Genomic DNA, 57671 nt, shown 5'->3' on the forward strand with positions numbered 1-57671 from the left:
GGGGAGAAGTACGTCCTGGATGGAGAACGCAGTCCTCGGTCCGTGTCCTCAAGGGGTGGGCGTCAGCCGGGGATGGCGCTGCCGTCGTCGCCCTCTCCCATGCGGATCCGCCAACGCCCTGACCCGCCGTCGGACTGCGAACCGGTGGGCATGCGCACCATGCCCTCCTGGGCGATGGTCGACACCAGCCGACCGGATGAGTCGAAGACCTGTGCGCGCGCCATGCCGCGGCCGCCCTGTGAGGAGGGGGAGTCCTGCACGTAGAGCAGCCAGTCACCCATATCCACATCCCGGTGGAACCACTGGGCGTGGTCGAGGGTCGCCAGGCTCATGCCCTCACTGCGCCAGGACAGTCCCTGGCTTCGCAGCACCGGCTCCAGCATCACCTGGTCGCACACGTAGGCCAGCAGTGCCCGGTGCACGGTCTGGGAGGTCTGCTCTGGGATGCGGCTGCGTGAGCGCATCCACAGGTGCTGGCGACCGGCACGCTCCTTGGCGGGGCGCAGGTAGAGGTTGCCCTCCACGTGCCTGAGGTCGAAGGCCGCCGTGCGCCCCAGGAAACGCGCCACCGGATGATCGATGGTGCGGAAGATCTCCAGCGCACTCGTCAAGTCCTCGGGGCGCGGAACCGAGGGGGCTTCCACGTGGAGGTCGGCACCCTCCTGCTCCTCCTGGAAGGAGGTGAGCATCGTCAGGATCGGCGTGCCCTCCTGGGAGGCGGCGGTGCGCCGTTGGGAGAAGGACCGTCCGTCGTGCAGGCGCTCGACGGCGAAGGTGATTGGTGTGTCGGGCTGACCGCCCCGCATGAAGAAGGCGTGAACCGAGTGCGGCAGACGCTCACCGTCGCCGTCGTCCACGATCGTGGCGGCCGCGGCAAGCATGCCCTGGGCCACCACCTGTCCTCCGTAGACCCGGCCCGAGAGCTGGGGCAGGGAGCCCCCGGAGAAGACATCCTCCCCGTCACCCGCCGACAGGCTGAGGATTCGGGTCACCGACCCGAGGGGCTCCTCCGTGGCGGCGGGGACGGGGTATGGGGTTGTCACAGACCGAGCTCCTCCAGGATCGGCAGCTTGGCGCGCACCGCCGAGCGCGCGTCCTCAGCCGTCGCCGCGTCCAGAGCGATCCTCGCCAGCTCCTGGCACTCGGTGAGCGTGACGGACTTCAGGACGGCGTCAACATCAGGCAGGGCGCGCGCCGTCATCGACAGGGAGGCGACCCCCAGACCCACGAGCACGGCGGCCAGCGCCGGGTCCGCAGCGGCCTCACCACACACGCCCACCGGACGTCCCTTGGGTGAGGCACCCTCGCAGGCGGTGCCGATCAGACGCAGAACGGCCGGCTGCCAGGCCGTGGACAAATCCGCCAGCGAGGACAGCAGACGGTCGGCCGCCATGACGTACTGGGTGAGGTCGTTGGTGCCCACCGAGGCGAAGTCGGCGTGCTCGAAGAGCTTGTCGGCCATGAGCGCGGCCGAGGGCACCTCGATCATCATCCCGGCCGTCTTCAGGCCGTAGGAGCGGGCCTTCTGCGTGAAGGCCTCGGCCTCCTCGGCCGTGGAGATCATCGGGGCCATGACCCACACCTTCGCCTCGGTGGCGGCCTCGGCCTTGGCCAGGGCCTCGAGCTGGTGGTCCAGGACCTCGGGGTCGCGGCGCGTCGTGCGGTAGGCGCGTACACCGAGCGCCGGGTTGGCTTCGGTGGCGTCGGTCAGGAAGGGCAGCGGCTTGTCCGCCCCGGCGTCGAGGGTGCGCACCACGACCTTCTTGCCGGGGAAGGCCTCGAGGACGCCCTGGTATGCCTCCACCTGAGCCTCCACCGTGGGCTCTTCGGGCTGGTCCAGGAAGCAGAACTCGGTGCGGAACAGGCCGATGCCCATGGCCCCGGCCTCGGCGGCGCTACGGGCGCCGGCCGCGTCACCGACATTGGCCAGCAGCTGGACCTCGTGGCCGTCCTTCGTGGCTCCGTCACCGTTGAAGACACGCACGCGCGAGGCGAGCTCCCGCGCCCGGCGCAGGGCGTCCTCGGAGGGGTTGAGGGTGATGCTTCCCTTGGTGCCGTCGACCAGGACGATGTCGCCCTCGGCCAGCGCGTCGGTGACCTTCTCGCCAGTGCCGACGATCGCCGGCATGCCCAGTGCGCGCGCCAGGATCGCGGTGTGGGAGGTGGGACCGCCCTCGGAGGTGATGAAGGCGATGACCTTCTCGGGGTCCAGCAGCGCGGTGTCGGCCGGGGCCAGGTCGGCCGCCACGAGCACGAAGGGCTCGGGCAGGCGGGGGATCCCGGGCATCGGGGACTCGGTCAGGACGGCGACGATGCGGTCGCGCACGTCCTGGATGTCACGGGTGCGCTCGGCCATGTAGCCGCCCAGGGACTCCAGCATGGAGGCCAGAGTTCCTGCGGACTCCCACACGGCGCGCTCCGGAACCAGGCGCTTCTCGCGCACCATGGCCTGCGCCGTCGAGGTCAGGGTGGGGTCGGCAGCCATCTGCGCGGTGGTCTCAAGGAGCGTGCGTGCCTCGGCCTTGGCCTCGGCCGCGGACAGCTCCAGGCCCTTCTTAACCTGCTGAGCCGCCAGCGCGATGCGCTCGCACTCCTTCTCGACATCGCGACTGGGTTCGAGGGTCGCGATCTCGGGCTCAGGAATGGGAGGGGCCATCCTGGCGACGGGGCCGGCCACAAGGCCAGGGCTCACACCGATGCCGGACAGGGTTGTGGAGGTGGTGTCGGACGCTGTCATGTGGTGCTCCTCATCGGAGACGAATGGGGATCATCGCTCATTGTGCCCCGAGTACGGCCGGAAAGAGACGTTTCCGCCAGGGGAATAACGATCTCCTCTGTGGGCGCGTCAAGGCATCTATCGCGTTCCCGTAAGGTTACGTGAGTGAGCCCCGTCATGCGAGGAAGGAGATCCCCCGGCGCGGTCGTCCGCTGTGCAGCAGGCTCTGCGGCCCGCATGCGCACGCCTCTTCCTGCCGACTGGAACTCTTCGCCGCGGACAACGCGGAGGTGGGATAAAGTGATCGCGAGCACGAAGGACCTCAGCTGCCCGACCACGCGCATGACAGACGGGGATTGCGCGAGGGCGGGAACCGGGAAGGAGAAGCCATGAGCACTGCATCAGACATCGTCGCCGGTCTCGGCGGCCAGGAGAACATCACCGACCTCGAGCCCTGCATCACGCGTCTGCGCGTCGAGGTAGCCGACCAGACGAAGGTGGATGAGGAGGCGCTGCGAGCGGCCGGCGCCTTCGGCGTGGTGCGTTCGGGCCGCGTCGTCCAGGTCGTCGTGGGGCCCACGGCGGACAGCCTCGCCTCGGAGATCGCAGCGCTCTGAACTGATCGCCCCGTTCCCGGAGGGTCTGCGCACCCGCCCGGCTCCAGCACCTGCAACGCGGAGCCGGGCGGCCTGCCTTTCCCCGCACAGCGGTGGGCGCATGTCGGGACGTGTGACCCGATCTCGCCGTCCGCTCCGCTGATCGCCGACCGGTTGCGCGTTCCTGGGCACATGGTCCCGGGCGACTCAACGGCAGTGGCGCCATTGCGCGGCTTCACGGTGAAACAGTTGCAGCAAAACGTCAGGAGACACGGTGCGGCGGGTGCACAACCCTCCACCGCTAGGGCACACTTGGACACTGCTAGTCCTGCTAGCGCCCGCATCCCGATCCGACCCATCCATCCCCAGGGGTGATGGCGGAGCGCAACCCTGCTCCACGCCCGCTCCATGGCGCTCCATCGCACATCTGCTCACGCAAGGCGGACCCACGCACATGAACGAGTTCAACGACGGCCTGTTACCTGCTTCCGAGAGCCTCAAGCAACTGGCTGAGGCCTACGGTGTCTCCACCGAGTACTGGGACTATCACGGCAACCTTGCCTCACCCTCAAGCGCTACTCTCAGGGCCGTGCTGGCCGCATTAGGGGTGAGCATCAACTCCGAGGAGGAGATCGGGCGCGCTCTGCGAGAGGTCGAGGACGCCCCCTGGCGGCAGGCGCTTGCCCCCACGGTCGTCACGCGCGGCGGGGTGGAGTCGACCGTCCCCGTCTACGTACCCGACGGCGCCAAGATGCGGGTGCGCGTCGAGCTCGAGAACGGGGACGTCCGTGAGCTGACTCAGACTGAGGACTGGACCGTGCCCCGTGAGGTGGACGGCGTCAAGCGCGGCCGTGCCTCCTTCATCCTCGGAGCCGATCTGCCCCTGGGATGGCACCGGATCATCGCCGAGGTCAGCCCCGGCTCCACGGACCAGGCCGCCCCGCAGGGGGCTCATGCCGCGCCGCCCGCCGACGGCGAGGCGGAGACCATCACCGTGACCTCGGCGCTGGCGGTCACCCCCAACCATCTCGATCTGCCCGAGTCTCTCGGAGACCGGGGCTGGGGGTTATGGCCCAGCTGTACTCGACCCGCTCGCGCGGGTCGTGGGGGACCGGTGACACCGACGATCTCACTGAGCTCGCCGCCTTCTTGGGGGACCAGGGAGCCGACTTCCTGCTCATCAACCCGCTGCACGCGGCTGAGCCGGTGGCGCCGATGACCCACTCGCCCTACCTGCCGGTGACACGCCGCTTCGTCAACCCCCTCTACATCCGGCCGGAGAACATCCCTGAGGTGGCCCGTCTGTCCGGCCCCAAGCGCTCGCTGGTGCAGTGGGCCTTCGAAGAGGTCAAGGACAGTGACCTCAGCGCCGAGCCGATCGACCGCGACGCGGTGTGGAAGGCCAAGCGCGAGGCCCTCGAGGTCATCTTCGCCGCCGGTCGCTCCTACTCCCGCCAGCGAGACTTCGAGCGCTTCCGGGCCGAGCAGGGCGAGGGGCTGGAGCGCTTTGCCCTGTGGAGCGCGCTGGTGGAGAAGCACGGGTCCTTGGAGAACTGGCCCGCCACGCTGCGGGAGGCGGACTCCGCTTACGTCGCCAACGAGGCGCACCAGCTGGCCGAGCGCATCGACTTCTTCGCCTGGCTGCAGTGGATCGTCGACGAGCAGCTGGCTCGCGCGCAGGCCGAGGCCCTGGCCTCGGGGATGGCCCTGGGCATCATGGACGACCTCGCCGTCGGAGTCCATTCCCAGGGGGCGGACGTGTGGTCCAACCCGGAGGCCTTCGCCTCCGGAGTCACCGTGGGGGCTCCGCCGGACATGTACAACCAGCAGGGCCAGAACTGGTCCCAGCCGCCGTGGAACCCCGAGTACCTGGCGCGCAGCGCCTACGCCCCTCTGCGTGACATGGTGCGCACGGTCCTGCGTCACGCCGGCGCACTGCGCGTGGACCACATCATCGGCCTGTTCCGCCTGTGGTGGATCCCCGAGGGCATGGGGGCGGACCACGGCGCTTACGTGCGCTACGACCACGAGGCCATGCTCGGCGTCGTCCTGCTGGAGGCTCACCGGGCCGGCGCTGTGGTCATCGGTGAGGACCTGGGGACCGTGGAGCCCTGGGCGCGCGACTATCTGGCCAGCCGTGGTGTGCTGGGAACCAGTGTCCTGTGGTTCGAGAAGCAGCACGACGGCTGGCCACTCCAGCCCCAGGACTACCGCAGGCTCGCCCTGTCCACGGTCAACACCCACGATCTTCCTCCGACTGCCGGCTACCTGGCTGACGAGCACGTCGATCTGCGTGAGCGCCTGGGCCTGCTCACCGAGCCGGTCGAGCAGGTGCGTGCCGAGGCGCGCATCGAACGCGACCGGATGACCTCCCGGTTGCGCGAGCACGGTCTGTTGGGGGATGCCCCCACCGAGCGTCAGGTCGTTGAGGCCCTGCACCGCTACGTGGTGCGCACCCCCTCGGTGCTGGTCGGCGTCGCCCTGGTCGACGGCGTGGGGGAGCGGCGCGCTCAGAACCAGCCGGGCACCGACCAGGAGTACCCCAACTGGCGGATTCCTCTGGCCGACGGCGCGGGAGAGGTCGTGTTGGTGGACGACCTGCCCGAGAACGCGCGCCTGGGCAGCCTGCTGAGCGTCGTGCGCGACGAGATGGCTTCTCGGGACTGATGCCACCACAGGCTCCGCGCCCACTGGGCTGCAGACGGGCCTGAGGCGGGCGACGTGCTGAGACGCAGTGGCCCCGGCCGTCACGATGACGGCCGGGGCCACACATTATGCGGTTGAGGTCCGATGAGACCGGGCCCGCGTTCGGGTCTACACCCAGGTCATGAGCGTGTCGCCGGCTGCCATTATGCGGCCTGGTGATACGGGCTCCAGATCAGTCTCATCACCCTCCAGGGCGATGACGGGGACGATCGGGTTGAGTCCGCCGGCTTCGATCTGAGCCGGTGACCAGCTGATGACGGGGCTGCCCGCGTCGATGGTGTCTCCCTCACTGGCCAGGAGGGTGAAGCCCTTGCCCCCCAGACTCACGGTGTCGAGCCCCAGATGGACCAGAACGCTGTGGCCGTCGTCGTTGGTGATGACGTAGGCGTGGGGATGGATCTTCGTGATGGTTCCGCTGATCGGTGCCAGGACGCTGACCTCGCCCCCGTCAGCGGTGTCCGGGGTGATGGCCACACCAGGGCCGACGATCTTGCCGGAGAAGACGGGGTCGGGAACATCGCTGAGGGCGACGACAACGCCGGATACCGGCGACTGGACGGTCAGGCTCACCGCAGGTCCTCGATGTCCTCCGCGATGGTGTCCGCGTTGGGGCCGACCACGACCTGCACGATGTCGCCGAGCTTGACGACACCGTGTGCTCCCGCGGTCTTCAGGGCCGGCTCGTCCACGAGGGAACCGTCCTCCAGCTCGCAGCGCAGCCGCGTGATGCAGGGTTCGATCTCCACGATGTTGTCGAATCCTCCGAGGGCGTCGACGATGCTCTGTGCCTGAGACATGGGTTCCTCCTGGGTCTGCCCGGGTGCTTGCCGGGCTCAGTGGGTGATGGTGCCGAGATGAGGCGTCAGGACATGGGCAGGTGCAGTCAGGTGCGGCACCTTCGCCGGTACCGGACTAATGGTCCATACCAGTACCCCATGGTACAGGCCGCCCGGAGGTTGTCTAGTACCGACCTGGGTCAGCCCCTCAAGACGACGAGCGGTCCGGGCGGAAGGCGGGTTTGGGGGCGGCCACCGGGACCCACAGGGTGTAACGGTCGGCGCGGAACAAGGTGCGCGAGTAGTCGATGGCGCAGTGCTCATGGAAAGTGCGCCGAGTGATGTCCAGGGTCGGGGCGCCCTCCTGGACGGAGAGCAGCGCTGCCTCCTGGGCCGTGGCCGCATGGGCCTCGATCATGTCTTCGCCCCACTGCGGCGCCAGGTCGGCCTGGGTCAGCTCGGCGTAGACCGAGAAGTTCGGGCTGGTGCGCAGCAGGTTGGGCAGAAGCGCAGCGGGAATCCAGTTCTCCTCGATCGCCATGGGGATGGCGTTGGCGGTCAGCAGGCGACGCAGGTGGTGGACCTCGACCCCGGCCTCGAGCTCGAGCGCCTCCGCCACGGTCTCATCGGAGGCGATGGTCTCGGCCTGCAGCATGACGACACCTGGCTCCATCCCGCGGCGCCGCATCTCCTGGGTGAAGGAGGTCAGCCGAACCTGCAGGTCAAGCTTGGGAGGCGCCACGAAGGTTCCCTTGCCCTGGTGGCGCTCCAGGACGCCGTCGACGACGAGGGTGTCGATGGCCTGACGCACGGTCATGCGGGAGACCTCAAACTGCTCGCACAGCTCGCGCTCAGAGGGCACCGGACTGCCGTTGGCGAGCCCGTTCCTGACCAGGTCCAGCAGGTGATTGCGCACGATGACGTACTTTGCCGGCTTCTTACCTGCGTTCTTGGGCATGGGACTCCCCTGGTTGACAGCGGGTGGAGGCGGCCAGGAGAAGGGGCGTGCCTGCGACCGCTGCTTCCGTTCCGTCGTATCGATTTTCATATCATTATGGCCGACGAGTGCGTCGCTCGCTTGACATTGAAGGTTCTATCGGTTTCTCTGGTGGCACTGGTCCAGACGTGTTCGGTGTCGATCCGTCCCGACTACCACCGTCACGGTGGCTATCTCTGACGCGGCAGTGCTGCCGCGCGATCCTGAACTGGAGAACACTCATGTCAGACAAGAAGAAGACGGGCGGCGCCTTCGCCCTTGCTCAGCGTCTGGGGAGATCCCTGATGCTGCCCATTGCCACGCTCCCGGCAGCGGGTCTGCTGCTGCGTCTGGGGCAGGCGGACATGCTGGGGGCCGAGGGACTGGCCGCGAAGGCGTCCTGGTTGCAGCCCGTCGCAGACATCTTCAGCGCGGCCGGTGGGGCGGTCTTCGACAACCTGCCCCTCATCTTCGCCGTCGGCGTCGCCGTGGGTTTCGCCAAGAAGGCTGACGGCTCCACCGGGGTGGCCGCACTGTTCGGCTTCCTCGTCTACCGGGCAGTCACCTGGACCATGTCGCCCATCATCATGGGCGAGCCCGCCCCCCTGAGCAAGGAGGCCCTGGACTGCCTCCACTCCTTCGATCCCGCCACGGGGAAGATCGCACAGGTTGGCCCCTGGAATCAGGGAGTCAAGTTCTGTGACATCCCCACCCAGACGCCCATCAACTACGGGGTTCTCGGCGGTATCGTCATCGGCGTCGTCGCCGCCCTGCTGTGGCAGCGCTACTACCGCGTCAAGCTGCCCGACTGGCTGGCCTTCTTCGGTGGACGCCGCTTCGTCCCCATCGTCACCTCCGGTGCCGCGCTGGTCATCGCCTTGATCATGTCGGCGCTCTACCCGGCCTTCAACTGGCTCATCAACGAGCAGCTCGGCGGCTGGCTCATCAACGCCGGAAACTCCAAGGGCATCGCCGGCGCCCTGGCGGTCTTCGTCTTCGGTACCGTCAACCGCCTGCTCATCCCCTTCGGCCTGCACCACCTGCTCAACTCCGTGCCCTGGTTCCAGCTCGGCTCCTGCCAGACGGCCTCCGGGGACACGGCGCACGGTGACATCACCTGCTTCTTCCAGGGCGTGGACGGCTCGAACTCCTGGACCGGGGGCTTCACGACCGGCTTCTTCCCGATCATGATGTTCGCGCTGCCCGCCGCCGCCCTGGCCATCTGGCACACGGCCAAGCCTGCCAAGCGCAAGGCGACCGGCGCCCTCATGATCTCTGTGGCACTGACCGCTTTCATCACCGGTATCACTGAGCCCCTCGAGTACGCCTTCGCCTACGTGGCCTTCCCGATCTACGCCGTCCACGCGGTGCTGACCGGCTCCTCCCTGGCCATCGCCAACCTCCTGGGCGCCAAGGACGGCTTCGCCTTCTCCGCCGGGGCGATCGACTACCTGCTCAACTTCGGCAAGTCCGCCGAACTCTCCGGTGGTGTGGTCCGCGGACCGCTCATGATCATCGTCATGGGGCTGGTCTACGCCGTCATCTACTACTTCCTCTTCAGGTTCCTCATCGTCAAGTTCGACTTCAAGACCCCTGGGCGCGAGGACGACGACGTCGATGCCTTCGCTGCCGCGCAGGCCGCTGCCGCCAAGTCCACGGGCAAGAAGGCTGCGGAGTCAACCCGGCGCTGAGCGATACGGGTGCCGGGATGTCGGGGCCGGCACCACACGATCTGGGGCCGAGCGCATCATGCGCTCGGCCCCAGACCATTGCCTCCTCTCGAGCCCGCTCCGGGCCGGAGGGTGACGCGGTTACTGCTGGCTCTGGCTCTCGGCGGCCTGCGCCCTGGCCACGCGCAGCGTGTCATCGAGGTTCTCGCGCACGATCCGTCGCAGTGCGGCCGGTGCCTGGTCGTGGGACTCCAACCAGCCCGTCAGGGCGGCGGCTGGGTCGTCAGCGCCCTTGAGGCCCACCGTGACGCACGACCACAGGCCCGTCAGCAGGTTCTCGGCCATGTGGAAGGTGCGGGAGGACCACACGGAGTCGATGGCCTCCACATATGCCCCCACGAAGGGAGCCAGCAGCTCGGGGTGGCGCTCGACATTGGTCAGGCCCCGCAGGACGCGCACCTGGGTCTCGTTGGGCATAGCGGCATCGCCGATGAGGGCCCGCCAGGTGTCCTGCTTCGCCTCCGGGGTCGGGATCGATGCCCGGGCCTCCGCAGCGCGCTCACGCCCCGTGGTTGTGCGGTCCCGGGCCTCCTCGGCACGAATCTGCTCCTCCCCGCTGCGGCCGGCGGCCACCAGGCCGATCAGCAGGTCCCAGCGCAGGTCCTGGTCGACGTCGAGACCGCCGAGAGTCTGGCTTCCCTCCTCAAGCCCGGCGACGACGTCGAGCTGTTCATCGGTGACGGCGTGAGCGGCCAGGGCTCTGACCAGCTGGAGCTGCTTGTCGCTGCCGGGCTGGGCCGCCCGCGCCAGCTCCAGTAGCCGGTCGGCGGTGCCCGGGGCGAGGTCGCGGCGTACGGCCGGGGGCAGGAAACCGGACAGGCAGGTGGTGATGCGTCCCAGCAGCCCCTGGATGACCGAGGAGTGCTCCTCCACACCCAGCGCCCGCAGGGCCGCGTCAAGGAATCGGGAGGCGGCAAGCTCGCCGTCGCGCACCATGTCCCAGGCCGATGCTAGGACGATCGAGCGCGGCAGGGACTCGGTGAAGGCCTCGATGTGCTCGAGGCCGAAGGACAGTGAGTCCTCATCGAGGCGGACCTTGGCGTAGGTGAGGTCGTCATCATTGAGGACGAGGACATCCGCCCGCTTGGTGCCGACCAGCTCAGGAACCTCGGTCAGCTCACCGTCGACATCGAGCTCGATGCGGTCGGTGCGCTCCAGGCGTGCCTCGGCTCCCCGGCCGGTCAGGCTGTAGCAGCCGATCGCCACCCGGTGCGGGCGCAGCGAGGCCGGTGAGTCGGCGGGGATCTCCTGGCGGACGGTCGCCTGGGTGATGAGGCCGTCGGCGTCGGTGGCCAGCTGCGTGCGCAGGGTCGTCACACCGGCCTCCTGGAGCCACAGGCGGGTCCAGGTACTCAAGTCGCGTCCCGAGACCGCCTCCAGCTCACGGAGCAGGTCGCTCAGCTCGGCGTTGGCGTAGGCGTGCGCCGCCAGGTAGCGCTGGATGCCGGCGAAGAAGTTCTCCCTGCCCACGTAGCCCACGAGCGCAGCCAGGACTGAGGCCCCCTTGGCGTAGGTGATGCCGTCGAAGTTGACCTCGACGTCGTGCAGGTCATGGATCTCCGCGGCCACGGGGTGGGTGGAGCTGAGCTGATCCTGGTTGTAGGCCCACCCCTTCTCCAGGGTCTGGAAGGTCGTCCAGGCCTGGTTCCAACGAGTGATCTCGGCGGTGGCCAGAGTGGAGGTGTACTCGGCGAAGGACTCGTTGAGCCACAGGTCGTTCCACCAGGTCATGGTGACCATGTCCCCGAACCACATGTGGGCCAGCTCGTGCAGGATCGTCACGGCGCGCCGCTCCACTCGGGCCTCGACGGGCCTGGAGCGGAAGATGTAGTCGTCGCGGTGGGTGACGCAACCGGCGTTCTCCATCGCCCCGGCATTGAACTCAGGAACGAAGATCTGGTCGTACTTGGTGAAGGCATAGGGGGTGGCGAACAGATCCTCGTAGTAGGCGAAGCCCCGCTTGGTCAGGTCCAGGATCTCCTCTGAGTCCATGTACTCGACCAGACTCTTTCGGCAGTAGACCCCCAGTGGCACGGTACGTCCGTCGCCGGCCACATACTCGTCGGTCACACCGACGTAAGGCCCGGCGACGATGGCCGTGACGTAGGAGCTCATCGGCTCGGTGGGGGCGAAGGCGAAGGTGTGGGCATCCCCTGAACCATCGGCGGCCTCGGCGGGAGTCGGCTCAGGGGTGGGGGAGTTGGACAGCACCGTCCAGCTCGACGGTGCGGTGACGGTGAAGGTGAAGGAAGCCTTGAGGTCGGGCTGCTCGAAGACGGCGAAGACCCGCCGGGAGTCGGGGACCTCGAACTGGCTGTAGAGATAGGTTTCGCTGTCGGCCGGGTCGGTGAAGCGGTGCAGCCCCTCTCCGGTGTGCATGTAGGCGCAGTCGGCGACGACGACGAGCTCATTGTCCGCGGCCAGATCCTTCAGCGCGATGCGTGAGTCCGTGTAGACCTCGGTGGGGTCAAGAGGGGCCCCGTTGAGGGTAATGGAGTGGACCGTTGGTGCGACGAGGTCTATGAAGGTGGAGGAACCCGGGGTGGCCGTGAAGCGTGCCGTGGTGGTGGAGCCGAAGACCGTCTCGCCGCGCGTGAGATCGAGGACGACGTCATAGCTCTGGGTCCGTACGGTTGCGCTGCGCTCGGCGGCCTCAAAACGAGTCAGGTTCTGACCGGGCATAAGAACTCCTGTCTGAGAGGGATGCGCTGCCCATGGGGGCGCGCCGGGCGATTGTCTCACCTTCTGATCGACACCGGCAGTGCCTGGAGCGCCGTACAACGGCTCCGGGGGACGACACGTCATGTGTCGTCCCCCGGAGCCGAGGTTGTTCCCACAGCTTGGGGAACGTCAGCGGATCAGGTCAGATGCGGCTCAGGCCTTGTTGCGGCGACGCAGCACCAGGGCGGCGCCTCCAGCCACGACCAGGAACGCGGCGATCCCGCCGAAGAGCAGGCCGTTGGCACCGGTGTGGGCCAGGGAACCGTCGCTGTCCTTGGTCGTCTCACCGCCGGCCCGGTTCTCCGAGGAGGAGTCCTTGGCGTTCGAGCTCAGGTTGTTGCCCTTGTCAGCCCCGGCCTTGTTGTCGCCGGCGTTGGCCTGCTTGTCTCCACCAGCCTGCTTGTCGCTGCCGGCGTTGGCGTTGCTGTTGCTTCCGCCGTTGTTGCCGCCACCGCTGTTCTCGGTGGTCTTCTGCTCGCTGGCCTTCTGCTCGGTGGTCTTGTCGCCGCCGGCCTGCTTGTCGCTCCCACCGTTGTTCTCAGAAGCCGAGCGCTCTGTAGTGCTCTGCTCAGTGGTCTTCTGTTCAGTGCTCTGACGCTCGGAGGTCGAGCGCTCGGTGGTGTTCTGCTCCGAGTTCTGACGCTCGGAGGTCGAGCGCTCGGTGGTCTTCTGCTCGGTGGTCTTGTCACCGCCGGCCTGCTTGTCGCCGCCGCCGTTGTTCTCGGTGGTCTTCTGCTCGGTGGTCTTGTCACCGCCGGCCTGCTTGTCGCCGCCGCCGTTGTTCTCGGTGGTCTTCTGCTCGGTGGTCTTGTCGCCACCGGCCTGCTTGTCGCCGCCGTTGTTGCCGCCGCCATTGTTCTCGGCGGTCTCGGTCTCGGTGGTGGAGCGCTCGGTGCTCTCGACGGTGAAGGTGTGCTGGGAGACCGTGGTGACGGTCTGGCTGGTGGCCGTCTCGCTGTGGTGGGAGCCGGTCAGAACCAGGACGTACTCCCCGTCGGGGGCGTCAGAGGGGGCGGGCAGGTTGCCCGTGAGGTTGCCGTTGGCGTCAACCGTCAGCTCACCAAGGGTGTAGCAGATGCTGGAGTCGCTCTTGCTCTTGAGGAGGACCGTTACCTTCTCGCTGGCGTAGAAGCCCTGAGCGTTGAAGGTGAAGGTCTGGGACTGGCTCTCCGTGCGGGTGGAGACCTCGTAGGAGCCGGAGATACGCGTGTCGTCGAAGTAGATCTGCGTCTGCTGCTGCTTGGTGACCTGGGCCGTCTCAGTCTTGTCGCCGTAGGTCATGCAGCCGGCTCCGATGGTCCACCCGTCAGTAGTGGTGGCCGTGGTTGAGCCGATGGACTTGATGAGCGCCGCCAAGTCAAGGTCTGAGGTCCAGCTACCGTCTGCGGCCGCCTCGGTCTTGACGACGTCGGAAACGGAGCCGTCAGGTGCATACAGCGCGATGCCGACGGTGGCCTGCTTCCCAGTGCAGCCGGTTCCCGAGACGGTGAAGGACGTGTTGGTGCTGGTCGAGACGAAGGTCTTCTCCTGGGTGATCTTGAAGCTGCTGCCCTCACTCGTCTTACTGGGGGCAGGAGTAGCCTCGCTCGTCTTGCTGGGGGCCGGAGTGGCTTCGGCGGTCTTGCTGGGAGCCGGGCTGGGCTGAGCAGGGCCGCCGGAAGGCGTGGTCGCCTCGGCGGTGCTGCTGGGGGTGCTCGGGCTGTTGCTGTTGGAGCTGTTGGCGAGAACGGGAGAGGCAATGAGCGAGGCTCCGGTCATTGCGGCCACCGCGCTGGCTGCGGCCAAGGGGCGTCCAAGACGCATGTGTCCTCCTAGGTCTGACGGGGGAACGATGGTTGTCGGCGATCCGATTCTTCGCCGACTCGTTATCTACCGTAACGATGAATAGGTTGAAGACGTGGGTCTCTGAAGTGATACCAGACACATAGATGAGTGTCCTCACTCACGTGAAAAAGTGGGGTGCTGTGCGAGGAGGGCGACAAAAGGCTGATACGGCGGGAAAACCTCGGGGTCTCTCCGGCGAGTGACTAGGCGCCCGCTGGCCGACAGGTTTTGGGACTGTACCCATAGCGGGCCAACAGGTCACGCGACTCCTGGTTGGGGGAGACGATGATCGACTCGTCCCGTGGTCCCGTCGGAAGATCAATGATCGTCGTGGCCCCGGCCCGCCTGGCCTTCGAGGCGCTGCGTCCCAGTGCGGCCAGGTCGCTGAGCCCAGTACCTGAGTCCAGGGTGATGTTCCCGGCCACGGTGTGTGCCAGCTGATGGAGTGAGACGGGGTTGCTGGCCTTCTGCCCGATGGCGGACAGCACGGCCTGCATCACGGTGGCCGTGGACTGGCTACGGCGTTGGGCGCCATCGGCCTGGCTCATGGTCACCCATCTGCCGTCGCGCAGGATCTCCGGGTGCCGTGAGCGGACAAGGGCTAGGGCGTCGATCCCGCTGAGTCGGTGGCGGCCGGCGGAGGAGAGGTTCAGTCCGGTGTAGGCGTCTCGAACCGGCTCGGGCACGTCCACCTCAATGCCACCCAGGGAGTCGATGATGGTGGCGAACTGAGCCATGTCGATGGTCACCAGATGCGTGGTGGGGATTCCGAGCCCGGTGCACAGGGCGTTGACCGTGTTCTGTGGTCCTGGAACGTAGGTGGTGGCCAGCCGGTCCAGCTCCATGCCCTTGCTGTTGATGGTCAGGTCCCGGGGCAGGTTGATGATGGTGACTCCCTCCTGGGAGGGGCGTACCAGGGCGATGACATCGGCGCGGGAACCCTCCACCTCCTGAGTGGTTCCGTAACGGTTCTGGTCTCCCGGCACGGTGGCGCGAGAGTCGGTTCCCAGGATCAGCCAGGTCTCGCCCGCCGTCGGGGAGGACGTGGTGGGCATGGCGATGTCGACGCGTGCAGGGCGATGAGCCAGGACCGCCACATCCGCGCCCAGGGCCAGGGCGGTCGTCATGACCGCGGTGCTCAGGCCGACGACGATCCTGCGGCGCCTCGAGCAGCGCGTGATGCCTGTGCCGCCTCGGCCCTGGCGGCGTCGCTGCGGCAGGGGGGAGCAGGTATCGGTGGCGTCCGAGGCCTCCGAGGGGGCTGCGCTGTGCTCGTCGTGGGAGGTGGAGTCCATGGTCTCAGTGTCCGCTTCGGGACGCTGCTGTGCCGTCAGGTGCGAACGCGCGCGCCGTGTGGCGGCGATGGGAACGAGACCGCCGGGGAGACAGCACGTGCAGTGCTGTCTCCCCGGCGGGAAGATGTTTCCAGTCAGACTGGAAGGAGGCGATCAGGCCTTACGACGACGCACGACGAGGGCGCCGCCACCGATGGCCACGAGGGCCGCGGCAATGCCGCCGAAGAGCAGGCCGTTGGCACCGGTCTGGGCCAGGGGCTTGCCGGAGGTGGAGGCCGCCGGGGTGGCGTCGGTGCTGGCCGGGACGTTCACGTTGCTGTTGGAGGCGGGAGCGGTCGGGTTGGCGGTGGCGCCACCGTTGTCGGTGATGCCGTTGCTGCCGTCCTCCACGAGGTCGAGGGAGCCGCCCTTGGCGACGACGGTCTTGGTGCTGCTGCCGCCCTCGCCGTAACGGTCGCCCTCGATGGTCAGCGTGTACTCGCCGTCAGGCACGTTCGAGGGGGCCGGAAGCTCGCCCGTGACGTTGCCGTTGGCGTCAGCCTCCAGCGTGCCGACGGGGTAGGTCTTGGAGGAGTCGGTCTTGCTGACCAGGGTGAGGGTGACCTTCTCCTTGGGGGAGAAGCCCTTGACGTCCACCGTGATCTTCTGAGCGCCGTTCTCGTCGGTGGTGATCTTGTAGGTGCCGTCCACGTCGGTGTCGTCGAAGGCGATGCCCTGCTGGTCCTGGCCCTTCTCCTCGCCGTAGGAGACGCAACCGGCCACGATGGACCAGCCGTCGTCCGAGCCGTCCGTCTTGGCCTCAGCGCCAGTGGACTTGACCAGCTCGGGGATGTTCAGGGTGGTGGACCAGTTGCCCTCGGCGTCGGGGGTGGCCTTCACGATAGTGGACATCTCGCCCTTCGAAGTGTGGAGGGCGACGCCGACAGCCGCGTCCTTGCCGGTGCAGCCGGAGCCCGATACCGGGAAGGCGGTGTCCGAGGGGTTGACGATGACCTGCTGGTCATCGGCGATCTTGAAGGCGAGGGAGTCGCCGGCCAGGGCGGGGGAGGCGGCGAGGGAGGCGCCGATGGCGGCGGCCATCACGCTCGCGGCGGCCAGGGGGCGTCCAAGACGCATGAGTGCTCCTAGATATAGGGGGATAGGTGGCAACCGGTGAGTCGGGGTGTCACCGCGTTGCCCTCACCTTAGCGTGCCTCAGGACGAGGTTCCATGGTTTCTCGCGAATGAGGTATCGACCTCAGTCGCGAGTAGTTGTGGATTCTTCCAAGTGTGGCAACGAGTTTCGGCCCCTGGTGCTTGAATCCAAGTGACCGGGCCATTTACCAAATAGAGACCCGTTCGTTTGGTGGCAACCACAAAGCGTCGTCGGAATCCACCGCGAAGGCCTTGTAGAAGGCATCCACATTGCGCACGATCCCGTTACACCGGAACTCCGCCGGCGAGTGCGGGTCGACGGTCAGAAGGAGCTCGGCATAGTCCGGACGGCTCTTGGAACGCCAGATCCGCGCCCAGGAGTAGAAGAAGCGCTGCAGGCCGGTGAGCCCGTCGATGACAGGAGCCTCATCCACTGAGGGGATACCGACGTCGGCCAGGGCCAGGGAGTAGGCCTTGAGAGCGATGCCCAGGCCGCCCAGGTCACCAATGTTCTCCCCGATGGTCAAAGCGCCGTTGACGTGCGGGATCTCCGCCTGCTCCGTACCCGCGTCCTGGTGCTTGGCGACGACGACCTCGGGCGTGTAGGCGTCGTACTGGCTGATGAGTGCCCTCGTGCGCTCGGTGAAGGCCTCCCGGTCCTCCTGGGTCCACCAGTCACTGACCTTTCCGGTGCCGTCGAAGGTGGAGCCCTGGTCATCGAAGCCGTGGCCGATCTCGTGACCGATGACAGCACCGATGCCCGCATAGTTCACGGCGTCGTCGGCCTGCGGATCGAAGAAGGGAGGCTGAAGGATCGCGGCGGGGAAGACGATCTCGTTCATGGTCGGGTTGTAGTAGGCGTTGACCGTCTGAGGGGTCATGTGCCACTCGTCGCGGTCCACCGGCTTGGTCAGCTTGTTCAGCGAGTAGGCCATGTCGGCCCGCTCCACGCTGCGCACCGAGGCCAGGACGTCGCCGGGGAGCACCTCGACGTCGGAGTAGTCGCGCCAGCGCACCGGGTAGCCGATCTTGGGGGTGAACAGCGCCAGCTTCTCCAGGGCCCGCTCCCGCGTGGCCGGACTCATCCACTCCAGCGAGGAGATGGACTGGTGGTAGGCCTCGATGAGCCGGCCCACCAGGGCCTCCATCGCCGACTTGTGCGACGGCGGGAAGTGCCGCTCCACGTAGATCTCACCCAGTGCCTCACCCAGGCAGGACTCCACCAGGCCGACGCCGCGCTTCCAACGGGGCCGCAGCTCGTCGGTCCCCTGGAGCGTGCGGCCGTAGAAGTCGAAGTTCTCCTCCACGAAGGCCCCCGACAGCAGGGTGGCGCGTCCATGAACGGCATGCCAGGCGGCCCAGACCTTGAGATCCACCAGGGAGGTCTCCTGCCAGACGCCGGCCGCGTGGGGGAGGTAGTCGGGCTGAGTGACGATGGCCTCCTCGAGGAACGCGGTCTGCTCGATGCCGGCGCTCCGGGCGGCAGCGCGAATCCCCTCGCGCCACTCGTCCCAGGGCAGGTCGGGGGCCGAGTCCACGATCTGCCGCCAGGACATCGGATTGTTCATCTTCTCCACGTCACGGCAGGTGACGCGGTCCCAGTGCCCCTTGGCCAGGGCGGTCTCCACGGCCATGACTCGCTCGGCGAGCTCCTCACCCGAGGCACCGAAGGAGTCCGTCAGCCCCGCAAGAGACAGCATCCTGGCCACGTGCGCCACGTAGGCCTGGCGCAGCGGGGCCTGAGCCTCCTCGCGGTAGTAGGACTCGTCCGGCAGTCCCAGGCCCGACTGCCCCACCCAGCTCGTGTAGCGCTCCGGGTCATTGATATCCACCTCGACATCCGCGCCGACCACGCCCATGAAGCCGATCGGAGTCATCTCTCCCAGCGCACGGGCCAGCTCCTCCTTGGAGGAGGCGTCCAGCACCGGCGCCAGCTCCTCAGCCAGCGGCTCGGCCCCGAGCTCCTCCAGGTGGGCCTCGTCCATGAATGCCTCGTAGAGGGCGCCGACCCGGCCCCGGTTCGTGGCCAGGACCTCCGAGGCCCCCTCGGGTGCCACGGAGGAGAACTGCTCGGCGAGCTCCTCAACGATCTGCCGGCAGGCGGCCTCCGCCTCGTCGCGCAAGGTGGTGAAGGCGCCGCTGCTGGGGCGGTCCGCCGGGATCTCAGCGGTGGCGAGCCACTGGCCGTTGACGAAGCGGAACAGGTCGTCCTGGGGACGTACGGAGGTGTCGGTGTGCGCCGTCTCCAGCACGCCGGCGAGGACCGCCTCAGCGGTGGGGCTGGGGGAAGCCGTCGGCTGAGAGTGGTGGGCCGGTGAGTCCGATGCGGGGCCGGTGGGAGTCGATGAGGTCGCGCAGGCGTCAGTCATAGCGGACACGCTAACCCGCTCCGCTGCTCTCAGGTGTCCCGACGGCGCCCGTTCTCATGGTGCGAAGCGCTGTTCGCGTGAGGCACAATTCTGCCCATGCGCATCCATATCGCCTCCGACCACGCCGGTTACGAGCTCAAGAGCGCCGTGATCGAGCACCTGAGGGAGCAGGGGCACGACGTCATCGACCACGGAGCCCACGCCTACGATCCGAATGATGACTACCCTGCCTTCTGTCTGGCCTGCGGGGAGGCCGTCGTGGCCGACGCCGGGAGCCTGGGCATTGTTCTCGGGGGTAGTGGCAACGGGGAGCAGATCGCCGCCAACAAGGTCGACGGGGTGCGAGCCGCCCTGGCCTGGTCGATCGAGACCGCCCGACTTGCCCGCCAGCACAACAACGCCAACGTCGTCGCACTGGGTGGTCGCATGCATGACCTGGGGGCGGGCCTGGCCATCATCGATGCTTTCCTCGCCGAGCCCTTCAGCGGGGACGAGCGCCACGTGCGTCGCATCGCGCAGCTCGCCGACTACGAGAGCCGCGTTCATGACGCCGCCGCTCCAGCGGCTGATCCCGCCGGCGCCCCCACCGGGGCCTGAGCATGCCGGAGGGGCACACCATCCACCGGCTCGCCGCCGCCCTTGACGAGCTCTACGGTGGTCAGAGCCTGCGCGTGCGCTCACCGCAGGGGCGCTTCGCCGACGGGGCGAGCCGCCTGGATGGTCAGGTCCTCCTGGGCAGCCAGGCTCACGGCAAGCACCTCTTCCTGCCTTTCGGCCCCCGCGCCGACATGTCTCTCGACGACGCCTCCGTCACCTGGCTGCGGATCCACCTGGGCCTCTACGGGGCATGGACCTTCGACGGCGACCGTGAGTTCACGGCGCCCCACGCCATCGGGGCGCCGCGTCGCCGCGTCGGGGAGCGCGGTGAGCACGCCCTCAAGGGTGGGGGAGGATCAGCCCTGACCGGGCTGAACGGCGGAAGCCTCGAAGCCGAGGGGCAGGATGCAGCCACGCATGGGCCCGCCCCCGAGGAGTGGGAGCCGCCTGAGCCGCGCGGTGCGGTGCGGCTGCGGCTACTCGGCGAGCACGGGGTGGCCGACCTGACCGGACCGGCGGCCTGCGAGCTGCTGGACGCCGAGGGCGTGGCCGCCGTGCGCCGCCGCCTCGGCCCGGACCCGCTGCGCGCCGACGGCGACGTGGAGGCCTTCGTGGCCAAGGCGCGCTCACGGCGTAAGAGCATCGGAGAGCTGCTCATGGACCAGGCCGTCATCTCCGGAGCCGGCAACATCTACCGTGCCGAGACGCTCTTCCGCGTCGGGGTCTCGCCCTTCCGCGCGGGCAACCGCACCAGCGAGGAGCGGTTGCGGGCCATCTGGGAGGACCTGCGCCCCCTCATGGAGTACGGGGTGGCCACCGGCTTCATCACCACCGTCGACCTCGACGACGTCCCCGCCCCCCTTCCACCTGACGACCCTGAGGCCGGCCGGTGGTACGTCTACCACCGCACCGGCCGCCCCTGCCTGCGCTGCGGGACCCCGGTGGCGGAGCGGGAGGTGGCGTCCCGCCGGCTCTTCTGGTGCCCGACCTGCCAGGCCCACTGAAACCGGCTGACGACCTCCGGACCCCACTAAGGTGGCGGCATGTCGAACGCCTCGCCCGCCCTGCACTCCTCGAGCTGGTCCTCCTCGACCACCGGCCTGCTGACCCGCGACCACCACCTGACCGTTCCCCTGGACCGCAGCGGGCAGGGGGACTCAGCCCCCGACGGGACGGAGTCCATCACCGTCTACGCCCGTGAGATCTCAGCCGTGGGCATCGACCCGGTGTCCAGACCTCCCCTGGTCTTCCTCCAGGGCGGACCGGGCTGCGAGGCACCCCGCCCCAGTGCTGACTCCGGGCTCGGCTGGATCGGTGAGATCCTCGAGCACCACCGACTCATCCTCGTCGACCAGCGCGGCACCGGAGCCTCCAGCCCAGTGGACCGGACCGATGCCGCCGGCACCCCCGCGGACACCGCCCGGCTGCTCACTCACCTGCGCGCCGATGAGATCGTCGAGGACTGCGAGGACCTGCGCCGCGCTCTGGGCCTGGAGCGCTGGAGCCTGCTGGGCCAGTCCTTCGGAGGGTTCTGCGTCACCCGGTACCTCTCCGAGCACGCCCAGAGCCTGGAGAAGGTCTACATCACCGGTGGCCTGCCCGCCGTCGGGCACAGCATCGACGAGGTCTACGCCCTCAGCTACGAGGCGATGCGCCTCAAGAGCGAGGAGTACTACACCCGCTTCCCCCAGGACCGCGACCGCATGGCGTCCCTGGCGGAGAAAGCCGGTCGGGGCGAGCTGAGGACGGCGGGAGGGGATCTCGTAGGACCCGAGCGCCTGCGCTCGCTCGGCGCCCTGCTGGGCGGGGCCGGGGGAGCGGACACGATCCACTACCTCCTGGAGCGCGACCCCGACGCCTGGGCCTTCCGCTACGACCTGGGGCAGTGCCTGCCCTTCGGCGGCAGGTTCCCGCTCTACGCCGTCATCCACGAGTCCTGCTGGGCCGACGCCGGCACCACCGACTGGGCCGCGCAGCGGGTGCGCCCCGCGGTCTTCGACGACGATCCCACCCTGCTGACAGGCGAGCACGTACGCCGTGAGGCCTTCGTCGAGGACGCCGGTCTGCGCCCCTGGCTGGAGGTGGCCGACCTCCTGGCCGCGCACGAGTGGCCGGCGCTCTACGACCCGGCTCGTCTCAAGGCCACGACGACCCCCGGGGCGGCCGCTGTCTACGCCCGCGACGTGTTCGTGCCGATGACCACCTCCCTGGAGACGGCCGCGCTCATCCCCGGCCTGCGCACCTGGATCACCAGCGAGTACGAGCATGACGGCTCACGCGCCTCCGGCGGTCGGGTCTTCAAGCGCCTGCGAGACCTGGCCGCTGGGGCGATCGCCCGCTGACAGCTGTGCCCCGGTGCGCCACCGGGCGCGCCAGGGCACAGCCGGGTGCTTGAGGAGCACACGAGGGACGGGCGTGAGGCGGCCCCCGGGTGCCCGCTGGGATGCTGTGAGGCGGCTCAGATGTAGATGGTCGGGTCCATCATGAGCTCGGGGTCGGTGCGGGGGTCGCGGGCCCGGCTGGGCACGCCCACGGCAACATGACCCTGCGGGAGGTTCTTCACCAGGACCGCGTTGGCCCCCACCTTGGCCCCGTCCTCGACGGTGACCGGCCCCAGGACCTTGGCGCCGGCGCCGATCTGCACGTTGTTACCGATGGTGGGGTGGCGCTTGCCCGGACTCATCGACACCCCGCCCAGAGTCACTCCGTGGAACAGCAGCACGTCGTTGCCGACCTCCGCGGTCTCACCGATGACCACGCCCATGCCGTGGTCGATGAAGAAGCGCTCACCGATCGTCGCGGCCGGGTGGATCTCGATACCGGTGAAGTTGCGGGCCGCCTGAGACAGGGCACGCGCCGCGAAGCGATAGCCCTTGTGCCACAGCTTGTGAGCCGCCCGGTGCGCCCACAGGGCGTGGACACCCGGGTAGAGGAGGGCCACCTCCACGCTGGAGCGGGCGGCTGGGTCGCGCTTGCGGGCCGTCGCCAGGTCCTCACGGGCCAGGTCCAGAAGGGACCGCTGGGAGTTGTGCATAGTGTGCTCCTGTGATGGGTGACGGTGCGGCTCAGGTCGGCTGGTGAGCCTTCACCTCGCCCGCTGCGCCGATGACAACACCGACGGCGGCTCACCTGTTCCCAGGTTCGCCGCCGTCGGGGGAGTCAGTCGAGGAAGTCCTTGAACAAGGGCGTGGACAGGTAACGCTCACCGGTGTCAGGCAGGACGGTGACGATGGTCTTGCCCTCGAACTCGGGGCGCCTGGCCAGCTCGGTGGCGGCGGCCAGAGCTGCGCCCGAGGAAATCCCCACCAGGAGGCCCTCCTCCGCAGCGGCACGGCGAGCGTAGGTGATGGCGACGTCGGACTCGATGTGGAGCAGCTCGTCCCAGATGCCCTGGTCGAGGATCTCGGGAACCACGTTGGGGCCCAGGCCCTGGATCTTGTGGGGAGCGGCCTGGCCCTCGCTCAGCAGCGGGGACTCGGAGGGCTCAACACCGTAGATCTTCACCCCGGGCTTCTCCTGGCGCAGTACCTGGCCCACGCCGGTCAGCGTGCCTCCGGTGCCGATACCGGCCACGAAGACGTCGATGTCGCCCCCGGTCTGCTCCAGGATCTCCCGGGCCGTGGTCTCTCGGTGGATCTTGGGGTTGGCGGGGTTGGTGAACTGGGAGGCGAGGATTGAGTTGGGGGTGGCGGCCTGGATCTCCTCAGCCCGCTTGACCGCTCCGGCCACGCCGCCCTCGGTGGTCAGCACCAGCTCCGCACCGAAGGCGCGCATGATGGCCCGGCGCTCCTTGGACATGGTCTCGGGCATGGTGATGATGACCTTGTACCCCAGGGCCGCTCCCACCATGGCCAGGCCGACGCCGGTGTTCCCGGAGGTCGCTTCCACGATGGTGCCGCCGGGCTTGAGGTCACCGGAGGCCTCCGCGGCGCGCACGATGGACAGAGCGATGCGGTCCTTGACCGAGGCGGCCGGCTCGAAGGCCTCCACCTTGGCCAGGACGGTGGCGGGGGCGCCGTCGGTGACGCGGTTGATGCGGACCAGGGGAGTGTTGCCGACCAGGGCGGTTGCGTCGGGTGCGTACGTCATAGTGATGTCCTTTGGATGTGGGTTGGGTGAGCCCCGTAGTGACGGTGACCGGCGGAGCCGCATGATGAGGCGACGTCGGGCCCGCAAGAGCTCGTGAGAGAACAAGAAGTGGGGACGGTCCGCGTCCGTCAGGGATGGCCACGTCGTACGGAGTGGCTCAAACAGCAGGGGTGACCGCCTGCTCCGGGAGCGCCGGGCATGCGCGCAGCGGTACGCGCACAGATGTCGTGGCCTGGCGCCCTACCGACACCGGCAGCAGCAGCACGCGGGCGCGATGGGCATGGAGGACATGAAGGAGGAGGGCATGGTGCACATGACGGACTTCACCATCACGAGTCCTCCTTAGTTCCTCACGGCGTCTGGAATGCGCCTGCTCGGGCGTGAACTGCTCATCTGGGGCACGGTGCCCCGGCTGTTGGTTGAACCCTACCCTGTGTCCGTCGGCGATCGCCACATCCGTCCGGCATCTGTTCGCATCGTGGTCGCAAGGGTGCTCATGCCTGTGCGTGTCGGGTGAGCGGCGCGCCGGAGGGTCGCCATGCCGGGATCGGGCTTCAGACCGGTGGCACGGGGACCTCGACCAGTCGGCTGCCGGCCGGTTCTGCTGCCCCCTCGCCGCGGGTCAGGGCCGCCAGCGGGGCGTGCAGGAGCTCGGGATCGGCGCAGGATGTGGCCAGCACGAGGACCGCGTGGGTCGGTCCCCAGATCGTCTCCTCGACGTGAATGGTCGGGGCCGTGGAGGCCGTCCCGCCCTCCGCCGTCGGTCCCGACGCCGCGGCGGGATTGCGGGAGCGCAGCTCCGCCTCGATCCTGCCGGCCTGGGCCACCGGAACCCGCAGGTCCCACAGATGAAGCCGGGTCAGGGTGACCCGTGCAGCCGCCTGCAGTGCCTGAGCGGTCGCCTCGGAGTAGGCGCGCACCAGTCCGCCGGTTCCCAGGAGCGTTCCGCCGAAGTAACGGGTGACGACGACGGTCGTGTTGGCCAGTCCCGTTCCCCTCAGGATGTCGAGCATGGGCTGGCCGGCCGTGCCGGAGGGCTCGCCGTCGTCGTTGGAGCGCTCGGTGGGTGGGGCAAGAGCGGCCAGGGCGTGTCCGTCGGAGAGATCGGTGAGCGTCAGCGCCGAGCAGTTGTGGCGCGCATCGGGGTAGGTGGAGCGCACGTCCGCAATGAAGCTCCGGGCCTCGTCCATGGAGTCCGTGCGGCAGGCGCGTGCCAGGAAGTGGGACTTCTTGATCTCCAGGTCGACCTCCGGCTGCTCGCCGCGGGCCAGGGTGATCAGCCCGGGGGATGGCTGCTCCTGAGACTGCTGGTGCGATGGTGTGCGAGGGGCGTGCGGGGCCATGGCAGGATCCTCGCACGGGGCGGGCGCGGGACCGATGTCACACGCCTTGAGGTGCTCCTGGACTGGAAGCGGTCCCGGCGATGTCGTTATGGTGTCCCTCGGTCCAGTTTCGAGGGGTCATCCGATCCCCAAGGTTCACGAGAGAGGAGCGGGCCCATGGCAGTGCCGAAGCGGAAGATGTCCCGCAGCAACACCCGCAACCGCCGCTCACAGTGGAAGGCCAAGCTCACCGAGCTCACCACCGTCCGCGTCCAGGGCCGCGAGATCTCCGTCCCTCGCCGTCTGGCGCGGGCCTACAAGGAGGGCCTCATCGAGCAGTGAGGCTGCTGGTGGAGGGGTGAAACCCTTCATCCATGCGGGTGTAGCTCAATGGTAGAGCCTCTGCCTTCCAAGCAGATTGCGCGGGTTCGATTCCCGTCACCCGCTCTGTGAGCCGAAAGGGGCCGCTCCTCGGCGGTCCCTTTCGTCACGTCACGGGCTGTGGCGCAGTTTGGTAGCGCACCTGCTTTGGGAGCAGGGGGCCGCGGGTTCAAATCCCGCCAGCCCGACTTCTCGTCTCGTGGGCGGACGGCCTGTGCGCAGACCGCATTCTGGTGCGCGTCGAGACGGATGCATGGCCCGTGAATATGCCGATGCGGCCCGCGGTCGCGACGACCGTGCCCGGTGTCACCTCCTGTGTCCAGACTCATGCGTCAGGTGCGGACGCAGCGTCGATCCCACTGTCCGTTTGCCCTAAGATGGCACGGATTGACGCCACAGACGCGCGTCCGCCGAGCGCCTCCGAGCGCGTCGGTGTTACCGCAGAACTCAGACCTTGGGAGCAACCCCCGTGAAGACCACTGTCGAGAATCTTGACCCCAGTCGCATCAAGCTGACCGTTGAGGTCCCCTATGAGGAGCTCAAGCCCAGCCTGGATGCCGCCTACAAGGAAATCGGCTCCCAGATCCAGGTCCCTGGCTTCCGTCGCGGTCACGTCCCCAACCGGGTCATCGACCAGCGCGTCGGCCGCGGGACCGTCATCCAGGAGGCCGTCAACAACAAGCTCTCCGACTTCTACCGGGACGCCATCACCGAGGCTGAGCGGGTCCCCATGCTTCAGCCCGAGGTCGACGTCGTTGAGCTGCCCAACGCCACCGGCGAGAACGGTGGCCAGCTGGCCTTCACCGCCGAGGTTACTGTTCGCCCCGTCATCGAGCTGCCGGACCTGAGCAAGGCCAAGCTGACCGTGGACGCCGTCGAGGTCACTGATGAGGACGTCGACACCGAGCTGGACAACCTGCGTGCTCGCTTCGGCTCCCTGAAGTCCGTGGGCCGCAAGGCCAAGACCGGCGACTTCGTCACCATCGACCTCAAGGCCGTCATCGACGGCGAGGAGGTCGACTCCATCTCGGGCGTCTCCTACGAGATCGGCAAGGGCAACATGCTCAAGGGCCTGGACACCGCCCTGCGTGGTCTGAAGACCGACGAGTCCGCCACCTTCACCACCGAGCTGGCCGGCGGGGAGCACGCCGGTGAGCAGGCCGAGGTCACGGTGACCGCCACTGCCGTCAAGCAGCGTGAGCTGCCCAAGGTCGATGACGAGTTCGCCCAGCTCGCCTCCGAGTTCGACACCGTCGAGGAGCTGCGCGAGGACCTCGTCAAGCAGGTCACTGAGCGCAAGACCGGCGAGCAGGCGGTCGCCGCCCGTGACGCCCTCCTCGAGCACCTGCGCAGCGAGGTCGCCTTCGATGTCCCCGAGGCCGTTGTCGAGGCCGAGGTCGCCCAGCACCTGCGGGCCGAGGGCAAGGACGGCGACGAGGAGCACGCCAAGGAGATCCGCGAGGACATCGTCAACGGTGTGCGCGACCAGATCATCCTCGATGTCCTGGCTGAGGACCTCAAGGTCGGTGTGGCGCAGGACGAGCTGCTGGAGTTCCTCTTCCAGACCGCTCAGCAGTACGGCATGGAGCCCGCCCAGTTCCTCCAGGGGGCTCAGCAGGCCGGGCAGATTCCCGCCTTCGTCTCCGAGGTCGCCCGCAACAAGTCCCTGGCCATGGCGCTGCGCCAGGCGGCGGTGGTTGACTCCAAGGGCGAGACCGTGGACCTGTCCGCCTTCATCGGCTCCGACGAGGACGACGCCGCCGCGGCAGCTCAGGCCGCAGCCGTTGCCGCTGAGGGCGAGGACGCCGAGTGAGCCCACGGCGTTCAAGGCGCGTATGAGCTGAGGCGCGTTCCCCGCTCATGCGGGACGCCTCCCAAGCTGAACAGACGGGCCCACCTTCTTCTGGAAGGTGGGCCCGTTGCCGTGCGGGGGAGTGTTGTCGGGATGATCTCTCCCGCGTTGACCGGGATGCGTCCCGGATGAGGATCAGCCCGCTGTGACGAGGTCCTTGCGCTTGGGGCGAATGACTCCGAAATTGCGTTCAGGAATTGCCATCTTGAAATAGTAGGCGACCCCGATGGGAACCACGATGAGACTGACGAAGAGGCAGTAGAAGGGCTGGAAGATCAGCCACTTGTTGCCGTGGTCCCAGTGAAGCCACACGATGGCGGCGTAGTAGATGAACAGTGCCAGCAGGAGTGTCCATCCGGGATTGACAACGGCTATCCATCTGAGCACAAACATGCTGATGACCACGATACCGCTGTACAGCCACAGGAAGGGGTGCTGGAAGACGAATCTGAAGTTGATGATGAAGAGCCTGAAGGAACCGCCGCTCCAGGCGATCCGCTGGCGCCACCAGGAGTACAGGGTGTCGGGCGCGTTGGTGTTGACGTGGGCAAGAATGTGGACGGCCTTGTATCCCAGTGCGTCTCCGATAATCCCGGACTCGATGTCATTGCCCTGGAAGAACAGTGAGTGGCGGGCCATGATCTGGCGCATGACGTCGGTCTTGCCGATGTGAAGGGCACCGCTGAGCAGCCACGGCATGATTCTGCGTGCGCGCATCGAGACCACGTACTCGTGGCGCTGCATCTGGACGATGAAGGGCCCCTTCTTCTGAGGCACGATGGTGACCGAGGCGAAGTCGGCCTTATTGGCCACCAGGGCGCCGATGATGTGGGTCAGCGGCTCCTGCGCCGTAGTATCGGCGTCAAGGCAGACGATGTAGGAGTTGAGGGGGGCGGCCAGCAGTGCGTCGCGGACAACCGTGTCCCGGGTGATTCCCGAGGTGCTCCGCTTGCGCCCTACCTTCCGTGGGACGTAGTTGCTGCGGAAGATTCTGAACCCGTAGCGAATGGCGATGTCCTCCAGGTCGCGGTAGAACTCCTCGGACTCACCAGATGTGGTGCACAGGACTACTCGATCTCCATAAGGGCGCAGATAATCCGCGTTCTGCAAGTACTTGACGTTGCCGTAGATCGGTACCAGAACGCTGAAGTCGTCCGAGGTGATGTTCGGATTCAGCTCCACGGCTTTGTACCACTTTGAGGTAATGCCGGCCCAGATGTCAATTCCGATCCAGAACAGGATTCCCACCAGCAGGGTAATGACGATCATGCAGTGGTCCTCTCTGATGCATGGAATTGTGCGAACGTGCTGAACACGAGTAGCCCCTTACTGGGTGGTGCGGCAAGCGGAAAAGACGTGTTGTTCGAGCAGGGACGGGATTATTGAATCGTGAAAGAATGTGGCTGACTGACGTTGGAGTGAAGCCTGAGTCGAAGGGCTTTGGTGTCGTCAGGCAGGCGGACACTCCAATGCTATCGGTCGGATAAATTCGATGGTGCCACGCCGCCCTCACCGATGCCACGGTGTGGGAAGCGGGTCACGTCAAGATCTCGGGCGCCTACAACCTATCCGATGGAAGGTTTAGGTTTCCTACAAGGAAGAGTGAGTTGGCTTACCGTCGTCTCGCGCCTGTGGGAGCGAGTGATCCGCGACACCGGGCGCGATACGTCGGGTGGTGCCTGATCGTCCGGCGTCTGTACTGCGGCCGGATGAGGTGCTCGACTTAGTGGAACTCACAAGGAAACGGGATGGGGGCGAAGACTCGGCGCTTCGCCCCCATCCCGCGCGGTGGTGGCCGTCAGTCGGACGGCTCCCGATCGGTAGGCGGTTGCCCACTCCCGGGCTACTTCTCGTTCGCTGCTGCGGCCTTGTCGACGTCGACCATCACCAGCTGCATACGGCACGGCGTCACGGCCGTCAGTGCGTGACGGTCACCGGGTGCCAGATAGATGACGTCCCCGGCGCCCATCCGCTCGGTGCGCTCGCCGATGGAGAAGTCCATCTCGCCCTCCAGGAGCGTGACGATCACCGCCCTGGGGGAGGAGTGCTCGGTGAGGACCTGACCGGCGTCGAAGGTGAAGACGACGGTGCGCAGGATGTCGTTGTTGACGACGACCCGTGAGGTGGTCGCCTCCTCGGAGATGGGCAGGGCGGCGTTGAGGCCGAGTCGGAACAGGGACTCGGTGGAGGGGGTGCTGGATGAGGGGGACATGTGCGCTCCTACGGTGTTGGGTGACGGCGGGGCGAAGGTTGCGGAGTGATGAGTGACGGGCCGACTGTGCCGAGAGGCGGCGCGTCGGGCGCCGAATGATGCCGTCAGTGCAGACAGTACTGGCGGTCAGGCCCGAGGAGACGATCCGCCGGCTCGCGGACCGTCGGGGAAGGTGTCGTGATTGCGAGGGGGCTTGGCGTGAGGCGCCCCGGGGCGTTGCACCTGCGCCGTGGGCGAAAAGGGTGCGACGGCGGGCATGGTGGCCGGGGGCGTCGCGTTAGCGTTGGCGACACCGACCATGAGAGGACTGACGTGAGCGAGCTCTACACACCCGCTGCGGTCGCCCCTCCTCAGGCAGCCGACGCCGCAGGCGCGGGTCTGGGGTTGACCGACTCCATCTACAACCGCCTCCTCAAGGAGCGCATCATCTGGCTCGGCTCTGAGGTGCGTGACGACAACGCCAACGCCATCTGCGCTCAGATGCTGCTGCTGGCCGCCGAGGATCCCGAGCGGGACATCTACCTCTACATCAACAGCCCCGGCGGCTCGGTGACTGCCGGTATGGCCATCTATGACACCATGCAGTACGTCCAGCCCGACGTCGCCACCGTGGCCACGGGGCTGGCTGCGTCCATGGGGCAGCACCTGTTGTCGGCCGGCGCCAAGGGCAAGCGCTACCTCACTCCTCACGCCCGCGTGCTCATGCACCAGCCCTCCGGAGGTGCAGGGGGTTCAGCCACCGACATCCGCATCAATGCCGACCTCATCATCAAGATGAAGCAAGAGCTCGCGGAGATCACCGCGGCCAACACCGGGCACACGGTGGAGGAGATCATCGCCGACTCCGATCGCGACCACTGGTTCTCGGCCCAGGAGGCCCTGGAGTACGGCTTCGTCGACCACATCGTGCGCTCCAGTCGGGAGATCGGCAAGCAGAACGGAGACAACTGACATGTCCTCGACCCGTCCCTACTTCGAGGCCATCGCCCGTCAGGCAGGTGCCATGCCGCAGGCCCGCTACGTGCTGCCCCAGTTCGAGGAGCGCACCGCCTACGGCTTCAAGCGTCAGGACCCCTACGCCAAGCTCTTCGAGGACCGCATCGTCTTCATGGGCGTCCAGGTCGACGATGCCTCCGCCGATGACATCATGGCTCAGCTCCTGGTCCTGGAGTCCCAGGACCCCGATGGTCTCATCACCATGTACATCAACAGTCCCGGCGGCTCCTTCACGGCGCTGACGGCCATCTACGACACCATGCAGTACATCAAGCCGCAGGTGCAGACCGTCTGCCTGGGGCAGGCGGCCTCCGCCGCTGCCGTGCTCCTGGCCGCCGGAAGTGAGGGCAAGCGGCTGGCCCTGCCCAACGCGCGCGTTCTCATCCACCAGCCCGCTATGGAGGGAGTGCAGGGGCAGGCCAGCGACATCGAGATCGTCGCCAACGAGATCGACCGCATGCGCTCCTGGCTGGAGGACACCCTGGCCGCGCACACCGGCCGGGACCGCGAGAAGATCCATGCCGACCTCGAGCGCGACAAGATTCTCACGGCTGCAGATGCCAAGGAGTACGGGATCGTGGACCAGGTGCTCACTTCTCGTAAGGCCCCCGCCTCTCCGCACTCCTCCTGAGGGGCTGCCGGGACGCAGGCCGGCCGTTGAGGCTGTGCTGACGCTGCGTGCAGTGCTCCCTCACACAACTGGGGGAGCGCTGCACGTGCAGCCGGTGGAAATAAAACTCGCAAACGCTGGCAGCGTGATGCTCAACGTGGCATATTGCGGACTGGACACGCCGCCACGTCCTCGGCGAACCTGCCGCATGAGCCCGTAGGCTGACGCAGGACCGCCCGGGCGCGGGGGCCGATGACTAACCTGGAGGAAAACTGTGGCACGTAACGCCGAGAGTGTGGATCTGCTCAAGTGCTCCTTCTGCGGCAAGAGCCAGAAGCAGGTCAAGAAGCTCATCGCCGGGCCCGGTGTTTACATCTGCGACGAGTGCATCGAGCTGTGCAACGAGATCGTTGACGAGGAGCTGAGTGATTCAGGCGCCGGTGTGCCTCTCGAGCTTCCTAAGCCCCAAGAGATCTTCGACTTCCTCAATCAGTACGTCATCGGTCAGGAGGCCGCCAAGCGCGCCATGAGCGTGGCGGTCTACAACCACTACAAGCGTGTCCAGGTCAAGGAGCGCTCCGTGGCCGAGGGGGATGGCCTGGAGCTGGGCAAGTCCAACATCCTCCTGCTGGGGCCCACCGGAACCGGTAAGACTCACCTGGCCCGAACCCTCGCCCGCCTCCTGGACGTCCCCTTCGCCATTGTTGATGCCACGGCTCTGACCGAGGCGGGGTATGTCGGCGAGGATGTGGAGAACATCCTCCTCAAGCTCATCCAGGCCGCTGACGGTGACGTCAAGCGTGCTGAGAAGGGCATCATCTACATCGATGAGATCGACAAGATCGGTCGCAAGGCGGAGAACCCCTCGATCACCCGCGACGTCTCAGGTGAGGGCGTCCAGCAGGCACTGCTCAAGATTATCGAGGGGACAACGGCCTCCGTGCCGCCCGGCGGCGGGCGCAAGCACCCGCACCAGGAGTTCCTGGAGATCGATACCACCAATATTCTCTTCATTGCCGCAGGAGCCTTTGCCGGTATTGAGGAGATCGTGCGTCAGCGTCAACGTAAGGAGTCCGGAGCCCAGATGGTGGGCTTCGGAGCGCAGCTGACCGGCAGCACGGCCTCACAGGACGTCTTCACCTCACCGGTGCGCCCCGAGGACCTTCACAAGTTTGGCCTCATCCCCGAGTTCATCGGCCGTCTTCCCGTCATCGCCACGGTTCAGGATCTGGGCGTACGTGAGCTCGTGCGCGTCATGACCGAGCCCAAGAACGCTCTGGTCTCCCAGTACCAGTACCTCTTCAGCCTTGACGGCGTCGAGCTCGAGCTGACCGATGCGGCCATCGAGGCGGTGGCCTCCCTCGCCCTGGAGCGCAAGACCGGTGCTCGGGGGCTGACCTCCATCGTCGAGGAGGTCCTGGGGCAGGCCATGTTCGAGGTCCCCTCCCTGCCTGAGGTCGGGCGCGTCGTCGTCGATGCCGATGCCGTCAGGGGTACCGGCAAGCCCAGCTACCAGTCCGGATCGGGGACGCTGCGTTCGACGAACAAGGTGGGGGAGCGGAGCCGGACCGCATGAGCGAGGGGCAGGCCGGCATTCCCCCGCAGCTGGCCGTCTACCGGGACACCATCGACAACCTCGACGCCGCCCTCGTCCATCTCCTTGCCGAACGATTCCGCTGCACTCAGCAGGTGGGCCTGCTCAAGGCCCGACTGGACCTGCCGCCGGCCGATCCCGGGCGCGAGCGGCAGCAGGTGGCGCGTCTGCGCGCCCTGGCCGAGGAGTCCGGTCTGGATCCGATCTTCGCCGAGAAGTTCTTCACCTTCATCGTCGCCGAGGTCATCCAGCACCACGAGGAGATCCGCGACGGCCACGAGGCCGAGCGCACCAAGCCCTCAGAGCCGTAGGAGCCACTGGACGCCTCCTGCCAGGCGAGCCGTCGAAGACTCGCTGCGATACAGGGCCATCGAGGTCGGGGCGAGTGAGAGCGCGGTCGTGGAGCAGCAGGCTGAGCCCAACGTGCTCTCGTGGCGGCCGTCAGTCCTGCGACGGTGAGACGGTGGTGCTGGGGATGAGCGGTGTGCGCGTGTAGAGCGCCTCGATCTCGGCCGAGAATCGCTTCTCCGCCTCGGCGCGGCGTACCTTGAGTGAGGGGGTCAGCAAGCCGTTGGCCACGGTGAAGTCCGTGGGCAGCACCTCGAAGGTGCGGATCGACTCCGCCCGTGAGACCGCCTCGTTGGTCCGGGCCACCGCCTTCTCCAGGGCGGCGCGCACGCGCGGGTCCCGGGCGGCGTCGACGACAGTCATCTCCTCCAGCCCGTGGGAGGACAGCCACAGAGGCAGCATCTCCGCATCCAGGGTGAGGAGCGCACCGATGCAGGGACGGTTCTCCCCGACGACGAGCACCTGACTGACCAGCGGGTGACCCCGCAGGCGATCCTCCAGAGGGGCCGGGGCGACGTTCTTGCCCCCGGCGGTGACGATGAGCTCCTTCTTGCGACCGGTGATCCGCAGGAAGCCCTCAGCGCCTTCGAAGGAACCGATGTCCCCGGTGCGCAGCCAGCGCTCGGTGGTGAAGGCCTCAGCTGTGGCCTCGGGGTTGTTGTGGTAACCCGTGAAGGTGCCGATGCCCCGAACCAGGATCTCCCCGTCGTCGGCAAGGCGGAGCGCGCAGCCGGGCAGCGGGGTGCCCACGGTGCCGATCCGGGTGGCCTGGGGCAGGTTGACGCTGCACGGCCCCATGGTTTCGGTCAAGCCGTAGCCCTCCAGGACGGTGACCCCGGCGCCGCGGTAGAAGTGCCCCAGGCGCTCGCCCAGAGGCCCACCCCCGGAGACCACGTGGGTGACCTGCCCGCCCAGCACGGAGCGCAGGGTGGAGAAGACGAGCTTGTCGAAGGCGGCGCGCTGCGCCTTGAGGCGGCGCGACGGGCCCTCAGGGGTATCCAGGGCTCGCGAGTAGGCGATCGCCGTCTTGGCCGCCAGGCGGAAGACCTTCTGCTTGGCGCCGGTCGCCTTGGCATCGGCGGCGTTATAGATCTTCTCGAACACCCGGGGGACGGCCAGGACCGCGGTGGGGCGGAAGGAGCCCAGGTCGTTGAGGAGATTACGCACGTCGGGCACGTGCCCCAGCACCCCCGAGCGCGAGCAGACGACCGCGATCTCCACGAACCGGCCGAGCACATGGGCCAGGGGCAGGAACAGCAGGAAACGGACCTCGGCCCCGCCCAGGACCTCCGGCACATGCGGGCAGACGTTGACGCATAGGTGAACGAGGTTGCCGTGGCTGAGCTCGACACCCTTGGGACGCCCGGTCGTCCCGGAGGTGTAGACGATGGTGGCCAGGGACTGAGAGGTCAGGGCCGCGCTGCGCCGGTCGAGCTCGCCGGCGTCCACGCCTCGACCGGCCCTGATGAGCCCCAGGACGTCCTCGCGCTCGATGCACAGCACCTGCAGGCTCTCCAGCTCGGGCACGGTGGAGGTCAGTGCGCCGACCATGGCGGCCATGGCCTCGTTCTCCACGACGATGAGCTTCACGCCGGCGTCGGTGAGGATCCACTGGGCCTGCTCGGCCGAGGAGGTCTCATAGACGGGGACCACGACGAGGCCGGCCTCCCAGGCGGCGAAGTCCAGCAGCGTCCACTCATACGACGTGTGCGACATGATGCCGACGGCGTCTCCGGGCTGAAGCCCGCGGGCCACCAGGCCCGCGGCCACCTCACGCACCTGGATGCGGAAGGCACTGGCGCTCATCTCCCGCCAACGCCGCCCCAAGGGGGACTTGCGGGCGATGAGTCCGCCGTCGGGACTGCGGCGCACGCGCTCGGCCAGAGCCCAGGGAGTCGTCATGCCGTCGTGAACCGGGACCAGGAGCTCGGTGGCGTGCTCCTCGGAGGAGACGGAGGGGCTGGAGTCGGCCGGTCGGACGGAGGCTTCGGTCATGGTGGCAAGTATGCCCGCACGAGGCCGCCGGTGAGGTTTGCTCCCGTTTACTCCTGCGGCCCTTTGCGCGTGGAACTGTAGATCTCCGCGATGACGTCGGCGTGGGCCTCCATGACCGGGCCGCGCTTGACCTTCAGCGACGGGGTGAGCAGGCCGTTGGCCTCGGTGAAGTCGGTGGCCAGTACCCGGAAGGTACGGATCGACTCGGCCCGCGAGACCGCGCGGTTCGTGCGCGCCACGGCCCGGTCCAGGGCGGCGAGCACCTGCGGGTGGGAGGAGGCCTCGACCACGTCCATGGTCGGCAGCCCGTGGTTGCGCAGCCACTGGGGGAGCATCTCCTTGTCCAGCGTGATGAGCGCGGAGATGAAGGGCTCCCCGTCCCCGATGACGAGCACCTGGCTGATGAGCGGGTGGCCGCGCAGGCGGTCCTCGAGCTGGGTGGGGGCGACGTTCTTGCCGCCGGCGGTGACGATGAGCTCCTTCTTGCGTCCGGTGATGCGCAGGTAGCCGTCATCATCGAGGGCGCCGATGTCTCCGGTGCGGAACCAGCCGTCGGCGGTGAAGGCGTCGGCGGTGGCCGAGGGGTTGTTGTGGTAGGTGGAGAAGACTCCCATGCCGCGGACCTGGATCTCGTCATCCTCACCGATGCGGATCTCGTTGCCGCAGACAGGTGGGCCGACGGTGCCGATCTTGTTGAGCCAGTCGGTGTTGACGCTGACCGGGCCAATGGTCTCGGTCAGGCCGTAACCCTCCAGGATGACCAGGCCCAGCCCGCGGTAGAAGTGTCCCAGACGCTGTCCCAGCGGCCCTCCGCCGGAGATGATGAAGCGGGCGTTGGGGCCCATGAGTCCCCGGATCTTGCGGAACACGAGCCGGTCGGCCACGGCGTGCGCCCGACGCAGGCCGCGGGAGGGGCCCTGAGGGGTGTCCAGCGCACGGGAGTGGGCGATGGCGACCTTGGCCGCCCAGCGGAACAGCTTGAGCTTGGCGCCGCTGCCGGCCTTGGCGTCGGCGGCGTTGTAGATCTTCTCCAGGACGCGTGGAACGGCCAGGATGTAGGAGGGGGCGAAGGACTGCAGGTCGGGCAGGAGAGTCTTGGCGTCGGGGGTGTGGCCCAGCACACCCTCGCCGGCCAGCGACAGCAGCTGGAGGCATCGGGCGTAGACGTGGGCCAGCGGCAGGAACAGCAGCAGGCGCACGTTGGTGCCCCACAGGACGCCGGGCAGGTAGCGCACCCCGTGGTAGGGGATGCCGACGGCGTTGCGATGGGTGAGCTCGACGCCCTTGGGGCGGCCCGTCGTGCCGGAGGTGTAAATGATGGAGTAGACGTCGTCGACCGTGAGGGCGTTGGAGCGCTGGTCGACCTGGGAGGGGCTGACGCCTGAGCCCGCCTGGACGATGGTGGTGATCGCGTCGGAGTCCAGGGCGAGGATCCTCACCGTGTGCTCGATACCGGCGACGGCGCCGCGTACGAGCTCGGCCAGCGTGCCGCTCTCGGTGATGACCACACGCACGTCGGAGTCGGTGACGATCCACTCGACCTGCTCGGCCGAGCTCGTCTCGTAGATGGGCACGGAGATGAGACCCGCGCGGGCGATGGCCATGTCCAGGAGGAACCAGTCGTAGGAGGTGTGCGCCATGATGCCGACGGTGGTGCCCGCCTCGAGTCCCATGCCGATGAGACCCGCGGCCACGTGGGCCACCTCCTCGCCGAAGGCTCGGGCCGAGACCTCCTGCCAGTCCCCGGACAGGGGTGATTTACGGGCCACGAGCGGCCGGTCGCCGCTGCGGGCGATGCGGTCGGCGAGCAGCCACGGAACCGACCAGTGCGCCTCGGGCTGGAAGGGGATGTCAGTGCCGGAGACCCCGCCGGCCATGTGGCCGGGATAGCGTGGCGGCCTGGTGCTGGTGGCCTGGGGTGAGGAGTGGTGAGAGCTCACGGCCTCATTGTGTCAGGCGGCGATGAGGGCGGCGCACCGTTGAGGTGAGAGAAGCAGAGTGATGCTGTGGAGGTTTTCACAGGCGGCACGCGGTGGTCTCGTGGGGATCACGGGGCGTGGGTGACGGTAGGGGAGCCGGTGGTTCAGAGGTTCTTCGCAAGGATTCCGAGACGGCGAGTGAGAATCACTTGACCGGGTAGTTGCAGATGTGTAACGTGCCTCTCATGCCCTAGTCGACGCGCGTCGACAATGTGGGTCCTTCCGGAACGGAGCCGGTGGGCTTCGCAGCAGTTTCAAGGAGGAAACACACATGACACCCCTACCCCGTCGTCAGTTCATCCAGGGCTCGGCCCTGGCTGCGGTGCTGGCCTCCGTCGGGGCCTGTTCCACCTCCCGCGGAGACGACGACGGTCCCGTCACCTTCGAAGGCACTGGACCAATCACCTGGGTCCAGGGCAAGGACAACTCGGGTGGCAAGGTGCAGGCCAGGATCGATGAGTGGAACAAGGCTCATCCCGGTGAGGAGGTCAAGCTCATTGAGCTCTCCGCCGAGGCCGACCAGCAGCGCACCTCGTTCATCAATGCCGTCAGGATCAACTCCAACGCTTACGACGTCGTCTCCCTGGACAATGTCTGGGTCTCCGAGTTCGCCGCCAACCGGTGGGTGGTCGAGCTGCCCGAGGACGAGCTCAAGAACGACGACATCCTCGAACCCGTGTGGAAGACCGGGGTCTACAAGGACAAGGTCTTCGCGGTTCCCCATGCCACCGATGCGCCGGTGATGTTCTACCGCAAGGACTTCCTGGCTCAGGCCGGCGTCGAGGTCCCGACGACCTGGGACGAGGTCAAGGCTGCCATCGACAAGGTCCGGGCCCTTCCCGAGCACAAGAACATTGGTGGGTTCGGCGGTCAGTTCGCCAAGTATGAGGGCCTGACCTGCTGCGCCTCGGAGTTCATCCACACCGCCGGCGGTGGCTTCTACGACCCGGACAACCAGGTCATCCTTGACTCCACCGAGTCGGTCGCCGGCCTGCAGTGGCTCATCGACGGCTTCTCCCAGGGCTACATCCCCAAGGAGTCCCTGGAGTGGAAGGAGGAGGACGGTCGTAACGCCTTCGAGAAGGGCGACCTCCTCTTCTACCGTCAGTGGCCCTACCAGTACGCCAACAACAAGAAGTCCCTGGGGCCGGACAAGTTCGACGTCGCCGCCCTGCCGAGTATCGATGGCAAGCCATTCGTGCCGACCCTGGGTGGGCACAACTGCGCCATCACCAAGGGTTCCAAGAACAAGGCAACCGCCTTGAAGTTCCTCAAGTGGTGGATCGGCGAGGACTCCCAGCGCTATTCCCTCAAGGCCCAGGCGAACGCTCCGATCCTTGGATCCCTCTACGACGACCCCGAGCTCCTCAAGGAATTCCCCTACCTGCCGATTCTCAAGAAGAGCCTCGAGAACGCCAAGAGCCGTCCCCAGGCCGTCTACTACGGCGATGTCACCGCCAAGATTCAGGACAGCATCTACCCTGCGATCCAGCAGCCGGGGGGCAGGGCGGCCAAGGACGTTATCGCCGGCCTGAGCAGCAGCCTGAAGAAGCTGGAGGGCTAAGAGTCCCGATACGGTGACCGCCTTGCGGCGGCCCCTCGTGAACCCGGTCATGTCAGTAAGGACAGTCAAAAGGACGGTCAAAGGACAGTCATGAGTACAACGACGCACTCCGAACAAGTCGTCAATCACCAGTCCAAGAGCTCCAAGGCCCAGGCCCGTCTGGCCTGGATACTCATCTCGCCCACGGTGCTGGTACTGACGATCGTCATCCTCATCCCCATCGCGCAGTCCCTCTACCAGTCGCTCTTCGGGCGGCCCCGGCTGGAGGACAACGGCTTCTTCTCCACCATCGAGCCCTTCGTGGGCCTGAAGAACTACACCGACATCTTCTCCAGCGCCGGTGAGCGGTTCTGGGTCGCCTTCTACAACACGACCCTCTTTGGCGTGGTCACCGTGGTCCTGGAGACCGTTCTGGGTGTGGCCATGGCGCTCATCATGCACAAGGCGATGAAGGGGCGCGGCATCGTGCGCGCCTCCATCCTCGTGCCCTGGGCGATTCCCACCGCCGTCTCCGCCATCCTGTGGGGCTGGATCTTCAACCAGAACGGCGTTGCCAACGCCATCCTGGGACGGCACGTCATGTGGGCCTCGGGGGACCTGAGTGCCAAGGCGGCCATCATCATCGCCGACGTGTGGAAGACGGCACCCTACATCGGGCTGCTCACCCTGGCCGGGCTCCAGCTCATCCCCGATGAGGTCTACGAGGCCGCCAAGATCGACGGCGCCAGCGCCTGGAAGCGGTTCACCTCCATCACCCTGCCACTGGTCAAGCCCGCGCTCGTCGTGGCCGTGGTCTTCCGCGCCCTGGACGCCCTGCGTATGTTCGACCTGCCCTACATCCTCATCGGCCCCAGAAAGGGCAGCGTGGAGACCCTCTCCATGCTGGTCCAGGACGAGAGCTCCAACTCGCGCTACGGCAGTGCCGCGGCCTATGCCCTCATCCTGTTCCTGTATGTCTTCGTCTTCGCGGTCGCGTTCTTGAAGATCACCAACACCGACATCAGCGGCAACGACGAGGCTCGGCGCAAGCGCAATGAGCGCAAGCTGCCGGTCAGCGCCTTCTTCAAGCGCTCCGGCTCCTCCACCCCGGCCTCCCAGACGGCTACTGAAAGGAGCCAGCAGGCATGAGCACCTCCACCGCCGCACCGCTCAACAAGACTAAGAGGGACTGGGGAAAGGTCTTCTCCACCGTCGGTATCGTCCTCATCGTCATCTACTGCTTGGCGCCCTTCTACTGGATGCTGGTCTCCTCGCTGCGCAACGACAAGGAGATCTTCGAGAACAGCTGGTGGCCCCGGCACCCCTCGCTGGAGAACTACAAGGCGGTCTTCTCTGAGAAGAACGACTTCGCCAACGGCCTCATCAACTCCCTGGTCGTCTCGATCATCGTGACGATCGTGGCGCTGGCGGTGGCGACCTTCACCGCCTACGCCCTGGCGCGCCTCGACTTCCGGGGTAAGGGGGTGCTGATGCTCCTCATCATCGCCACCTCGATGTTCCCGCTCGTGGCCATCATCGTGCCCCTGCTGAAGAACTTCGCCGCTTGGGGCTGGACGGACACCTACCAGGCGATGATCGTCCCGGACCTGTCCTTCTCACTGCCGCTGGCGGTGTGGAACCTGACGAGCTTCTTCCGGCAGATGCCCCAGGAGCTCGAGCAGTCCGCCATGGTCGACGGGTGCACCCCCGGCCAGGCCTTCCGCAAGGTCATCCTCCCGCTGGCCGCTCCAGGAATCTTCACCACCGCCATCATCATCTTCATCGGCGCCTGGAATGAGTTCCTCGTGGCCGTCACGATGATCGTCAACCCCTCCATGCAGCCCGCCACGGTGCTCCTGTCGAAGTTCACTGGGGAGTCCCAGTTCGATACGCCCTTCGGTTCCCAGATGGCGGCCGGAGTCATCATGACGCTACCGCTGGTCATCATGGTGCTGCTCTTCCAGCGGCGGATCGTGGCAGGACTGGCCGCAGGAGGACTCAAGCAGTAGGGCAGACGCAGCCCTGGGCCCGGCTCGCCGGAGAGCCCTCCTATCATCCGTTCGTCTCTGTGGGGCGGCACCACCGCGTTGCCGCCCCACAGAGATCGTTCGGGACGACGCAGGTTGCCTCTGCCTCCCGCTCCTCATTCCTCGTCTCATCCACCTGGCCGCAGCGCAGCGGCCCGACCTAGGACCCGTTCATGACCCCGACCAGTGCCCGCCCGCAGGGCCTCCTGCCACGCACCGACACCGACGCCTGGTGGCGTGATGCCGTCATCTACCAGATCTACCCCCGCTCCTTCGCCGACGCCAACGGCGACGGGATCGGCGATATCCAGGGGATCCGGGAGCACGTGGACCATCTGGTGGCCCTCGGCGTGGACGCCGTGTGGCTCTCGCCCTTCTACCCCTCGCCCCAGGTCGACGCCGGCTACGACGTCTCGGATTACTTCGATCTGGCCCCCGAGTACGGCTCCCTGCAGGACCTCGACGCCCTCATCGCCGACCTCCACGAGGCCGGCATCCGCGTCATCGTCGACCTGGTCCCCAACCACTCCTCCGACCAGCACGAGTGGTTCCGTGCCGCCTTGGAGGCGGGCCCGGGGTCTCCCGAGCGTGACCGCTACATCTTCCGCCACAGTGACGACGGTGCCCCGAACAACTGGGGCTCGCTCTTCGGTGGGCCGGCCTGGCAGCCGGTGGAGCCGCTCACCGGCCGCAGCCAGGACCGGGGCTGGTACTACCTCCACCTGTTCGCAGCCGAGCAACCCGACTTCAACTGGTCCAACGCGGACGTCCACGAGCACTTCCGCACCTTCCTGCGCTTCTGGGTGGAGCGCGGTGTCGAGGGCTTCCGCGTGGACGTCGCCCATGGCCTGGTCAAGGCCGAGGGCCTGCCCGACGACGACCTCGGCCCCGACCGTTGGAATATTGCCGCCTCCCCGGACGAAGACACGGCCCACGAGAAGCTGCCCGACGTCGGACCGGCCTTCAACCAGCCCGGGGTCCACGACATCTACCGCGAGTGGCGCCGTGTCCTGGACGAGGCTGGTGAGGACATCCTCCTGGTCGCCGAGGCCTGGGTGCCCACGGAGGCCGATGCCGCCCAGTACGTGCGCGCCGACGAGATGAGCCAGGCCTTCAACTTCCCCTTCCTGGGCGCCGGATGGGACGCCGACGAGCTGCGCCGCGTCATCGACGTCTCCCTGAGCGAATACGGCGCCGTGGGGGCGCCCGCCACCTGGGTGCTGTCCAACCACGACGTCGTGCGCCACGCCTCCCGCCTGGCCTACCCCGCCGACATGGACACCGACCCCGGGATCGGCCCCAAGGATCCCCAGCCCGACGCCGAGCTCGGCCTGGCCCGGGCGCGCGCCGCGACCCTGTTCATGCTGGGCCTGCCCGGCAGCGCCTACCTCTACCAGGGCGAGGAGCTGGGCCTGCCCGAGCACACCACCATGGAGGACGAGGCCCGCCAGGACCCCCTGTGGGAGCGCACCAACCACCTCATCCCGGGGCGCGACGGCTGCCGGGTCCCCCTGCCCTGGACGCGGGACGGGGCCTCCTACGGCTACAACGCCACCGGCCGCACCTGGCTGCCCCAGCCCGAGGGCTGGGGTGAGTACTCGCCTCAGGTCCAGGAGGGACGCGAGGACTCCACCCTCACCCTGTACCGGCGGGCTATCGCCCTGCGGCGCGAGCTCCGACTCGGGCGCGGGGCAGTGGAGTGGCTGGACAGCGAGCCCGGGGTCCTGCACCTGTGCAACGGCACCACCGGGATCGTCCTCAACACCACCGAGCAGCCGGTGGCGATTGAGGGGGCCGGCAAACCCCTCATCACCTCCTGGCACCGGAGCGAGACGGACGGGGTGGATGCAGTGGATACCGTGGATGCGGCGCGCGCCGTCGTCTTACCACCCAACGGCGCCTGCTGGCTGGATGCCTCCGCCGGAGGAACCGATGGCGGCGACCCGCGCTGACGTGGCCCGGGCGGCGGGGGTGTCGCCCTCGACCGTCACCTACGTCCTGACCGGTCAGCGCTCGACGCGCTCGAGCACTCGGGAGCGGGTCATGCGGGCCGTGCGCGAGCTCGACTACCACCCCAACACCGCCGCCCGCTCACTGGCCTCACCGGTGCTGCGCACCGTGGGTGTCCTGTTCCGGCGCCAGCGCTCCATCATTGACGCCAACGACTTGGACTATGTCGACGGTGTGCGCCGCGCACTGGCGCCCAGCGGAATCCAGGTCGTCATCCCGGTCATGGCCGCCTCGACGCCGCTGATCGAGCTGCGCTCGCTCGTGCGCTCCGGTGCCCTGGGCGGGGTGGTTCTCATGGACGTGGCCGACGGTGATGACCGCGAGGCGATGCTGCTGGAGGACAAGGTCCCCACCGTCCTCATCGGCTCCTCGGATCGCGCCAGTGGGGCGCCCGGCATTGACGCGGACTTCGCCCAGATGGCCCGCGCCGGCGTGGAGCACCTGTCCGAACTCGGGCACCGTCGCATCGTCGCCCTCATGAGGGAGACCGCATCCGATGACGCTCACGCCCGCCAGGACCAGGCATATGAGCTCCTGCGTGCCGCGCAGGAGCTGGGAGTGGAGGTTCTGGTGCGCCAGGTGCCGGAGGCGGCGCTGGCCGGCGCCGAGATCGTAGGAGCCGGCGGCCTCATCGAGGGGTGCAGCGCAGTCCTGTCCAACAACCCCGCCGCCGTGGTGGGACTGGCCTGCGCGGCGCAGGCCCACGGGCTCTCTGTTCCCGCGGACCTGTCCGTGCTCACCCTCGGGATCACCCAGGGCAGCGGCCGCCAGGGGGAGGCCTTCAGCGAGCTCAGCGTGGACCGTGAGGCCATGGGGGCCGAGGCGGGCTCATTCCTCCTGAGGTGCCTCTCAGGAGAACCGGACCCGGCCCAACGCCGCAGGCTCATGCCCGCCCTCCTCACCGACCGTGGTACCACCGCGCGCTGCCGGAGCTGATGGGCGTGGGACGGGGCAGCGTCTTCGGCAGAGGACCGAAGACGTGAGCCTGCCCAGCAGGCCCTGGAACGACGACGGTGGCGCCGCCCGAGGGGGACGGCGCCACCGTTCGTCAGAGGACCGGGTGCTTGCGGCTCACTTCTTCTTGGCCGGGGTCTGGCCGAGCTCGGCGGCAGTCACGGTCACCGGGGAGGCGCCTTCAGCCGAGTCGGCTGCTGGGGCGGCCTGCTCCAGGGTGAAGGGGCCGGTGACCTTGGCGGCCTCCGTCAGGTCCGCACGCACCGCCTCGATGGCCTCGGCGTACTCGGGCCGGTCGGCGGCAACGGCCAGCGTCACTGAGAGGATCGGCGTCTTCTGGCTCGTCTTGGCCTCCGACTTCACCTTGCGCAGTGCCGCCAGGGCGACTCCCGCACGGGCCACCAGCTCGGCGTCGGCCCCGGCGGAGGCCTCCCGCAGACCACCGGACTGCGGCCAGGCGGCCCGGTGCACCGAGCCGGTGCGGTACCAGCTCCACACCTCCTCGGTGGCGAAGGGCAGGAAGGGGGCCAACAGGCGCACAAAGGTGTCCACGGCGATCGCCAGCGTCGCCCGAGCCGAGCGGACGGCGGCCGCGTCGTGCGAACCGTCGAAGTCATTGGCCCGGTCCTTGACCAGCTCGATGTAGTCGTCGCAGAAGGTCCAGAAGAAGGACTCGGTGACCTCCAGGGCCCGGGCGTGACCGAACTCCTCGAAGGCCGCCGTGGCGGCGTCGACGACGTCGGCCAGAGCCGCCAGGACCGCACGGTCGATCGGCTCACTGACCACCGAGGCGTCCAGGCAGGGGGCGGGGGCCGCCGCCACGGTGGCCTCATCGGCGTCCCAGGGGAGCCCCATGGACAGGGCGAACTTGGAGGCGTTGAGGACCTTGATGGCCAGGCGACGGCCGATCTTGATCTGGGTCTCCTCGAAGGCCGCGTCCAGGCCCAGGCGGGCCGAGCTGGCCCAGTAGCGCACGGCATCGGAGCCGTACTGCTCCAGCAGGCCCATGGGGGTGACGACATTGCCCTTCGACTTGGACATCTTCTTGTGGTCGGAGTCCAGGATCCAGCCCGACAGGCCGGCATTCGTCCACGGCAGGGCCGCGAACTCCAGGTTCGCGCGCACCACCGTGGTGAACAGCCAGGTGCGGATGATGTCCTGCCCCTGCGGGCGCAGGTCCATCGGGTAGACCCGGCCGAAGAGATCCTCATCGCTCAGCCAGCCCGAGGCCAGCTGGGGCGAGAGGGAGGAGGTGGCCCAGGTGTCCATGATGTCGAGCTCACCGACGAAACCACCGGGCTCGCCACGCTGGTCCTCGGTGTAGCCGGCCGGGACGTCGGAGGAGGGATCCACGGGCAGCTCGGACTCGGCCGGTGTCAGGATCGCGTCGTAGTCGACCTCGCCGTCGGCCCCGACCTGGTACCACAGCGGGAAGGGGACGCCGAAGAAGCGCTGGCGTGAGACCAGCCAGTCGTTGTTGAGGCCGCGCACCCAGTTCTCGTAGCGTACGCGCATGAAGTCGGGGTGGAACTCCAGCTGGCGGCCGCGCTCAAGCAGCTCCTCGCGCAGGTCCGCACCGGAGGCCGGGTTCGTCCACTCCTTGCCGCCGTTGCGGATGTACCACTGGCGGGAGGTGACGATCTCCAGGGGCTTGTCGCCCTTCTCGAAGAAGTTGGTCTGACGCACCGTCTTGACGGGCTCGCCGCGCATCTCACCGGTCTGCGCCAGGCGCGCCACGAGGGCCTCGCGGGCCGAGAAGGTGGTCTTGCCGGCCATGGCCTCATACATCTCGCGGCCGGCCGGGGAGGTGATCCACTCGGGGGTCTCGGTTTCGATGCGCCCGTCCTTGCGCAGGATCGCACGCAGCGGCAGCTGCAGGTCGCGCCACCAGTCGATGTCCGTGGTGTCACCGAAGGTGCAGCACATGGCGATGCCGGCGCCCTTGTCCTTCTCCGCGGCCGGGTGAGGCAGGACCGGCACCTCGACGCCGAAGACGGGGGAGGACACGGTGGTGCCGAACAGGGGCTGGTAGCGCTCGTCGTCGGGGTGGGCCACCAGGGCCACGCACGCAGGCAGCAGCTCGGGACGGGTGGTCTCGATGCACACGTCGACGCCGTTCTCCACCGGGGCGCCGGCGGCCTCTGCCTTGGCGGCGGCGGCCTCATCGACGATGTGGAAGGCCAGGCGGTGGTAGAAGCCGGGGTACTCGCGCGACTCCAGCTCGGCCTGAGCCACCGCCGTCTGGAAGGTGACGTCCCACAGACCCGGCGCCGCCGCCTGGTAGGCCTCCCCGCGCTCAAGGTTGTGCAGGAAGGCGGTCTGGGCGACCTTGCGGGCCCGCTCGCCAATGGTCTGGTAGGTGTGCGACCAGTCCACACTCAGGCCGAGCCTGCGCCACAGGGCCTCGAACTGCTTCTCGTCCTCCACCGTGAGGCGCTCGCACAGCTCGACGAAGTTGCGACGCGAGACCGGCACCTGGTCACGGGCCTTGATCGACTTACCCTCCCCGCCGGTGTGCGGAGGAGTGAAGTCCGGGTCGTAGGGCAGGGAGGGGTCGCAGCGCACCCCGAAGTAGTTCTGGACGCGGCGCTCAGTGGGCAGGCCGTTGTCGTCCCAGCCCATGGGGTAGAACACCGCCTTACCACGCATGCGCTGGAAGCGAGCCACGGTGTCGGTGTGGGTGTAGGAGAAGACGTGCCCCACGTGCAGGGAGCCGGAGACCGTCGGTGGCGGAGTGTCGATGGAGAAGACCTCGGCGCGCTCGGCGCTGCGGTCGAAGGCGTAGGTCCCCTCGGACTCCCAGCGCTCGCCCCAGGTGGTCTCCAGGCCGTCGGTCGACACCTTGGCCGGCACTCGCGGGCTGTGGGGCTCGGAGGGCAGCAGACGGCTGGATGACGACGGGGGAGCGGAGTGGCTCGTGGGGATCTCAGACATGGGTCGATTCTGTCACGGCGCTGCCCGGGGCCTCGACCGGCTGCGGTGTGAGGTCGGTGGGCGTCGGCGCCGCCCCACCTGCCACATGGATATGGATTCGGGTTACGAGACGGGTGCAAATTGGTACGCTTGTACCAACACGGATCGAGGGGGACCGCAGCGGCCCCGGGTGGCAGTCGAGGAGGACGCGCATGGATGAGGAACCGGTGGAGCACAAGGATCCGGTGGCGCAGACGCTGACGGGCGCCTCCCGGGACCAGTCTGTGCAGGCCGGCAGCCAGTCCGGAGGGGACGTCACCGAGCGCCTGCGGGAGCTCAGCGAGCACGCCGGCGTGCTCAGCCGTAAGAACACCCACCTGGCCAACGCCCTCAGGGCGGCGCGCCAGGAGCTGGCGGTCCTGCACGAGGACGTCAAGGCCCTCCAGCTCCCGCCCCTGGCGCACGCCACCGTCCTGGCCGTGGACGCAGGCGCGCGCACCGCCGACGTCTCCATCGCCGGGCGGCGCCACCGGGTGGGCGTGGGGCCCGCCGTCGTGTCCTCCTCCCTCCACCCGGGTGACGACGTCGTCCTCAACGAGCATCTCGTCATCACCGCCACCTGCCCCTCACCGCGCTTCGGGGAGGTCGTCACCGTCAAGGAGACCTACGACGACGGCACCGTCCTGGTCCTGGCCCGCCACGACGAGGAGCAGGTCCTCAGCCTCTCGGATACCCTGAGCGACCACCGCCCCCGGGTCGGCGACGCCCTCGTGGCCGACCTGGCCGTGCGCATGGCACTGCGTCCCGTGGTGCGCTCCGAGGTCGAGGAGCTCGTCCTGGAGGAGGTGCCCGACGTCGGATACGGCGACATCGGGGGACTGGGTGAACAGATCGAGCTCATCCGCGACGCCGTCGAGCTGCCCTTCCTCCACCCCGACCTCTACCGCGAGCACCGGCTCACCCCGCCGCGCGGAGTGCTGCTCTACGGGCCGCCCGGATGCGGCAAGACCCTTATCGCCAAGGCGGTCGCCGCCTCCCTGGGGGCCGGCGGGCGCGGCGAGGCCTACTTCCTCAACATCAAGGGCCCCCAGTTGCTGGACAAGTACGTGGGGGAGACCGAGCGGCGCATCCGCGTCATCTTCGCCCGCGCCCGGGAGAAGGCGGCCACCGGCGTGCCCGTCGTCGTCTTCTTCGACGAGATGGACTCCCTGTTCCGCACCCGCGGATCCGGACGCTCCTCCGACGTGGAGACCACCGTCGTCCCGCAGATGCTCGCCGAGATCGACGGCGTCGACGAGCTCGACAACGTCGTGGTCATCGGTGCCACCAACCGCGAGGACATGATCGACCCGGCCATCCTGCGGCCGGGCCGCCTGGACGTCAAGATCCGCATCGGCCGGCCGGACCGGCGCGGCGCCGCCGAGATTCTGGCGACATACCTGGCCCCCGACCTCCCCATCAGCGAGGAGCTCCTGGCCGCGCACGGTGACGCGCAGGGCGCGGTGGACGCCCTCATCGAGCAGGTGATCGATGCCCTCTACACCCGCCGCCGCGCCACCGAGATGGTCGAACTCACCCGCGCCGACGGGGAGATCGAGATCCTCCACGTCGCCGACCTCGTCAGCGGTGCCATGCTCGCCAACATCGTCGACCGCGCCAAGAAGGCAGCCGTCAAGGACCTGGTCACCAAGGGCAGGCGCGGCCTGACGTCCGAGCACCTGCGCCGTGCCGTCATCGAGGAGATCCTGGAGAACGAGGGCCTGCCCGCCACCGTCCACCCCGACGACTGGGCCCGCGTCAGCGGGAGGCGCGGCACGCCAGTGGTCTCCATGAGCGTGCTCCAGCGCTCGCGGGAGGAGTGAGTGCCGTGGCGCCGGCGAGCACCCATCGGATCCCCGGCCGTGAGGTCACGGTCATGGGCCTGGAGACCGAGTACGGCATCCTCGGGGCCGAGCCCGAGGACGTCGTGGCCGCCTGCCTGGACGCTGAGGGTGAGGTCGGGCGCAGCCGAGGCGTGCGCTGGGACTACTCCGGCGAGTACCCCCTGCGTGATGCCCGCGGATTCGAGATGGACCGCGCAGCGGCTGACCCCTCCATGCTCACCGACATCCCCGGAGCCGCCTCCATCGAGGCCCCCGTCCCCGGGCGGGTACGTACCACCGCCGTCGTGCGCCTGACCGCCCAGGAGGAGGCCTGGCAGCGCGGCACCGCCACCTGCGTGGGCACCGGCGGGCGCCTCTACGTGGACCACGGCCACCCCGAGTACGCCACACCCGAGTGCACCGGTGCCGCGCAGGCCGTCCTGGCCGACCGGGCCGGGGACCTCCTGGTGGCCAGCGGGGCCGAGCGGCTGCGTCGCGGCGGCGTGAAGGCCCGGCTGTTCAAGAACAACGTCGACGGCAAGGGCGCCACCTACGGCACTCACGAGAACTACCTCGTGCCTCGCGCCCTCGACTTCGACGACCTCGTTCAGGCCCTGGTCCCCCTGCTCGTGGTCCGCCCGCTCCTGGTGGGCTCGGGCCGGGTCGGCACCGGCGCTGTCACCCAGGGCGCCGACTTCCAGATCAGCCAGCGGGCCGACTACCTGGAGAGGATCGTCGGCCTGGGCACCACGGTGGACCGCCCCCTGGTCAACACTCGCGACGAGCCCCACGCCGACCCCCTGCGCTGGCGCCGTCTTCACCTGGTGGCGGGCGACGCCAACTGCTTCGACACCATCGCCTGGCTCAAGCTCGGCATGACCGCCCTCGTCCTCCAAGTGCTGGCCGACGGCGTCCCCGCCGCCTGGCGCCGCCTGCGCCTGGCAGACCCCGTGGCCCAGGCCCGGGAGGTCTCCCGTGACACCCGCCTTCAAGGCACGCTGGAGCTGGACGACGGGCGGCGCCTGAGCGCCCTGGAGATCCTGGAGCACTACCTGCAGGCGGTGCGCAGCCACCTGAAGGACCACGGCCGCCCCGCGCCGGCGCCGCAAGGCGACCCCCTGCGCCCGGACCTGGCCGCGCTGGCCGACGGCGCCGACACCGATGACGCCGAGACCGGCGCGATCCTCGCCTTCTGGGAGGCCTCACTGGCCTCACTGCGCGAGCTGCAAGCACAGTGCGCCGGTGGCCACGAGCCGGGGGAGTCGCAAGGAGCGGCTGGGCACCTGGAGTGGGTCGCCAAGAAGCAGCTCCTGGACGCCACCGCCCGCCGTCATCCCGGCGCCGGCGGACACGACGTCCTCCATGCCGTCGACCTGGCCTGGTCCGAGCTCTCCCCGGCCGGGAGGGGCCTGGCCGAGCGGGTGCCAGCCGGCTTCGACGCGCGAGGCGGGCTCAGTGACGAGGTGGTGGAGACGGCCCTCGCCGAGCCTCCCACCACGACCCGGGCCTGGCTGAGAGGTAGGCTCGTGAGCGACTTCCCCGGGCAGGTGGTCGCCGCCGGTTGGCACTCCATGGTCCTGGAAACCGGTGAGAGGGCCCAGCGCCGCCTGCCCCTGACCGACCCCCTGGCCTTCACCCGCACCGCCACGGTGCCGGCCCTCAAGGACGCCGCCGATGTCGTCGAGGTCCTCTCTCGCCTCACGGGCGAGCGTCCCGGCGACCCGGGGCGAGCCACCGAAGCAGTGACCACATCAGCCACCCTGTCAGGAGAGCAGACATGAGTGAGTTCGCCCAGCCGTCCCGCAGCCGCCAGGACGACCCCGCCCCCGACGACGACCCGACCCCCGCCCCCGCCGGCCCCGCCCGGGGCCAGGGCCTGGACTCGGTGCTGGACATGATCGACGACGTCCTGGCCGTTGACGCCCAGGAGTTCGTGCGCGGCTTCGTCCAGAAGGGCGGCCAGTGAGCACCAGCGCCCCGGGGCCGCGCGTCACCGGCCTGGAGACCGAATTCGGCGTCCTGTGCGCCCCCGCGGGGCCGTCGGAGGCGGCGAAGGCGGACCTGCCGGACGTCGAGCGGGCGGCGGCGCTCATCTTCCGTCACCGGCCGGTCGGCTACCGCAGCACCAACCTCTTCCTGCCCAACGGCGGGCGCCTCTACCTCGACATCGGAGCCCACCCCGAGTACGCCACCGCCGAGTGCGTGAGCGTGCGCGACCTCGTCGCGCAGGACCAGGCCGGCCGGGCGATCCTGGCCGACATGGCCAAGCGGGCCGCCGCGGGCCTCGCCCAGGAGGGGACCGCGGTCCGCTTCCACCTCCTGGCCAACAACACCGATTCGGCCGGCCACACCTACGGCTGCCACGAGAGCTATTCGGTGCCCCGAAGCCTGCTCGACCCCACCGACGACGCATCGGCCGCCAGCAGTGAGACCACCATGGCGGTCCTCACCTCCTTCCTGGCCACGCGTCCCGTCCTGGTCGGCTCCGGGCGCCCACTGGCAGGCGGCCCGACGGAGCCGAACGACGGCAGCCGCGGTGCGGGGGAGGAGGCCGCCTGGGGCCTGTCGCCGCGCGCCCCCCACCTGCAGGCCCTGACCTCGGCCGACACCACCGGGCAGCGCGCCCTGGTCAACACCCGCGACGAGCCCCACGCCGACGCCACCCGCCTGCGGCGCCTGCACGTCACCTGCGCCGACACCACCATGGCCGAGCCGACAACGGGCCTGCGCAGCGCCGTGACCCTGCTGCTCCTGGACGCCCTTGAGGCCGGCTGGGACTTCACCGACCTGATCCTGGCCGACCCTCTGGTCACGCTGTCCGCACTGGGGGAGAGCCCCTGGGGGGACGTGCCCGCCACCACCGTCCAGGGCCGGTGCCTGAGCGCCGTGGACATCCAGGAGGCCTTCCTGGAGCGGCTGACCGCCTACCTGGACCAGGCCGGAGTGCCGGACTTCCTGCGCGGCGCCGAGCATCTGCTCGCCGACCTGGCGCCACGCGTCATCTCCGCGCTGCGCCACCACGACGACAGCGCCATCGACACCGAGGTCGACTGGGCCATCAAGCGTCGCCTCATGCGCGCCCAGCGTGAGCGCCACCCCCAGCTGAGCGGCCAGTCCCTAGAGACCCTGCGCTCGCGGGTGGACCTGGCCTACCACGACCTCAACGCCGAGGCCGGGCTGGTGCCGCGCCTGGTCGCCCAGGGGGCCATGGTGAACCTGTGCGAACCGGAGGAGATCGAGCGCGCCCGCCACACGCCCCCGGCCACGCGCGCCGCCCTCCGGGGTGCCTTCGTGGCGGCCTGCCTGGAGGTGGGAGCCGACTTCTCCGTCTCCTGGGAGAGCCTGCGCCTGGACTCACCGCCCACTGCGCCCGTGGACCTGCCGGACCCGCTGGAGACGGCCCACGAGGCCGCCGAGTCCCTGACCCAGCGGGTGCTGGACCTGCGCCCCGAGGACATGCACCGCATCGACCTCGTGGGACGCGGCGGCCTAGGTGCGCCGGGCTGAGACTCCTGAGGGTCTGAGCGTCGTCGCCCTTCGACGCTGCCCACCACCAGTCTCTCCCGTATTTCAACGCTGGGGCCCGGGTGATCCCCGTCAGCCCGGCGACTGGTTGACCCTTGCGAGAACTCCCGATGAGGAGTAGATACTTAGGTGTGCCTCACCAAAGCTGCGAGGTGTGCTGCCTCTCGGGGTGACACACCTGGGTGGCTCGTTCGACATGACGATCGCACCGCTCGGGTCAAGCATTTCTCTGAGCAAGTCAATAATGATAATGATTTGCAAAATGAGGTGGTGGCGGAGTAGATGTGCGGTCATCACGTCGGCGCGCTCGACATGGCGCGCCCCGGGGCTCCGGCACGAGGCCGGAGCGGTCACCGTGACCCGTGAGAACGCGCAAGGAGACAGCATGAGCACCACCAACCGCACGCCGGCCGCCACCGAGCAGGACAGGCCATCGGTTCGCACCTCGTCCCGCTCAGGCCTGGCCGACTCCGCCCTGGGAACCCGCAACCTCATGATGATCGCCGCACTGGCGGTCGTCTGCATGATCCTCATGGTCCCCCTGAACTACCTGGCCCCGGCGGCGGGAGCCTCCCGGGACGCAGTTCTTCTGGGCTGCGCGATCATGGGACTGTGGCTCGTTCCGTTCCTGCTGCCCGCCACCGTCGTTCGCCGCCCCGGCGCTGTCATGATCGCGGCCCTTCTCATGGGGATCATGAGTGTCTTCACCACTCCGACGGGGCCCGCCGCCATCGTCGGCACCCTCATCGGCGGAGTCTTCGTCGAGGCGCCCCTTGCCCTCATGCTCTACCGGAAGTGGACCTGGTGGTCCTTCCTCATCTCAGCGGCAACCTTCGGCCTGCTTAACGGCATCATGTACGTCTCCGTCATGAGTGCCTCAGCGGGAATGGCCTCGGCGAGCGCCGGCGTCATCATCGCCGTGGTCTCGGCCCTGGTCGGCGGCGGCCTCACCATCGTCCTGACCCGGCTGCTCAACCGCGCCGGCGTCGGTATCGACCACCGCGCGACCGGCCGTGCCTGAGGCAGTGCCCGCCGCACCGGCTGCTCTCGGGGCGGAGCAGCCTCAGGGAGAGCCGGCCGATCCGGCACTGGTGAGCATCGAGGGCCTGAGCGTCCACTACCTCGGACGCGAGAGCTGGGTCCTGGATGCCGTCGCCCTCACCCACCTGCGCGCTCAGGTCACCGCCGTCATCGGCCCCTCGGGCTGCGGCAAGACCACCCTCGTGCGCGCGCTGTGCGGCCTCATCCCGCACTGCCTGCCCTCGGAATACGCCGGCAGCCTGAGACTGGCCGGCACCGAGGTCGCCGACGCCACCGTCCAGACCCTGGCCCAGACCGTCGCCTACGTCGGCCAGAGCCCCGACGCCGCCGTCGTCACCCGCACCGTCCACGACGATGTCGCCTTCCCGCTGCAGAACCTGTGCCTGACCAGGTCGGAGATCACCGCGCGGGTCGAGCAGGCCCTGCGTGCGGTGGGACTCATCGAGCGCATCTGGGATGACCCCTGGACGCTTTCGGGCGGACAGCGTCAACGGCTCGCGCTCGCCGTCGCCCTGGCCATGCGCCCACAGCTCCTCGTGCTCGACGAGCCGACCAGCACCATCGATGCCACCGGCCGGGAGGAGTTCTACACCCTCATCTCCTCCCTGACCGCCTCCGGGACGGCGGTCGTCGTCATCGACCACGACCTCGACCCGGTGCTGCCCATCGTCGACCAGGTCCTGGCCCTCAACGCCGACGGGCGGACCATCGCCGTCGGCTCGCCGCGTGGGGTCTTCACGAGCCACCGCCGCGAGCTGACTGACGCCGGAGTGTGGATGCCCCGAGCCCTGCGTGAGGCCGGCAACGACCTCCCCGCGGGGATGCAGGCCTCGGAGGCGGCGCTGACCTGTGCCGAGGCCGGAATCCGGGTGCCCCGGCTCGCCGACCTGTGCGCCGAGGGCGAGGTGCGCTACCTGGAGAAACAGGCGCCCGGCTCCGCTGAGAGCTGGCAACAGGTCGAGGTCATCGACACCCGCGAGGTACTCGCCGGCCGCCCCCGGCCCGAGCCCAGAACCAGTGTCGAGCTGGTCGACCTCGAAGTGCCGGGGCGCTCCCCCCGGGTGTCCCTGCGTCTGGGTGGTGGCGAGCTCGTGGCGCTGCTCGGCCCCAACGGCGCGGGCAAGTCCTCGATCCTGTCCGCCCTGGCCGGACTCGTCCGCTCGCGGGCCGACAAGGCAACGGTCGGTGGCCAGGATGTCGGCAAGGGCAGACACCTGGTTGGATACGTCTTCCAGAATCCTGAGCACCAGTTCGTGGCCACCACCGTCGGGGCAGAGCTCGCCGTCGGAGGGACCTCGCCGGAGCGGGTCAGTGAGCTCCTCGAGCAGTTCCACCTGACCGCCCACCGGGACCACCACCCCCTGACCCTCTCGGGCGGCCAGGCCCGCAGGCTCTCAGTGGCCACCATGGTCAGCGAGGAGCGCGACGTCGTCGTCCTCGACGAGCCCACCTACGGGCAGGACTGGGACAACACCTGCGAGCTCATGGACTTCATCGACCAGCTGTGCCACCAGGGGCGCACGGTCATCATGGCCACCCACGACCTCGAGCTCGCCCTGGAGCACTGCACCCATATCGTCGCCCTGCCCGGGGCGGCCGGAACCGGAGCAGCGGACTCGCGCGCCGGTCTGCCCGAGCCCGCCCCGGTGCCGACCCGGCCCCAGCCACGGCGAGGTCTGTTCACCTCGCTCAACCCCTTCACCCTCTTCGCCTCGGTCCTGCCGGTCATGGTGATGGTCTTCGCCCTGCGCAACCATCACCTCAACCTGGGCATCCTGCTGACATCCTCGGTCCTCATCGTCGCCGCGCGCGCCTCCCTGAGACGCACTGTGGCCTCGGTGGTCGCCCCCTGGGTGGTCGCTGCGCTCATGACCTGGATCTTCAGCAGCGGGGTCCACCACCAGGAGACGGCCGCGCGCCTCTACGACCTGGGTGACGCGGTGACGGGAGGCACCGGTATCGGCGCGCTCATCGCACTGGTCCTCGTCTCGGGCGTCTCCACCGACCCCGAGGCCCTCATCCGCACTCTGACCACCACCTTCCACATGCCCTACCGCCTCGGGGCGGCGGGGACCGCGGCCATCGCCTTCATCACCCGCTTCCACGGCGACTTCGTCCTCCTGCGCACCGCCAGGGCGCTGCGCGGGGTCGGCGGCCGCTGGGGGATGTTCGCGCCCGTGGTCCGCTGGATCGGCTCCATCCTGCCGCTGATGATCCTGGCCATCCAGCACGCCGAGCGCGTCGCCCTGTCCATGGACTCACGTGCCTTCGGCGCCCACCGACGGCGCACCGAGATGACCGACGAGCCCTGGAGAGGACGCGACTGGGGAGTCGTCGTCCTGACCTGGACGCTGGCCCTCATCATCTGGAACACCCTCCGCTGAGGAGACAACCATGCCTAAGCAATCGATGCACCGGACGAGTCACCAGGAGGACGCAGACGTCACCGTCGGCGAGCTCATCCGACCGGCGCGACCGGCCATGATCGCTACCGGGCTGCTGACCACCCTCGGAGCGCTGCTGTCCATCGTCCCCTTCGAGGCCATGCGCAACCTGGCAGCCATCTGGCTGGGCGAGACCTCACCGCAGGGCTGGCGCGGCAGCCCATGGACCTGGGCGGCCATCGCCGTCGGGGCGCTCTTCGCCTCCCAGGCCCTCTACCTGGCGGGCCTGGGGATCACACACCTGGCCGAGGCCCGGCTGCGCCACCACCTGCGCAGACAAGTCATCGAGGCCATCAGCGGCCTGCCCCTGGGGCGGGTGGCGCAGATCCCGCACGGCACCATCCGCAAGATGGTCTGCGACGACACCACCTCCATCCACACCCTCGTCGCCCACGTCCCCGGGGACGCCACCAACGCCGTCGTCATGGCGGCGGCGGGGACGGCCTACCTGCTGTGGGCCGACTGGCGCCTGGCCTGCGCGCTGGTGGGGCTGTGGGTCCTCGCCCTGGGAGCGATGCTCCTGACCATGTCTGGCCTGTCGGGCATCACCGAGCGCTTCGGCGCCGCTCAGACCGCGCTGGCCGCCGCGACCGTCGAGATGCTCGAGGGCATCAAGGAGATCAAGGGCTTCCAGGCCACCGATGCCTCCCGCACGCGCTTCAGCCGGGCGCGCACCGAGTTCTCCAGCCTGTCCTACGAGTGGGTGAGCAGGTCCGGGAAGGCCATCAGCGCCATGACCGCCGTCCTGCGTCCCTCCACGGTCTTCGCCACGGTCGCGCTCCTGGCTGTCCTGTTCACCTCCCAGGGCTGGACGCCCCTGTCGGCCACCCTGCCGTTCTTCCTGGTGGCCCTCGGGCTGCCGGAGGGACTCATGACCCTCATCGGCCTCATGCAGCACATGTACGAGTCCAGGATGGCCGCCCAGGCCACCGCGGACCTGCTCTCCCTGCCACCGATGCCCGAGGGAACCCATGACGAGGGCGAGGGACTTGCGCCCGGGTGCGTCGACGTCGAGGACATCACCTTCTCCTACGAGGCCGGCTCCCCGGTCCTGCACGGCGCCTCCTTCACCGCCGAGCCCGGAACCGTCACTGCGCTCGTCGGCCCCTCCGGCGGGGGCAAGTCGACCCTGGCCCGCCTCATCGCCCGCTTCTACGACGTCGACGACGGAGCCGTGCGCATCAGCGGCGTCGACGTGCGCGAGGCGACTTTCCCCTGGCTGCTCTCGCGCGTGGCGGTCGTGCTGCAGGACGTGGCCCTGGCCCACGAGTCCGTCCACGACAACATCGCCCTGGGACGCCCCGACGCCACCCGGGAACAGGTTGAGGCAGCTGCCCGCGCGGCCTGCATCCACGAGCGCATCGCACGTCTGCCCCATGGCTACGACACGATCCTGGGTGAGGAAGGCGGGTTCCTCTCCGGAGGGGAGCGCCAGCGCGTCACTCTGGCGCGCGCCTACCTCCAGGACGCCCCCATCCTCGTCCTGGACGAGGCCACCGCCCAGGCCGATCCGGCCTCCGAGCGCGACATCCACCAGGCCCTGTCCCGGCTCGCCGCCGGGCGGACCGTCATCATCATCGCCCACCGCCTGTCTACGATCCGCGACGCAGACCAGATCCTCGTCGTCGACGCCGGACGCATCACCGAGCGCGGCACGCACGAGGAGCTGCTGGCCGCCGGCGGACGCTATGCCGCCATGTGGCGCAGTCAGGACCTGAGTGAGGAGACCGACGCCGCCGCACTGACCGCCCAGATCGACCGGCTGAGAGCCGAATCCGCCGGGCAGGAGGAGAAGTAACCATGTGGAAGCTGCTGACGCGAGTCGTCAACGCCGCCGAGATGCGCACCATCATCGCCTGGTTCGTAGCCTCCGCCGTCCTCCAGGGCCTCACCCTGGCCCTCATGATCCCCTTCCTGCGCGCCCTCTACTCCCGCTCGCAGTTCCTGACCGCCTGGCTGATCGCCGTCGTGGTCATGGCGGTGAGCGCCGCGCTGGTCGAGACCATCGCCATGCACCGCTCCTACCGGGTCAGTGTCTTCGAGGTCTGCGACACCATGATCGACCGCGTCGCCGATCACGTCCTGACCCTGCCGCTGGGCTGGTTCAGCGCCGAGCGGGAGGCCGCCGTCGTCAACGCCACCTCCAAGGAGGTCAACACCCTCTCCCACCTGGCCTCCATGGTGATCCCCAACCTGTGCAACGCCTTCATCGTCCCGCTGGTCATGCTCGGGGCCACCGCCGTCGTCGAATGGCCCCTGGCGCTCATCATGGCCGCCGCCATCGTCCCGCTGGTCCTGACGTGGCGGCTCATGGGCGCCGCGACCACTCGCGCCAACGAGATGGAGGACCGCACCTCGAGCGCCGCGGCCGGACGCCTCGTGGAGTTCGCCCGACTCCAGCCCGTGCTGCGCGCCACCGGTGCCACCAAGACGGGCTGGGCGCCGGTGCAAGCCGCCCTGGAGGCCGACTCCGCCTCCACCCTGGACGGTCTGCGGGTCAAGGGCAGGCCCGGGCAGTACTTCAACCTCATCGT

The 57671-nt window shown here is 68.4% G+C and carries 42 protein-coding genes, 2 tRNA genes and 1 pseudogene (1 of these 45 running past the window's edge); 27 read left to right on the forward strand and 18 right to left on the reverse strand.

The window, feature by feature from the left end:
- Positions 1 to 62: 62 nt before the first annotated feature.
- Together AXE84_RS08770 and ptsP are read right to left on the reverse strand one after the other, a co-directional pair.
- Positions 63 to 1043 carry an acyl-CoA thioesterase gene (locus tag AXE84_RS08770; protein WP_010613492.1) on the reverse strand — a complete coding sequence of 327 codons (981 nt, stop codon included), beginning with the start codon at positions 1041 to 1043 and terminating at the stop codon, positions 63 to 65.
- Complete coding sequence (gene ptsP / locus AXE84_RS08775) at positions 1040 to 2737, reverse strand: phosphoenolpyruvate--protein phosphotransferase (protein ID WP_010613493.1); 1698 nt, start codon at positions 2735 to 2737, stop codon at positions 1040 to 1042. Before ptsP ends, AXE84_RS08770 begins: the two co-directional genes overlap by 4 nt.
- Before the next feature lie 368 nt (positions 2738 to 3105).
- Between ptsP and AXE84_RS08780 the strand changes: the two genes are divergently transcribed.
- Together AXE84_RS08780 and malQ are read left to right on the forward strand one after the other, a co-directional pair.
- Complete coding sequence (locus AXE84_RS08780; protein WP_009407368.1) at positions 3106 to 3333, forward strand: glucose PTS transporter subunit EIIB; 228 nt, start codon at positions 3106 to 3108, stop codon at positions 3331 to 3333.
- A gap of 433 nt (positions 3334 to 3766) precedes the next feature.
- A pseudogene (malQ, locus tag AXE84_RS08785) lies at positions 3767 to 5979 on the forward strand (4-alpha-glucanotransferase).
- A 147-nt stretch (positions 5980 to 6126) separates the two neighbouring features.
- Here the strand turns inward: malQ and AXE84_RS08790 are convergent.
- The 3 genes from AXE84_RS08790 to AXE84_RS08800 form a co-directional block, all read right to left on the reverse strand.
- A complete protein-coding gene (locus tag AXE84_RS08790; RefSeq protein WP_010613495.1) occupies positions 6127 to 6588 on the reverse strand; it encodes a PTS sugar transporter subunit IIA in 462 nt (153 codons plus the stop codon).
- Positions 6585 to 6815: a glucose PTS transporter subunit EIIB gene (locus AXE84_RS08795; RefSeq protein WP_003786637.1), complete on the reverse strand. Its 231-nt coding sequence runs from the start codon at positions 6813 to 6815 to the stop codon at positions 6585 to 6587. Before AXE84_RS08795 ends, AXE84_RS08790 begins: the two co-directional genes overlap by 4 nt.
- 187 nt (positions 6816 to 7002) lie before the next feature.
- The gene (locus AXE84_RS08800; protein ID WP_010613496.1) at positions 7003 to 7752 is read right to left on the reverse strand and encodes a GntR family transcriptional regulator; all 750 of its coding nucleotides are present in this window, start codon (positions 7750 to 7752) and stop codon (positions 7003 to 7005) included.
- Between the two features lie 260 nt (positions 7753 to 8012).
- On the opposite strand from AXE84_RS08800, the gene AXE84_RS08805 reads away from it, so the two are divergent.
- Positions 8013 to 9461 (forward strand): PTS transporter subunit EIIC, encoded by a 1449-nt coding sequence (locus tag AXE84_RS08805; RefSeq protein ID WP_010613497.1) that lies wholly within the window; start codon positions 8013 to 8015, stop codon positions 9459 to 9461.
- Positions 9462 to 9581: 120 nt separating this feature from the next.
- Here AXE84_RS08805 and pepN read toward each other — a convergent pair whose 3' ends face one another.
- From pepN to AXE84_RS08830, 5 genes are all read right to left on the reverse strand, one after another.
- A complete protein-coding gene (gene pepN / locus AXE84_RS08810) occupies positions 9582 to 12182 on the reverse strand; it encodes an aminopeptidase N (RefSeq protein ID WP_010613498.1) in 2601 nt (866 codons plus the stop codon).
- A gap of 192 nt (positions 12183 to 12374) precedes the next feature.
- Positions 12375 to 14024, reverse strand: a complete 1650-nt coding sequence (locus AXE84_RS08815) for an LPXTG cell wall anchor domain-containing protein (protein ID WP_060957608.1) — start codon at positions 14022 to 14024, stop codon at positions 12375 to 12377.
- 224 nt (positions 14025 to 14248) lie between these two features.
- Positions 14249 to 15340 carry an LCP family protein gene (locus AXE84_RS08820; RefSeq protein WP_060957609.1) on the reverse strand — a complete coding sequence of 364 codons (1092 nt, stop codon included), beginning with the start codon at positions 15338 to 15340 and terminating at the stop codon, positions 14249 to 14251.
- 153 nt (positions 15341 to 15493) lie between these two features.
- Positions 15494 to 16456, reverse strand: coding sequence for an LPXTG cell wall anchor domain-containing protein (locus AXE84_RS08825; protein ID WP_060957610.1), 963 nt, complete (start codon positions 16454 to 16456; stop codon positions 15494 to 15496).
- A 203-nt stretch (positions 16457 to 16659) separates the two neighbouring features.
- Complete coding sequence (locus tag AXE84_RS08830) at positions 16660 to 18843, reverse strand: M13 family metallopeptidase (protein ID WP_060957611.1); 2184 nt, start codon at positions 18841 to 18843, stop codon at positions 16660 to 16662.
- Positions 18844 to 18939: 96 nt separating this feature from the next.
- Between AXE84_RS08830 and AXE84_RS08835 the strand changes: the two genes are divergently transcribed.
- The 3 genes from AXE84_RS08835 to AXE84_RS08845 are packed head-to-tail and all read left to right on the forward strand — an operon-like array spanning position 18940 to position 21782.
- Positions 18940 to 19440 (forward strand): ribose-5-phosphate isomerase, encoded by a 501-nt coding sequence (locus AXE84_RS08835; RefSeq protein WP_060957612.1) that lies wholly within the window; start codon positions 18940 to 18942, stop codon positions 19438 to 19440.
- A gap of 2 nt (positions 19441 to 19442) precedes the next feature.
- Entirely contained in the window at positions 19443 to 20444 is a 1002-nt protein-coding gene (locus AXE84_RS08840; RefSeq protein WP_060957613.1) for an Fpg/Nei family DNA glycosylase, read from the forward strand.
- A gap of 39 nt (positions 20445 to 20483) precedes the next feature.
- Positions 20484 to 21782, forward strand: a complete 1299-nt coding sequence (locus AXE84_RS08845; RefSeq protein WP_060957614.1) for an alpha/beta fold hydrolase — start codon at positions 20484 to 20486, stop codon at positions 21780 to 21782.
- Positions 21783 to 21898: 116 nt separating this feature from the next.
- On the opposite strand, the gene epsC is transcribed toward AXE84_RS08845, so the two are convergent.
- The 3 genes from epsC to AXE84_RS08860 all read right to left on the reverse strand — a co-directional run bounded on the left by epsC (position 21899) and on the right by AXE84_RS08860 (position 24872).
- The gene (gene epsC, locus AXE84_RS08850; RefSeq protein WP_060957615.1) at positions 21899 to 22474 is read right to left on the reverse strand and encodes a serine O-acetyltransferase EpsC; all 576 of its coding nucleotides are present in this window, start codon (positions 22472 to 22474) and stop codon (positions 21899 to 21901) included.
- A 125-nt stretch (positions 22475 to 22599) separates the two neighbouring features.
- Positions 22600 to 23529 carry a cysteine synthase A gene (gene cysK / locus AXE84_RS08855; RefSeq protein ID WP_060957616.1) on the reverse strand — a complete coding sequence of 310 codons (930 nt, stop codon included), beginning with the start codon at positions 23527 to 23529 and terminating at the stop codon, positions 22600 to 22602.
- Positions 23530 to 24083: 554 nt separating this feature from the next.
- Complete coding sequence (locus AXE84_RS08860; protein ID WP_060957617.1) at positions 24084 to 24872, reverse strand: IMPACT family protein; 789 nt, start codon at positions 24870 to 24872, stop codon at positions 24084 to 24086.
- 156 nt (positions 24873 to 25028) lie between these two features.
- Here AXE84_RS08860 and rpmF point away from each other — a divergent pair, with 156 nt between their 5' ends.
- The 4 genes from rpmF to tig all read left to right on the forward strand — a co-directional run bounded on the left by rpmF (position 25029) and on the right by tig (position 27045).
- On the forward strand, positions 25029 to 25193 hold the full coding sequence (gene rpmF, locus AXE84_RS08865; protein WP_010613511.1) for a 50S ribosomal protein L32: 165 nt from the start codon (positions 25029 to 25031) through the stop codon (positions 25191 to 25193).
- A gap of 34 nt (positions 25194 to 25227) precedes the next feature.
- Positions 25228 to 25298, forward strand: a tRNA-Gly gene (locus AXE84_RS08870).
- A 48-nt stretch (positions 25299 to 25346) separates the two neighbouring features.
- A tRNA-Pro gene (locus tag AXE84_RS08875) sits at positions 25347 to 25420 on the forward strand.
- Between the two features lie 281 nt (positions 25421 to 25701).
- Complete coding sequence (tig, locus tag AXE84_RS08880) at positions 25702 to 27045, forward strand: trigger factor (protein ID WP_010613512.1); 1344 nt, start codon at positions 25702 to 25704, stop codon at positions 27043 to 27045.
- Positions 27046 to 27219: 174 nt separating this feature from the next.
- On the opposite strand, the gene AXE84_RS08885 is transcribed toward tig, so the two are convergent.
- Both AXE84_RS08885 and AXE84_RS08890 read right to left on the reverse strand, forming a co-directional pair.
- Positions 27220 to 28353 (reverse strand): glycosyltransferase family 2 protein, encoded by a 1134-nt coding sequence (locus AXE84_RS08885; protein WP_003786607.1) that lies wholly within the window; start codon positions 28351 to 28353, stop codon positions 27220 to 27222.
- Between the two features lie 574 nt (positions 28354 to 28927).
- Positions 28928 to 29296 (reverse strand): cupin domain-containing protein, encoded by a 369-nt coding sequence (locus AXE84_RS08890; protein ID WP_010613513.1) that lies wholly within the window; start codon positions 29294 to 29296, stop codon positions 28928 to 28930.
- A gap of 312 nt (positions 29297 to 29608) precedes the next feature.
- On the opposite strand from AXE84_RS08890, the gene AXE84_RS08895 reads away from it, so the two are divergent.
- From AXE84_RS08895 to AXE84_RS08910, 4 genes are all read left to right on the forward strand, one after another.
- Complete coding sequence (locus tag AXE84_RS08895; protein ID WP_003786603.1) at positions 29609 to 30247, forward strand: ATP-dependent Clp protease proteolytic subunit; 639 nt, start codon at positions 29609 to 29611, stop codon at positions 30245 to 30247.
- Position 30248: 1 nt separating this feature from the next.
- Positions 30249 to 30923: an ATP-dependent Clp protease proteolytic subunit gene (locus AXE84_RS08900; protein ID WP_010613514.1), complete on the forward strand. Its 675-nt coding sequence runs from the start codon at positions 30249 to 30251 to the stop codon at positions 30921 to 30923.
- 253 nt (positions 30924 to 31176) lie between these two features.
- Positions 31177 to 32478: an ATP-dependent Clp protease ATP-binding subunit ClpX gene (gene clpX, locus AXE84_RS08905; RefSeq protein WP_060957618.1), complete on the forward strand. Its 1302-nt coding sequence runs from the start codon at positions 31177 to 31179 to the stop codon at positions 32476 to 32478.
- Entirely contained in the window at positions 32475 to 32807 is a 333-nt protein-coding gene (locus AXE84_RS08910; RefSeq protein ID WP_060957619.1) for a chorismate mutase, read from the forward strand. The genes clpX and AXE84_RS08910 overlap by 4 nt, the downstream gene beginning before the upstream one ends.
- A 130-nt stretch (positions 32808 to 32937) precedes the next feature.
- On the opposite strand, the gene AXE84_RS08915 is transcribed toward AXE84_RS08910, so the two are convergent.
- Both AXE84_RS08915 and AXE84_RS08920 read right to left on the reverse strand, forming a co-directional pair.
- Positions 32938 to 34839 (reverse strand): AMP-dependent synthetase/ligase, encoded by a 1902-nt coding sequence (locus tag AXE84_RS08915; protein ID WP_060957620.1) that lies wholly within the window; start codon positions 34837 to 34839, stop codon positions 32938 to 32940.
- Between the two features lie 47 nt (positions 34840 to 34886).
- Complete coding sequence (locus AXE84_RS08920) at positions 34887 to 36716, reverse strand: AMP-dependent synthetase/ligase (protein WP_236750224.1); 1830 nt, start codon at positions 36714 to 36716, stop codon at positions 34887 to 34889.
- A gap of 373 nt (positions 36717 to 37089) precedes the next feature.
- On the opposite strand from AXE84_RS08920, the gene AXE84_RS08925 reads away from it, so the two are divergent.
- From AXE84_RS08925 to AXE84_RS08945, 5 genes are all read left to right on the forward strand, one after another.
- Positions 37090 to 38382 carry an ABC transporter substrate-binding protein gene (locus AXE84_RS08925; RefSeq protein ID WP_060957621.1) on the forward strand — a complete coding sequence of 431 codons (1293 nt, stop codon included), beginning with the start codon at positions 37090 to 37092 and terminating at the stop codon, positions 38380 to 38382.
- Positions 38383 to 38472: 90 nt separating this feature from the next.
- Positions 38473 to 39510, forward strand: a complete 1038-nt coding sequence (locus tag AXE84_RS08930; RefSeq protein WP_010613520.1) for a carbohydrate ABC transporter permease — start codon at positions 38473 to 38475, stop codon at positions 39508 to 39510.
- Complete coding sequence (locus tag AXE84_RS08935; RefSeq protein ID WP_060957622.1) at positions 39507 to 40370, forward strand: carbohydrate ABC transporter permease; 864 nt, start codon at positions 39507 to 39509, stop codon at positions 40368 to 40370. Before AXE84_RS08930 ends, AXE84_RS08935 begins: the two co-directional genes overlap by 4 nt.
- 191 nt (positions 40371 to 40561) lie before the next feature.
- Positions 40562 to 42340, forward strand: a complete 1779-nt coding sequence (locus AXE84_RS08940) for a glycoside hydrolase family 13 protein (RefSeq protein ID WP_060957623.1) — start codon at positions 40562 to 40564, stop codon at positions 42338 to 42340.
- A complete protein-coding gene (locus AXE84_RS08945; RefSeq protein ID WP_060957624.1) occupies positions 42321 to 43334 on the forward strand; it encodes a LacI family DNA-binding transcriptional regulator in 1014 nt (337 codons plus the stop codon). The genes AXE84_RS08940 and AXE84_RS08945 overlap by 20 nt, the downstream gene beginning before the upstream one ends.
- Before the next feature lie 135 nt (positions 43335 to 43469).
- On the opposite strand, the gene valS is transcribed toward AXE84_RS08945, so the two are convergent.
- Complete coding sequence (gene valS, locus AXE84_RS08950; RefSeq protein ID WP_060957625.1) at positions 43470 to 46286, reverse strand: valine--tRNA ligase; 2817 nt, start codon at positions 46284 to 46286, stop codon at positions 43470 to 43472.
- Positions 46287 to 46477: 191 nt separating this feature from the next.
- Here valS and arc point away from each other — a divergent pair, with 191 nt between their 5' ends.
- The 8 genes from arc to AXE84_RS08990 all read left to right on the forward strand — a co-directional run.
- Positions 46478 to 48127: a proteasome ATPase gene (gene arc, locus AXE84_RS08955; RefSeq protein ID WP_060957626.1), complete on the forward strand. Its 1650-nt coding sequence runs from the start codon at positions 46478 to 46480 to the stop codon at positions 48125 to 48127.
- A 5-nt stretch (positions 48128 to 48132) separates the two neighbouring features.
- On the forward strand, positions 48133 to 49908 hold the full coding sequence (locus AXE84_RS08960; RefSeq protein WP_236750034.1) for a proteasome accessory factor PafA2 family protein: 1776 nt from the start codon (positions 48133 to 48135) through the stop codon (positions 49906 to 49908).
- Entirely contained in the window at positions 49905 to 50093 is a 189-nt protein-coding gene (locus AXE84_RS08965) for a ubiquitin-like protein Pup (RefSeq protein WP_003786115.1), read from the forward strand. Before AXE84_RS08960 ends, AXE84_RS08965 begins: the two co-directional genes overlap by 4 nt.
- Complete coding sequence (locus tag AXE84_RS08970; protein WP_060957627.1) at positions 50090 to 51634, forward strand: proteasome accessory factor PafA2 family protein; 1545 nt, start codon at positions 50090 to 50092, stop codon at positions 51632 to 51634. Before AXE84_RS08965 ends, AXE84_RS08970 begins: the two co-directional genes overlap by 4 nt.
- 403 nt (positions 51635 to 52037) lie before the next feature.
- Entirely contained in the window at positions 52038 to 52673 is a 636-nt protein-coding gene (locus AXE84_RS08975; protein WP_060957628.1) for an ECF transporter S component, read from the forward strand.
- Between the two features lie 70 nt (positions 52674 to 52743).
- A complete protein-coding gene (locus AXE84_RS08980) occupies positions 52744 to 55077 on the forward strand; it encodes an ATP-binding cassette domain-containing protein (protein WP_060958222.1) in 2334 nt (777 codons plus the stop codon).
- A 10-nt stretch (positions 55078 to 55087) separates the two neighbouring features.
- Positions 55088 to 56935 (forward strand): ABC transporter ATP-binding protein, encoded by a 1848-nt coding sequence (locus AXE84_RS08985; protein ID WP_060957629.1) that lies wholly within the window; start codon positions 55088 to 55090, stop codon positions 56933 to 56935.
- 2 nt (positions 56936 to 56937) lie between these two features.
- Positions 56938 to 57671: the 5' end (the start) of an ABC transporter ATP-binding protein gene (locus tag AXE84_RS08990; RefSeq protein ID WP_060957630.1), read on the forward strand. The gene runs 1006 nt beyond the window's last position; 734 of the gene's 1740 nt are visible here — the first part of the coding sequence; the start codon lies at positions 56938 to 56940; its stop codon lies off the right edge, out of view.

The organism is Actinomyces oris (genome assembly GCF_001553935.1).
Taxonomy (GTDB): domain Bacteria; phylum Actinomycetota; class Actinomycetes; order Actinomycetales; family Actinomycetaceae; genus Actinomyces; species Actinomyces oris_A.

What these genes read in the sequence shown, in the direction of transcription:
- ptsP (WP_010613493.1), bottom strand. Translation starts at nt 2,737, where the DNA reads ATGACAGCGTCCGACACCACCTCCACAACCCTGTCCGGCATCGGTGTG.
- AXE84_RS08780 (WP_009407368.1), top strand. Translation starts at nt 3,106, where the DNA reads ATGAGCACTGCATCAGACATCGTCGCCGGTCTCGGCGGCCAGGAGAAC.
- AXE84_RS08795 (WP_003786637.1), bottom strand. Translation starts at nt 6,815, where the DNA reads ATGTCTCAGGCACAGAGCATCGTCGACGCCCTCGGAGGATTCGACAAC.
- AXE84_RS08800 (WP_010613496.1), bottom strand. Translation starts at nt 7,752, where the DNA reads ATGCCCAAGAACGCAGGTAAGAAGCCGGCAAAGTACGTCATCGTGCGC.
- AXE84_RS08805 (WP_010613497.1), top strand. Translation starts at nt 8,013, where the DNA reads ATGTCAGACAAGAAGAAGACGGGCGGCGCCTTCGCCCTTGCTCAGCGT.
- pepN (WP_010613498.1), bottom strand. Translation starts at nt 12,182, where the DNA reads ATGCCCGGTCAGAACCTGACTCGTTTTGAGGCCGCCGAGCGCAGCGCA.
- AXE84_RS08815 (WP_060957608.1), bottom strand. Translation starts at nt 14,024, where the DNA reads ATGCGTCTTGGACGCCCCTTGGCCGCAGCCAGCGCGGTGGCCGCAATG.
- AXE84_RS08820 (WP_060957609.1), bottom strand. Translation starts at nt 15,340, where the DNA reads ATGGACTCCACCTCCCACGACGAGCACAGCGCAGCCCCCTCGGAGGCC.
- AXE84_RS08825 (WP_060957610.1), bottom strand. Translation starts at nt 16,456, where the DNA reads ATGCGTCTTGGACGCCCCCTGGCCGCCGCGAGCGTGATGGCCGCCGCC.
- AXE84_RS08830 (WP_060957611.1), bottom strand. Translation starts at nt 18,843, where the DNA reads ATGACTGACGCCTGCGCGACCTCATCGACTCCCACCGGCCCCGCATCG.
- AXE84_RS08835 (WP_060957612.1), top strand. Translation starts at nt 18,940, where the DNA reads ATGCGCATCCATATCGCCTCCGACCACGCCGGTTACGAGCTCAAGAGC.
- AXE84_RS08840 (WP_060957613.1), top strand. Translation starts at nt 19,443, where the DNA reads ATGCCGGAGGGGCACACCATCCACCGGCTCGCCGCCGCCCTTGACGAG.
- AXE84_RS08845 (WP_060957614.1), top strand. Translation starts at nt 20,484, where the DNA reads ATGTCGAACGCCTCGCCCGCCCTGCACTCCTCGAGCTGGTCCTCCTCG.
- epsC (WP_060957615.1), bottom strand. Translation starts at nt 22,474, where the DNA reads ATGCACAACTCCCAGCGGTCCCTTCTGGACCTGGCCCGTGAGGACCTG.
- cysK (WP_060957616.1), bottom strand. Translation starts at nt 23,529, where the DNA reads ATGACGTACGCACCCGACGCAACCGCCCTGGTCGGCAACACTCCCCTG.
- AXE84_RS08860 (WP_060957617.1), bottom strand. Translation starts at nt 24,872, where the DNA reads ATGGCCCCGCACGCCCCTCGCACACCATCGCACCAGCAGTCTCAGGAG.
- rpmF (WP_010613511.1), top strand. Translation starts at nt 25,029, where the DNA reads ATGGCAGTGCCGAAGCGGAAGATGTCCCGCAGCAACACCCGCAACCGC.
- AXE84_RS08885 (WP_003786607.1), bottom strand. Translation starts at nt 28,353, where the DNA reads ATGATCGTCATTACCCTGCTGGTGGGAATCCTGTTCTGGATCGGAATT.
- AXE84_RS08890 (WP_010613513.1), bottom strand. Translation starts at nt 29,296, where the DNA reads ATGTCCCCCTCATCCAGCACCCCCTCCACCGAGTCCCTGTTCCGACTC.
- AXE84_RS08900 (WP_010613514.1), top strand. Translation starts at nt 30,249, where the DNA reads ATGTCCTCGACCCGTCCCTACTTCGAGGCCATCGCCCGTCAGGCAGGT.
- AXE84_RS08910 (WP_060957619.1), top strand. Translation starts at nt 32,475, where the DNA reads ATGAGCGAGGGGCAGGCCGGCATTCCCCCGCAGCTGGCCGTCTACCGG.
- AXE84_RS08915 (WP_060957620.1), bottom strand. Translation starts at nt 34,839, where the DNA reads ATGACCGAAGCCTCCGTCCGACCGGCCGACTCCAGCCCCTCCGTCTCC.
- AXE84_RS08920 (WP_236750224.1), bottom strand. Translation starts at nt 36,716, where the DNA reads ATGGCCGGCGGGGTCTCCGGCACTGACATCCCCTTCCAGCCCGAGGCG.
- AXE84_RS08925 (WP_060957621.1), top strand. Translation starts at nt 37,090, where the DNA reads ATGACACCCCTACCCCGTCGTCAGTTCATCCAGGGCTCGGCCCTGGCT.
- AXE84_RS08930 (WP_010613520.1), top strand. Translation starts at nt 38,473, where the DNA reads ATGAGTACAACGACGCACTCCGAACAAGTCGTCAATCACCAGTCCAAG.
- AXE84_RS08935 (WP_060957622.1), top strand. Translation starts at nt 39,507, where the DNA reads ATGAGCACCTCCACCGCCGCACCGCTCAACAAGACTAAGAGGGACTGG.
- AXE84_RS08940 (WP_060957623.1), top strand. Translation starts at nt 40,562, where the DNA reads ATGACCCCGACCAGTGCCCGCCCGCAGGGCCTCCTGCCACGCACCGAC.
- AXE84_RS08945 (WP_060957624.1), top strand. Translation starts at nt 42,321, where the DNA reads ATGGCGGCGACCCGCGCTGACGTGGCCCGGGCGGCGGGGGTGTCGCCC.
- valS (WP_060957625.1), bottom strand. Translation starts at nt 46,286, where the DNA reads ATGTCTGAGATCCCCACGAGCCACTCCGCTCCCCCGTCGTCATCCAGC.
- arc (WP_060957626.1), top strand. Translation starts at nt 46,478, where the DNA reads ATGGATGAGGAACCGGTGGAGCACAAGGATCCGGTGGCGCAGACGCTG.
- AXE84_RS08965 (WP_003786115.1), top strand. Translation starts at nt 49,905, where the DNA reads ATGAGTGAGTTCGCCCAGCCGTCCCGCAGCCGCCAGGACGACCCCGCC.
- AXE84_RS08975 (WP_060957628.1), top strand. Translation starts at nt 52,038, where the DNA reads ATGAGCACCACCAACCGCACGCCGGCCGCCACCGAGCAGGACAGGCCA.
- AXE84_RS08985 (WP_060957629.1), top strand. Translation starts at nt 55,088, where the DNA reads ATGCCTAAGCAATCGATGCACCGGACGAGTCACCAGGAGGACGCAGAC.